Origin of the sequence: Oceanospirillum multiglobuliferum, assembly GCF_900167095.1 — a bacterium.
Classification (GTDB): domain Bacteria; phylum Pseudomonadota; class Gammaproteobacteria; order Pseudomonadales; family Halomonadaceae; genus Oceanospirillum; species Oceanospirillum multiglobuliferum.
In genome coordinates this window covers 1-57,671 of sequence record NZ_FUXG01000004.1, presented here as the reverse complement: position 1 = coordinate 57,671, position 57,671 = coordinate 1, and the positions used below count along the sequence as shown (strand labels likewise).

Below are 57,671 nucleotides of genomic sequence, written 5' to 3'. Positions count from 1 at the left end.
TCACAAGCGCCTGCATACTGTCTAGCCATGCATTTAATTGGACTTGATCTGATACTGAATCGTCAGCAACTGCAATCATCATAGCGCCTGAGGATTCCGGCGTTTGTTGATGCACCTCTTTTGCCCCTTGTTTATCTGGTAACCAGCAGGCCTGATAACGGCGGCTGAACTGGCTTAACCAACTGAAGCTGTCTTTTTGTAGTTCTATTAGGATATTCAGTTGAGGCAAAGTGCGTTCGTTCTCCAGCGCAGCTTGGTGTAACTCATTAATGCTATGCCACTGGCCAGCGGGCATGCGCGCTGCTTCTGCAATTTCATAAAGCAGTGCTTGTAATGCGCCTTGCATTTGAAACACAACCGCTTCGATATGTGCTGTTTTGAAAGCGGGCTGTATCAGTTCATCTTGATCACTCAGTTGGTCAAGATGTTTTAATAAAATACGTGCAGCAAATAGCTTCTGCATCGTGCGTGAAGCAAAAGATGCCATGTTATGCTCTCAAAAGGACAGATATTATATTGAATTTTTAGCCACAGCAGGGCTGAAAACAAAGGCCGGTATAGCCGGCCTTTGTTTTCCTTTGTCCATTTCAGGCATGTCGTAGAAAACCGATGCTTAAAAATGAACTATATATGCTTAATTTATGCATAGTGTAGCGGGTATTTTGAACAAGTGAACTAGCTTTTTGACGTTTTTTTGACGGTTTTCTTCTTCTCGTGGATAACCCACTGATCACCCTCATAAAATGCTTGCCAGCCAGTTGCTTTACCTTCTACTTCAGTCATTAAATACTGCTCTTTATTTTTACGGCTGTAGCGAATAACCGTGGGGTTTCCTTCTGAATCTTGAGTTGGCGCTTTTTCAAAGTAACGATATTTTTCGTCAATCTGCTCAATATGAGGTAGCAACTCCAGAACTAACGGTGGTCTTGTCTCACGATTCTTTGGAAACTGGCTTGCAGCTAGGAATAAACCAGATGCGCCATCGCGTAGCACATAATGATCCTCAACTTTTAAGCACTTTAGTTCAGGCATTGGCACTGCATCCATTTTAGGTGGTGCAGCGTCACCGCTACGTAATAGCTTGCGAGTATTTTTGCAGTCATCGGCGGTGCAGCCAAAATACTTGCCGAAGCGTCCAGTTTTTAACTGCATTTCAGAGCCGCATTTGTCGCACTCTAGTACTGGGCCATCGTAGCCTTTGATCTTGTACTCGCCTTCCTCAATCTCGTAACCATCACAGTCAGGGTTGTTGCCGCAAACATGAAGTTTTCGGTGAGCGTCTATCAGATAGCTATCCATCGCGGTGCCACATTTTTTACAACGATGTTTAGCCCGTAGCGCCTGTGTTTCTGCCTCTTCATCAGCATCTGCACTGATTGCTTCTTCGCCTGAGGTTAAGTTGATCGTGGTTTTGCAGCGCTCTTTAGGTGGCAGCGCATAACCTGAACAGCCTAAAAATACCCCTGTGCTGGCAGTACGAATTTGCATTGGGCGTTGACAAGTTGGGCATGGAATAGAGGTTTCTACGGCTTGATTTGGACGCATCCCCGCATCTTCTGACTCCGCCTGAACCAACTGCGTTTTGAAATCTTTATAGAAATCATTCAGCAGGTTTTTCCAGTCGTTCTTGCCCTCAGCGACATTATCTAAACTCTCTTCCATGCGAGCAGTGAAGCTATAATCCATCAAATCACTGAAGCTTTCTGCCAAACGATCTGTAACGATGTCGCCCATTTTTTCAGCATAAAAACGACGGTTTTCAACGCGAGCATAACCACGATCTTGAATAGTTGAGATAATGGCTGCGTAGGTTGATGGCCGGCCTATACCGCGCTTTTCGAGTTCTTTAACTAAACTGGCTTCAGTAAAACGTGCAACAGGTTTGGTGAAGTGTTGTTTGGGTAACAGCTGCTGCAAGTCCAGAGTATCGCCGACGCTTAAATCCGGTAACGTTTGATCTTCATCTTTCTTGCTGTTTGACGGCATTACACGGGTAAAACCGTCAAATTGCATCACACGGCCACGGGCGCGTAGCTCAAAATCACCCGCACTGACGACAAGAGAGGAACTCATGTACTCTGCTGGCATCATTTGACAGGCTACGAATTGACGCCAAATCAGTTCGTATAAACGCTCTGCATCACGCTCCATTCCGGCTAGGTCAGCGCCTTTTTGTGACACATCCGAGGGGCGTATCGCCTCGTGAGCTTCCTGTGCGCCTTCTTTGCTTGAATAGCTATTGGCGGCTTCAGGAAGGTAGCGAGTGCCAAAGTTCTTTTCGATATAAATTCGGCAGTTCTCAACCGCTTCTTGGCTCAAGTTTGTTGAGTCTGTACGCATGTAGGTGATGTAACCCGCCTCGTACAAACGCTGTGCCAACATCATGGTTTTCTTAACGCTAAAGCCTAAGCGTGTACTTGCAGCCTGTTGCAACGTTGAGGTAATAAACGGGGCTGTTGGCTTAGTAGTCGTAGGCTTATCTTCACGCTTACTGACGGCATAAGTTGCAGCCTGTAACAATGCCAATGCTGCATCCGCTTGGCTTTTATTTATAGGACGAAAGGCTTTGCCTGCTTGCTTGGTTACTTCGCATTGGAAGGCAGGCATTTGGTCACGGGCAAATTCTGCGTGAATGTCCCAAAACTCTTCTGGCACGAAGGCGCGAATCTCACGCTCACGCTCAACAATTAAGCGTACGGCTACAGACTGTACACGCCCTGCGGATAAGCCTCGGGCAACTTTTGACCATAGCAAAGGCGAGACCATATAGCCCACAACACGATCTAAAAAGCGGCGGGCTTGCTGAGCATTAACGCGGCTCATGTCTAGGCGACCAGGCTCTTTAAACGCTTCTTGGATCGCATTCTTGGTGATTTCGTTAAATACTACCCGATGGTAACGGCTGTCATCTCCACCAATTGTTTCCCGCAAGTGCCAAGCAATTGCCTCTCCTTCGCGATCCAAATCGGTTGCGAGATAGATTTCATCAGCATCGGCTGCTAATTTTTGTAATTCTGATACAACTTTTTCTTTGCCGGGTAGAATTTGATAGCTTGCTGTCCAGTCGTTTTCTGGATCAATGCCCATTCGACCAATCAGTTGCTCTTTAGCTTTACGTTTCTTGTGCTCAACCTTTTCATCTGCGCTCATCTTGCGCGTAATGGCTGCAGCTTGTGCTCGTGCTTTAGCGTCAATAGGCTCTTTGTTACCGCCACTTGTAGGTAGGTCGCGGATATGGCCAACACTGGACTTCACAATAAAATTGCTGCCCAGATATTTATTGATGGTTTTAGCCTTGGCTGGAGACTCGACGATGACTAACGATTTTCCCATATAACGTCTCTTTATCTAAGGCTGCCTGTTAACAGTTTGGTCTAAAATGGTCATTGACGCAGGAGTGAAACACAACTTACCTACTCATTGATTTTGGTTGTTCACATGAGTTTTTCACAAGGTGAAAATAAACATGCTGTACTTGAATCTACCGATTGCAGCCGTTTTTCAATTATTTATAGCAAGCTTCTCTTTAATTTATAACGAATGCTTACTTAACAAATCAATTACTCGATAGTCCTTAATGGGCTACCCGTATGCCACGGCAAGTGTATAAACACAAGTAAAACACGGTTTTACTTGTCATATTACCCTATGAAACCCTTACCTAGGCGAAAAAAGGCGTATAACCTACCTTAGCAACTCATAGAGTTCCAGCTTTGATCATAAAAAAATAGCTCTGGTTAGATTTTGCGTACACTTTAAATTGCGCTGTGTTTTAAAAATGCATTGATTTTCCATAGCTTAGCAACCAATCTTAAGTTGTAGTGTCATCATTAGCAGAGAAGGTTAATGAGTTGCACAGGTTTGCCATTGGTACGGAGAATGTCTTATGAAACCAATTCGTGTTGCAATTAATGGCTTTGGCCGCATAGGCCGTAATATTTTACGAGCTTATTTCGAGGGAGGTTATACCGACCGCATCGAAATTGTTGCGATCAATGACCTTGGTGATGCTGCGATTAACGCACATTTATTACAGTACGACTCAGTGCATGGTCGTTTCTCATACACCGTTGAACATGATGAGCGCTCGCTTACTGTAGACCGACATCATATTGAAGTTTTAAGTGAGCGTGATCCAAGCAAGCTACCTTGGCAATCACTTGAAATTGATGTGGTACTAGAATGCACAGGATTATTTACTAAACGTGAAAAAGCAGCAGCTCATATTGTTGCGGGGGCGAAAAAAGTACTCATCTCTGCACCTTCGCCTGATGCGGATGCCACTGTTGTATTTGGTGTTAACGAAGCAGTCTTAAAAGCAGAGCACCAAGTGGTATCAAATGCATCCTGTACCACAAACTGTTTAGCGCCCGTTGTACAAATGCTACATGAGCAGATGGGCGTGGTCAGCGGCATGATGACGACTATTCATGCTTATACCAATGATCAGCATCTTACCGATGTTTATCACACGGATCCATTTCGTGCGCGCTCGGCAACTCAGTCGATGATTCCAACTAAAACAGGAGCTGCTGCTGCCATTGGTCAAGTACTGCCAGAGCTAGAGGGTAGACTTGATGGCTTGGCGGTTCGAGTACCGACTAACAACGTATCGTTGGTCGATTTAAGTGTGATTGTTGAGCGTCCTCAAACGGCTCAGCAGATTAATGATTTTATGCAAAAGGCCTCTCGTGACTCATTGGTCATGATGTACAATGACCTCCCCCTTGTCTCCGTTGATTTTAACCACTGCCCAGCATCATCTGTATTTGATGCAAATCACACCCGCGTGCAGGGTAATCTAATAAAAATAATGGCGTGGTATGACAATGAGTGGGGGTTCTCCAACCGTATGTTGGATACCACAGAAGCGCTTATGCGCGCTGGGCACTAGTATTATTTGCTAGAGCTGGATATTAATTTTTTCCGTTAAGGAACGCTCAAGAATGCGCAGAACCAAAATTGTTGCCACCCTTGGTCCGGCAACCGATGCTCCAGAGATGCTGGAGCAGGTGCTCAAGTATATTGATGTTGTACGCGTTAATTTTTCACACGGTGAGCCAGAAGAACATCAGGCGCGCGTAGAAGCCGTGCGCGCCACTGCTGCTAGAATTGGTCGTTATGTGGCGGTGTTAGGTGATCTGCAAGGGCCTAAAATTCGAGTCGCGCGCTTTGCCAATGGCCCAATCAAGCTGGCTGTAGGTGATCGTTTTACGCTGAATATGACGCTGTCTCGCGATGCAGGTGATCAGCAACAGGTAGGCGTGGATTATCCTCAACTGGCTGACGATGTTGTCGCTGGTGACACTTTGCTACTGGACGATGGTCGCATCCAATTAAAGGTCGACGAGGTGGTTAAGCCAGAGGTGCGCTGTACCGTAACTGTTGGCGGTAAGTTATCTAATAATAAAGGGATTAACAAACAAGGTGGTGGCTTATCAGCAGCGGCTTTGACTGAAAAAGATAAGCGTGATCTACAAACCGCAATCGCGTTGAAAATGGATTATCTGGCGGTTTCGTTTCCTCGTACAGGTGATGATATGCGCGAAGCCCGCGCATTATTAGGCGAAGCTGGCAAAGAGATTGGCCTGATTGCCAAGGTTGAGCGTGCTGAGTCTGTATCTAGCGATGAAATTATGAATGACCTGATCAGCGCCTCTGAAGGTGTCATGGTTGCACGAGGTGATCTAGGCGTTGAAATCGGTGATGCTCAGTTGATTGGCGTGCAAAAGCGATTAATTCAACGTGCGCGTAGCCTGAATAAAGTGGTGATCACTGCAACTCAGATGATGGAGTCGATGATCAGCAGTCCGCTGCCGACACGCGCCGAAGTGTTTGATGTTGCCAATGCCGTTTTAGATGGTACTGATGCAGTAATGCTTTCGGCAGAAACCGCTGTGGGTCAGTTCCCACTGGAAACTGTGCAAGCGATGGATCGGCTCTGCCGAGGCGCGGAACTAGAGCGTGTCTCAACCAAGTCAAACCACCGCATGCATGAAAACTTTGGCCACATCAATGAAGCGGTTGCACTGTCCGCCATGTATGCCGCCAACCATTTAAAAGGCCTAAAAGCCATCGTCTGCATGACGCGCACTGGACTAACCCCGCTGTTAATGTCGCGCATTCGCTCAGGTATTCCTATTTTTGCCTTTACCAGTAACGTGAAGACACAGCACCGCGTTGCACTGTATCGTGGTGTTACCACGATTCCGTTCAACACAGTCAGCACTGACCCAGACGCACTACAGAAAGCCATTGATGAGCTTAAAGTTCGTCAATTAGTCGAGATAGGGGACTCAGTTATTGTAACCCGTGGCGGTCAAGCTGGTACTAACACTATGACGATTGTTCGCATTAGCTAGCGTTTGAATCATAGAGCGCATTACGCTCTAGTGGTCAGCAATAGGTGCTCATTACCAGATTAATGAGCACCTATTTTTTTGCCTGAACAAAAGACAAAGCACTGCTTAACGCTGTATAAGAGTGTTTCAATTTCATTACTGAGCAAAACAAATATTTAGTGTGGAGTACATAGGTTTAACACTAAAAGCCAACAAATTAGGGGTTGATCAATCATTCTCATAAATGTATGGTAATAAAGATACTTTTAACACTAAACATTTTTATGACTTCATTTGAAAAGAAATTCATTTTTAAGCAGCCAACACCAGAAGATGGATTGCTGGTGCAGGATCTTATTCAACAATGCCCTCCCTTAGACCTAAACTCTAGTTACTGCTATATGTTGTGCTGTACCTTATGGGCTAGAACGTCTATTTGCGTTTGGCAAAAAAACGGTGAAAGTTCAAAAGCTCAGCTGGTCGGTTTTATTTCAGCGTTTATTCGTCCAGATCAGGAGCGTTCACTTTTTGTTTGGCAGGTAGCTGTTGCAGAGTCTGCTCGTGGCAACGGCTTAGCGAGGCAAATGCTGAATGCTCTGCTCCAGCGTCCAGCTTGCGCACAGGTTGAAGAAGTGCAAACCACTATATCGCCTGACAATAAAGCCTCTTGGCGCACCTTTAATGCATTGGCAGCACAGCTTGACTGCCCATCGCGCACCGAAAACTTTTTAGATAAAGAGCTGCATTTCAATGGACTACATGAGTCTGAACTACTCTTTATTATAGGTCCATTCTTGAACCCTCCTCCTGCGGCCTGACTCACAATCTCTCAATATCATCTTGATCTATTTAGACTCTTTCTCAATTTCAGCATAACGGATAAATGCCCATGATTTTTAAGCAATACGAATCTGAAGTAAAAAGCTACTCTCGCTCATTTCCTGTCGTGTTTACTCAGGCTAAAGGTGCGCACCTATTTGATGAAAAAGGTCAGCAATATCTTGATTTTCTTGCGGGTGCAGGCTCTCTTAACTATGGGCACAACAACCCCGAGCTAAAAGAAGCGCTTGTAGATTACATTCAAAGCGATGGCATTACGCATGGCCTTGATATGCATACCGAGGCAAAGGCTGCGTTTTTAAGCACTTTTGCAGAATTGATCTTAAAGCCAAGAGGTTTAGATCATGTCGTGCAGTTCACAGGACCTACTGGAGCAAACGCGGTAGAAGCAGCCATGAAGCTGGCGCGTAAAGTGACAGGTCGCCATAATATTGTTTCTTTCACTAATGGCTTTCACGGGGTGACTCTTGGTGCATTAGCCGCAACAGGTAATAGCCATCACCGTGGAGGCGCAGGTCAGGCGTTAAGCGGCGTAACCCGTTTGCCTTACGATGGTTATCTAGGTAAAGACTTTAATACACTTACCTTGTTCAAGAAGATGCTGACAGATAAGTCAAGCGGTCTTGATGCACCTGCGGCTGTAATTGTTGAGATTGTGCAGGGTGAAGGCGGCTTGAATACGGCAACAGGTAAATGGCTGCAAGAGCTGTCATTGCTTTGCAAAGCGCATGGTATCTTGTTTATCGCGGATGATATCCAAGCAGGTTGTGGTCGCACTGGCACATTCTTCAGTTTTGATCCTTTTGAAATTAAACCTGACATTATCACGCTATCAAAATCACTCAGCGGTTTTGGCTTACCTTTTGCCATCACCTTATTTGATCGTAAGTTAGATATTTGGAAGCCCGGTGAACACAATGGTACGTTCCGTGGTAATAATCACGCTTTTATTACGGCAACAAAAGCGCTTAAAACCTACTGGGCTGATGAGAAGTTTTCTAGTCATATTCATGCTCGTAGCGAACAGCTTAAGCATAAGCTAAATAAAATATGTGACCAGCATCCAAAGCTTTTCCGTAAAGGGCGTGGCTTGATGCAGGGTGTATCTTGCCCGAATGGTGACATCGCTGATGCAATTACCTCGCTCTGCTTTGAGAGCAAGCTGATTATTGAAACCAGCGGCCCAGAGGGTGAGGTTGTGAAATGCTTTCCTCCGTTGACAATCACCGAAGAAGAGCTTGATCAAGGTTTGGCGATATTAAATGACGCCTTTAGCGAATATTACGCCAATAATGAGGTCAAGCTAAAAGCTGTTAGCTAAGTTGAAACTTGTTATTTGTGGGGTGCCAAGGATGGTGCATTTAATGTTATTAAACCGAAAGCTAATCATAGAGCCACTCATATATGATCGTTAGACAATTACAAGACTTAGAGCAAACAGAGCGCTGTGTGCGTGCAGATAACTGGCAAAGTGTGCGCATGTTGCTAAAAAATGACAACATGGGTTTTTCATTCCATATCACAACTATTTTTGCGGGTACTGAGACGCCTATACATTACCAAAACCACCTTGAATCAGTGTATTGCATCAGTGGTTTTGGTGAGGTAGAGACTTGTGCGGATGGTAAAGTGTACCCTATCAGCCCCGGTACTATTTATATTTTAGATCAGCACGATAAGCACTTATTACGCGCTCATGATGGGCAAGATATTGTTTTTGCTTGTGTATTTAATCCTCCTTTGAATGGCAAGGAAACCCATGATGAAAATGGTGTTTATCCTTTAGAAGCAGAAGAGGTTGATTAAGCTCGTCTAAGCTTATGAAAAAATACACGCATATTTGATCTCTCCACTACATATTCTGGCTTTCGACACGGCTTTATAGGCTAGCGAGTGCATCGTAAGTCAGATTCTTCGATGAAACAGAATCACAAAGCCGCTATCATTAGCCATTAGTTCTGACATCAGTGGCGCATGCCGCCCTCTATTCAACTTTTATACTGAAATGCCGCCCATGCAATCATACGAAGAAGTGCTTGTTGCTATCCGTCAAATCATCCGCGCAATTGACTTGCACTCCCGTAAGTTAAATAAAAGTACTGGTTTAACCGGGCCTCAGCTTGTTATTTTGCAAGGCTTAGAACAGGGAGGTGAATCCTTCACTATTCGAGAGCTTTCAAGCAAAGTTAACTTAAGCCAAGCCACCGTAACTACCATTCTAGATAGGTTAGAGGTGAAGCAACTCGTTGTGCGTCAGCGTAGTCATGTTGATAAGCGCAAAGTTCATGTTTTATTAACGGATGAAGGTAAGCGCTTACTTTCAGATTCGCCGCAAGCCCTTCAGGATGAGTTTATCACCAAGTATCAAAGCCTAGAGACCTGGGAGCAAAACCTTCTACTGTCATCGGTTCAGCGTTTAGCCCAAATGATGAATGCCGAAAAATTAGATGCTGCACCGTACTTAGAGGTCAGCAGTTTTGTTCCCGATAACAGTAGCGGCTTAGATAAGAACGTTTGATATTCTTGCCTTATTGAAAGATCGTCCTGAATTACAGTTTTTAAGAGTATTAAAACCCATCATGGAACAACTGAACGTACCTCAAGGGCGCTTTTCTCTTGCTCGTTACCCTATCCGAAAGAATGACTTGCTGCGAGCATGGGATGCTGCGGACGAGTACTTGCTGAATCATATTCATGAGCAGCAGCTATGCAAACCAAGTATGAATATACTGATTTTAAATGACAGTTTTGGTGCATTAACAACTGCGCTGGCTGGCTATCAGCCTTGGTCGTTGTCAGATTCGTACTTGGCGCAGGAAGGTGCAAAAGCAAATTTAGAGAGAAACAAAATAGATGCCAAGCCTATCAAGTTGTGCTCAAGTTTAGAGTATCCAACTGAGCAAATGGACTTGGTTGTTATGAAAGTGCCCAAAAGCTTATCAATGCTTGAAGAGCAGCTGCATCGTATTAGGCCGTTGTTAAAATCTGACACCGTTATAATTGCTGCGGCCATGGCAAAGCTGATCCATACCTCAACGTTAAATCACTTTGAGCGTTTAATTGGCGAGACCAAAACCTCTCTTGCTGTGAAAAAAGCTCGTTTGATATTTGCAGCTCCGAACTTAACTCTATCCGTAGGTGAAAATCCTTACCCATTAACACTAGCGCTGGAAAATACAGCCTATCAACTTTGTAATCATGCCAATGTATTTTCTCGTGAGCGCTTAGATATTGGCACACGCTTCTTTTTACAGCACCTGCCTCGCAATAACGCACAACATATTGTTGACCTAGGTTGCGGGAATGGTGTGGTTGGCTTGATTGCAGCAGAGCGTAACCCTGAGGCCTATATCAGTTTTGTTGATGAGTCTTTTATGGCTGTAGACTCGGCAAAAACCAATTTTGAAAAAGCTTTTCCAGAGCGTAGAGCATGTTTTTTGGCAACAGATTGCCTAGCAGGTGTTGAACCTAACAGTGCTGACTTGATACTCAATAACCCGCCGTTTCATCAAAATAATACTGTGGGCGACTTTATTGCTCAGCAAATGTTTAGAGAAGCTAAAAATGTGCTCAAAACAGGGGGAGAGCTTTGGGTAATTGGCAACAGACATTTGGGCTATCACGTCAGCTTGAGAAAGCTGCTAGGTAATTGTGAAATGGTGGCCAGTAATCAGAAGTTTGTAATCCTCAGATCAATTAAATATTAGCAATGTCACAAAACTGTTATTGCAGTGCAAAATAACGGGGCGTATAGTCCCGATTGTCCAATATCCACGCACAGGATGCAGCTATGTCGCTCTCACAGTTTGAAGTTTTGCAAAAGTGGGATAATAACGATCTTCTAGACGGCGTACGTTTACTTTTAACCGTTACAGAAGTGATCAGTTTAACGGAGCTGTTTCAGCTCACTAAGCTGGCAGAAATCTATCGGAAGCAATATCCTTTGTTTAGTTAAGTAGATAATAGCGCCTAATTGTGGGCGCTATTATTTATCCTTTGCGCTATATCTTCTTTACGTGCCTGCAATAGCCGCTTTACAGCCTGCCAGCATTTCACTAGAGTTCCCGCTCTGCGTTTTTTGCCCTTCAGTTTTTCTGTTTAATCATTATTGAGAGTAGTTGCCCAATGGCCATAAGCCAGCATGATGTCATTATTATTGGAGCCGGAGCCGCCGGTTTAATGTGCGCGATTAGCGCAGGTAAGCGCGGCCGTAACGTGCTGGTGCTTGATCATAGCCGAAAAGCGGGTAATAAGATCATGGTGTCGGGTGGTGGGCGCTGCAACTTTACTAACTACTATGTTGAGCCAAATCGCTATATTTCACAGAATCCACACTTTTGTAAGTCTGCTCTAAGCCGCTATACCCAATGGGACTTTATCGCCATGGTCGATAAACACGGCTTACCTTATAGCGAAAAAGAAGAGGGGCAGCTGTTTTCTGATCAGAAAGCAAAAGCAATCTTAGATATGATGCTGCAAGAGGTTAGCGAGGTTAAGGCGCAGATTCAGCTTGAGACTGTGGTCGAAAAAATCCGACAGTTAGACTTATCTGAAGCGCCTAACCGCTTTCAGCTCATCACCAGCAAAGGCGCTTATCAGTGTGAGTCTTTGGTTATTGCCACAGGTGGCTTATCTATGCCAACAATGGGGGCTAGCGGTTTTGGCTACCAAGTAGCAGAGCAGTTTGGTTTGAACCTATTGCCACGCACTCCTGCGCTAGTGCCTTTTACATTGCAGCCAGATGAGAAAGCATTCACTGAACCATTGTCAGGGCTGAGCACTCCCGCTCGCTTGAGTTGTAATGGTGTAAGCTTCTTGGGTGGCTTGCTGTTTACCCATAGAGGCTTAAGTGGCCCTGCCGTATTGCAAGTATCGTCTTACTGGACAGCTGGCGACCAACTGGAAATAAATCTGATACCAGAGTTAGATCTTGAAGAACATTTGAAATCACTACGTCACAGTAAGCCGAAAACAGAGCTGCGAACGGTTATAAATGAGTATTTACCAAGCAGACTGGCAAAAGCGATACTGGAACAATGGTTAAAACAGCCCGTATTAGAAGCAGGTGAGAAAGGTATTAGTGTGGGTGATTTAAGTAATGCTCAAATCAACAATATCGCTAATAGAATACAACGCTGGATACCTAATCTAAATGGTACAGAAGGTTATCGTACTGCAGAAGTTACCTTGGGCGGCGTCGACACAAATGAACTTTCCTCCAAAACCATGGAAGCCAAGAAAGTACCCAATCTTCACTTTATCGGTGAAGTGGTGGATGTATCAGGCCACTTAGGTGGCTTTAACTTCCAATGGGCCTGGGCCAGCGGCTGGGTTGCGGGGGAGGTAGTTTAATTTTTTGCAAAAATACCAAATGCTACAACCCAAGCGGCAGTATGCGTAGCATCCTGATTAGACGGGTGCTATCATACTGCGTCTTTTTTAACCTGTATTTTCTAATCAAATTATTTTGACCCATCGTAGGGGTCAAAATTCAATGGTATAGGACGGTATCATGCCTGTTATAACTCTGCCTGATGGCAGTCAAAGATCATTCAATCATGCGGTAACTGTTTACGATGTTGCCGCGGATATAGGCGCGGGTTTAGCTAAAGCAGCGCTTGCTGGAAAGGTTGATGGTGAGCTTGTTGATGTTTCTCATTTAATTGAAGCAGATACAAACTTAGCTATTGTGACAACACGTGATGCAGAGGGTCTTGAGGTTATTCGCCACTCTAGCGCTCACTTGATGGCAATGGCTGTACAAGAGTTGTTTCCTACGGCTCAGGTCACCATCGGCCCTGTGATTGAAAATGGCTTTTATTATGACTTCGCTTATGAGCGTCCGTTTACACCTGAAGATTTAGAGTTGATCGAAGCTCGCATGAAAGATCTTGCCAAAAAAGATCTTAAAGTAGAGCGCTCAATCTTATCTCGAGAGGAAGCTATTGCGCTATTTGAAGCCAAAGGTGAGCGCTACAAGGTTGAAATCATTCAGGATATTCCAGGCGATCAACCGCTTTCATTCTATAAGCAAGGCGACTTTATAGATCTTTGTCGCGGTCCTCACGTGCCGTCAACAGGGCATATTAAAGCCGTTAAATTGATGAAGGTTGCAGGTGCGTATTGGCGCGGTGATTCGAAAAATGAAATGCTTCAGCGTATTTATGGTACGGCTTGGACGGATAAAAAAGATCTTAAAGAGTATCTGCACCGCCTAGAAGAAGCTGAAAAACGTGATCACCGTAAGCTAGGCAAGCAGCTGAATCTGTTTCATATGCAGGAAGAGGCACCAGGCATGGTGTTCTGGCATCCTGAAGGCTGGTCTTTGTATCAAACAATTGAAACTTACATGCGTAAGCGTTTGGATCAGCACGATTACAAAGAGATTAAAACACCTCAAGTCGTTGAAAGAACGCTTTGGGAGAAATCAGGGCACTGGGATAAATTCCATGATCAGATGTTTACAACCCATTCTGAGCATCGTGATTACGCTGTAAAACCAATGAACTGCCCTTGCCATATTCAAGTGTTTAATCAAGGCTTGAAGTCTTACCGTGACCTGCCTTTGCGTTTAGCGGAGTTTGGCTCTTGTCACCGTAATGAGTTCTCGGGCTCTTTGCATGGCTTGATGCGCGTGCGCGGCTTTACTCAAGATGACGCTCATATTTTCTGTACTGAAGAGCAGATTCAAAATGAAGTATCGAGCTTCATTGACTTCTTGCATCAGGTTTATACTGATTTTGGTTTCACAGAGATTGAGTACAAACTGTCTACTCGCCCAGAGCAGCGTGTAGGATCTGATGAAGTTTGGGATAAATCTGAAAAAGCATTAGCTGACGCGCTTGACGCTAAAAACCTGAAATGGGAAATGCTACCAGGTGAAGGTGCATTTTATGGCCCTAAAATTGAATTCTCTTTAAGGGATTGTTTGGGTCGCGTGTGGCAGTGTGGTACTATACAGGTCGATTTTTCAATGCCGGGTCGTCTTGGCGCTGAGTATGTTGATCATGCTGGCGAGCGTAAGACACCTGTCATGTTACACCGAGCTATTTTAGGTTCGTTTGAACGTTTTATCGGTATCTTGATTGAGCACTATGCTGGTGCGTTGCCCGCTTGGTTGGCGCCAAAACAGCTGGTGATTATGAATATCACCGATAAACAGGCAGATTATTGTCGAGAAATTGAAAAAAGCTTACGAAATGCGGACTTCCGTGCGTCTTCGGACTTGAGAAACGAGAAGATCGGATTTAAAATCCGTGAGCACACGATTCATAAGGTTCCTTATCTAGCCGTTATTGGCGATAAGGAAGTAGAGTCTGGAACCGTTGCAGTGCGTACCCGTACAGGTGAAGACCTGGGTAGCATGAGTATCGAGCAGGTCATTGAGCTGCTAAGTTCTGGCCGCTAAGATTGCAGTTATTGGAGATTTAGCTATTAAGCGGAATAACCCAAGAGGACGCAATGTAGACGTTGCTCCGATTAATGAGAACATTCGTGCTAAGGAAGTGCGGTTAATTGGTGCTGATGGCGAGCAAATAGGTGTTGTATCTATTACTCAAGCATTAGCTGCCGCACAAGAAGCAGGCTTAGATCTGGTTCAAATTTCAAAAGCTGATCCTATTGTCTGTAAAGTTATGGACTATGGTAAGTATCAGTATGAGCTGAAGAAGCAAAAAGCAGCTCAGAAAAAGAACCAGATTCAAGTGAAAGTCAAGGAAGTCAAGTTCCGTCCGGGTACGGAAGATGGGGATTATCAGGTAAAACTGCGCAACCTGATACGTTTCCTAGAAGAGGGTGACAAAGCCAAAATCACACTACGTTTCCGTGGTCGTGAAATGGCACACCAAGAGCTAGGTATGAAATTGATGAATCGCATCGAGGCAGACCTAGGTGAGCTTGTAGTGGTTGAGAGCCGTCCAAGGCTTGAAGGCCGCCAAATGGTTATGGTGTTGTCACCGAAGAAGAAAAAGTGACTCTGAATCTTCAGCGTTAAACCATCTGTATTATTAAATGCAGGTGGTTTGTTGTTGTATTCAGTTTTTAATAATTTGAATGCGGAGTATTTTTAAAAATGCCTAAAATCAAATCGCACAGCGGCGCTAAAAAGCGTTTTCGCAAAACTGCTAACGGAATCAAGCATAAGCAATCATTCCGTAGCCACATTCTGACCAAAAAAACGACCAAGCGTAAGCGTCAACTTCGCCCAATGAAGCAGCTGTGTGCTTCAGACATGGTGTTAGTACAACGCATGCTGCCTAATCTGTAATTTTTTTGAATTCTAACGTCAGGAGTGAGTAATGGCTCGCGTAAAACGTGGTGTAGTGGCGCGTCGTCGTCATAAGAAAGTTCTTAAGCAAGCTAAAGGTTACTACGGTGCTCGTAGCCGTGTATTCCGTGTAGCTAAACAAGCCGTTATCAAAGCGGGTCAGTACGCGTATCGCGACCGCCGTCAGCGTAAACGTCAATTCCGCGCTCTGTGGATTGCACGTATCAACGCTGCAGCTCGCATCAACGGTATGTCTTACAGCCGTTTCATCGCTGGCTTGAAAAAAGCAAGCATTGAAATCGACCGTAAAGTACTGGCTGATTTAGCGGTATACGAAAAAACAGTTTTTGCTGCCATCGTTGAAAAAGCGAAAGCAGCGCTAGCTTAAGATCGTGCCTTGTTAATATTCAAGGTCATGATGACAAGTGCATAATGCATTAGTCTTAAATAGGGGAAGGCGCTGAGCCTTCCCCTATTTTTATTTGGAGCCACTGACGATGGAAAACCTTGCTACATTAGTTGAGCAAGCGCGTGCGGCAATTGCAGCAGCAGCTGATGCTCAGGCCTTGGATTTGATAAGAGTTCAATATCTGGGGAAAAAAGGTGAAGTAACACAGCTTCTAAAAGGGTTAGGTAAGCTATCACCAGAAGAACGCCCGAAAGCGGGTGATGAAATTAACAAAGCCAAAGATACTTTACTGGATGAGTTAACAGCTCGTAAAACCAATTTAGATCAGGCACAGTTGGCAGCAAAGCTGGCAGCTGAGAAAATTGATGTTACCTTACCGGGACGTGGACAGTCTATTGGCGGTCTTCACCCTGTGACTAAAACCATTCAACGTATTGAAGATTTTTTTGCGTCTATCGGTTTTAGTGTTGCAGAAGGGCCAGAAATTGAAGATGACTATCACAATTTCGAAGCGCTGAATATTCCTTCGCACCACCCTGCTCGTGCGATGCATGACACCTTCTACTTCAATGCTAACACTGTACTGCGTACACACACCTCCCCAGTACAAGTGCGCACGATGGAATCACAGCAACCGCCTATTCGTATTGTATGCCCAGGTCGTGTATATCGTTGTGACTCTGACCAGACTCACTCGCCAATGTTTCATCAGGTTGAAGGCTTGTTAGTCGATAAAAATATCAGCTTCGCTGATTTGAAAGGTATTTTAGAGCAGTTCCTAAAAGCCTTTTTTGAAGATGACGTGCGTGTACGTTTCCGCCCCTCTTATTTCCCATTTACAGAGCCTTCTATTGAAGTTGACATCGATCGCGGAGATGGCAAATGGTTAGAAGTACTAGGTTGTGGCATGGTGCACCCAAAAGTATTTGAAGCTTCAGGTATTGACCCTGAAGAGTACACCGGCTTTGCCTTTGGTATGGGTGTAGAGCGTTTGGCGATGCTACGTTATGGCGTGAATGACCTGCGCTTGTTCTTTGATAATGACTTGCGTTTTTTAGATCAGTTACGCTAGTCAATATGTTTTGCCAAGCAGGCAACTCGACCCATAGTGCAAAATTCAGGAATCTAAGATGAAATTCAGCGAACAGTGGCTGCGTGAGTGGGTGAATCCATCTATCACGACAGAGCAGTTAGAGAGCCTGCTTTCTCTTGCAGGTTTAGAAGTAGATGGTATCGAAAAAGCAGCGGGAGAGTTTACCGGTGTAATAGTGGGTGAAATTGTTAATGCAGAACCACACCCTAACGCCGATAAGTTGCAGGTCTGTACAGTAAATAATGGTATAGAGCTCACACAAGTTGTGTGTGGCGCAAGCAATGCTCGTGCTGGCTTGAAGACTGCTTTTGCCCAAGTCGGTGCGGTACTGCCGGGCGATTTTAAGATTAAGAAAGCTAAGCTACGTCAAGTCGAATCATTTGGCATGCTATGCGCTGAGGATGAGCTTGGCATTTCAGACGATCATGGCGGTATTATGGAGCTGCCTGCAGACGCGCCAGTGGGTGCTGATTTGCGTGAATATCTCAACCTGAATGACGCTATCATTGAAGTTGACCTGACACCAAATCGTAGTGACTGCTTAAGTGTTGCAGGCCTTGCGCGCGAAGTTGGTGTGTTGACCCAGACACCTGTTGTCGAAAAAGAAGTTGCAGCAGCACCTATTACAAGCGATCTAACCTTTGCCGTAAGCTTGCAAAACCCTGATGCATGTCCACGTTATTTAGGTCGTGTTATTTCAGGCGTAAATACTCAAGCGAAGACTCCTTTATGGATGGTTGAGCGCTTACGTCGTAGTGGCGTACGCGCCATCGACCCAATTGTTGACGTCACTAACTATGTGCTGATGGAATTGGGTCAGCCAATGCATGCTTTTGACTTGGCAAAGCTATCTGGTGGTATTCAGGTGCGTCTTGCAACTCAGGATGAAAGCCTACAATTGTTAGATGGCTCTGAAGTTAAGCTAAACGCCGATACACTCGTAATTGCTGATCAAGAAAAAGCGTTAGCAATGGCGGGCATCATGGGTGGTGAGCAGTCAAAAGTGAGTGACTCAACACAAGATATCTTCCTTGAGTGTGCTTACTTTGATCCAATTTCAATTGCAGGTCGCGCCCGCTCTTATGGTTTGCATACAGACTCATCGCATCGCTATGAACGCGGTGTTGACTTTAACCTACAAGCCAAAGCGATGGAGTACGCAACCAATCTTTTGCTAGAGATTGTAGGCGGTCAAGCAGGCCCTGTCGTTGAAGCGGTCGAGGCTTCAGCTCTGCCAGTACGTAACGATGTGATCTTACGTCCTGAGCGTTTAAATCAAATGCTTGCTATGGAAATGCCTGCGGATAAAGTTGAAGATATTTTAACGCGCTTAGGTTTGCAATTGAGCATTGAAGCGAATGGTGCTTGGCGTGCCAAAGTACCAAGCTATCGTTTTGATATCAGCATTGAACCCGACTTGATTGAAGAAGTGGCTCGCGTTTACGGCTACGATAATCTACCCGTTAAAAGTCCTACCATGGCGTTGGGTATCGAAGCTAAACCAGAGGCAATTAAGCCTGTACGTTTGGTGCGTCAGTCATTGATTTCAAGAGGCTACCAAGAAGCGATTACTTTTAGCTTTATTGAGCCAAATCTATCTGCGCTATTTGACCCAGAGAACACACCTGTTGCGTTGGCAAATCCGATCTCTGCTGAGCTATCTGTCATGCGTACGACATTGCTGGCAGGTTTGGCCAAAACTGTGCAATACAACCAGAACCGTCAGCAAAGTCGAGTACGCTTATTTGAAGTTGGGCAATGTTTTATCCAACAAAATGATGAGATCGCGCAAGACCCAATGCTGGCTGTTATTGCAACGGGTAGCCGTCAGCCTGAAGGTTGGACAGGTAAAACAGAGTCTATAGACTTTTTTGACCTAAAGGGTGATTTAGAAGCATTGTTAGATGATGCTGGTATTCTAAATGACTGCCAATTTGAGCCAGCAGAGCACAGCGCTTTGCACCCTGGGCAAACTGCAAAAATTGTACGTGCAGGTGAAACTGTAGGTTACATTGGCGCCTTACACCCTCAGGTACAGAAAGAGTTGAGCTTAAAGGGCAGCGTATTTGCTTTTGAAATCAAACTGTCTGCGGTTCAGGCTGGTAAAGTGGCTCATTTCCAACAGCTTTCAAAATATCCTGAAGTACGCCGTGACCTTGCCTTTATCGTTGATGAGTCAACCCCTGTCGCTCATATGATGGCTGCAGCAAAAGACTGTGCAGGTGAATGGCTACAAGAGTTGCGCTTATTTGATGTTTATCAAGGCAAAGGCGTTGAAGAACAAAGAAAAAGTGTTGCTTTGGGCTTGACGTGGCAGCATGCTTCGCGCACTCTAAATGATGAGGAAATCAACAGCCTTGTTGATCAGATTGTTTGCACGCTTCAGGATAGATTTGGAGCAAGCCTGAGGAGCTGATAGAGATGACTGCGTTAACTAAAGCTGAAATGGCAGAAAAGCTATATGTAGAATTGGGTCTTAGCAAACGCGAAGCCAAGGATATGGTAGAGCTTTTCTTTGAAGAAATTCGCGAATGCTTGAAAGATAATGAGCAAGTTAAATTGTCAGGCTTTGGCAACTTTGATTTGCGTGATAAGCGTCAGCGGCCCGGTCGAAACCCCAAAACTGGAGAAGAAATTCCTATTTCTGCCCGTAGAGTGGTGACATTCCGTCCAGGTCAAAAACTTAAATCGCGAGTAGAAACCTTTGAAGAGGTGGAGTTTCAGCGCCGATAAACTTCGGTTAATTGGTTAATGCAGCCGTTAATCTCTTTTGGATCTAGCTAACTTGTTGATAATGCTAAAGTATCGCTATCAATAAGGGGTTGCGAAGAAAATATACGAGGTTATAATAATCGTATATCGGGATGTAGCGCAGCTTGGTAGCGCACTACAATGGGGTTGTAGGGGTCGCTGGTTCGAATCCAGTCATCCCGACCAAAAAATACCAAAGAAAACAGCACCTTAGACAAGGTGCTGTTTTTTTTGCCTTGCCGTTTCAAATATTTTTCAAAAATAATGTGGTTTAGTGGTGCTGAGTGCGGTCAATATTTGAGGTTTGGGCAGTAACCCATCGCTGCTCATGACCTGACAAATAATGATCTGTCATCTCTTGGTCAGCATCTCCCATCAAGGCTTGAACGGCTTGCTTACTTGCACTGCTTTTTTCTATCAAGTGTGCCCCCAACGCTCTGATAGCCTGATTGCGCTTTTACGGTATGTTTTCTTTCTGACCACGAATAGAACGTCGTCTTTAATCTGATCATAGTGCATAGAGACTATCTCTTTGCGATCTTGGCAGGTTAGCAATGCGAGATCCATAGCGATTTGGAACCACTCATTGGCCTTGCTATGGTGAGGCGCAACTTAAGCATTTATATCATGGCGGTATAATATGTTAATTTTTCAGATATAAATGAATGGGTAGCCGAATTTTTGCAGGTGTAATACAGGCAATAGTGCGGAATTCCCTTGTCATATGGGCTTGATCACTGAATCCGAATTGTTGGGCAGTGTCCGCCAGACTCACATTTTTGTGCAGTCGTAAAAAACTGATTGTTTTTTTAATTCTCAAAATTCTTTGATAATGCTTTGGAGCCATCCCAAGCCAGAGTTTAAAAAGGCGCTCGATTTGTCTCTGGCTCAGCTCAATGCTTTCACTTAGTTGGCCAATGGCCCCATCTTTTTTGATACATTCTAGCGCTTTTTCAAGAGGGTTTGGAATCGCATTTGTAAGATCCAAGTTTGTTTCTGCCCATAGATACAGAGCTTCAATCTGTCTATCGCTGTCTTTGAGTTCAGAATAAATCTGGTAGAGGTTATACCGTTTATCTTGTTCTGGTAATAATAACGTTGGCTTGTCGTAATGATGCCCTAAAACACCATAACCAATTGCAGGATGGAAGCGAATGCCCGCGAGTTTCGTGCCAGAAAACAGAATAATGTTCTCCGCCTTCTTCTTTACTGGGAGCATGATTACACCTTTCGGTAGAGTTTCACTACCAATCATTACGTCACCAGCAAAATTAAAAATAATGCCGCTGCCTGCATCGGAATACAGTGGCTTCACTATCGAATTTGATTGAGACACAGATGCAGACCATATTCCCTGAATAAGCGCAGACAGCTGTCCAGACGGCTGAGACAGCTGAAAATCTAACACTGTTTTAACTGATTTATGTCGGTCTATAACTTCCTACCTCAGGCTTAAATGTTTTAGCAATCCGGTTCCAGCTGTTGATGGCATTAATCGCAATGGTCAAGTCCACTACGGCTTTTTCACCTAATGTCTCTACCACTTTCTGATAGCTATGATCATCCACTGCTTTACCAGAGGTCAATTGCTCAGCCCAATCCAGTGCCGCAATCTCTGCCCCTGAGTAAAAAGGCATGTCACGCCACGCACTTAAGCCAATAATACGTTCTTGATTCTCACCCTGACTCAGCGCATCTTTGCTATGCATATCGATACAAAAGGCACACTGATTGATTTGTGACACTCTCAGTTTAACCAACTCCCAGATAGAGACTGTCAATGTTTCTGAAACGCAAAATTGCTCTCGCAAATAGCTTTCCTGGCTCATCAGAATTTGCATTGCTTTGGATGCTAGTTCGAAGTAGTTTGCACGTAAAGTCATATCTTATCTCCTTAGAATTGTCAGAGCTAAGATAACTTATGGCTTAAAACAGGTATTGAATATTTTCGACACGCACCATGTTTAAACTTTTATCTAGTTAGGATGACCAATGAGGTTATAGATTTGTTTGCCGTACTTGGTGCTGCATGTAATCAGTGTAACTGGGTGGCCATCTGTCAGTGATACTCTAATAAAGTTCTTTTCTGATGCGCTAGTAACAACCTCAACAATCCCATTCCCCTTACGCCATGTTAAGATAAGCAACTTTTCCGCGATCAACCCATTAAGGCAAGCTATGAGTCTTTTTTCTTCCATTAAGTCGCTGTTCTCTGGCGAGCGTTCCACCGATAAAGCCCCTGAGTCGCTGCCGTCTGAAGCCTACAACGGCTACACCATTACGCCAGCGCCTGTTCGTGAGGAGTTGGGCTTTCGGGTCAACGGTTTGATTACTAAAGGCGAGTTAAGCCATCAGTTTATTCGGGCAGATATATTACCCACTGCGGAGGAGTGCGCTAAAGAGGTGGTACGTAAGGCAAAGCAGATGATTGATCAACAGGGCGATAAGATTTTTTAGTCTTTGCCCTGCTGTGTTACTGCGGTATTTTTCTAATCAGTCCGCTACGAAGTGTTTGCCCAGTAGGGCGTAGTAGAAGTTGCTGTCGTTTAATACCCCCACAAACTGTTCGTTTTCAACCAACAACACGGGTAGGCGGCTGCTGTAGCGTAGGTTGATGGCGTCACGCATGTTGATGTCGGGGCTGGCGATGGCGAAGGTGCCACGGGTGGCGTCACCCTCTTGCCAAGTTTGGGTGTTCAATGGGGTATCGCCTTTGCCTGCTTGTACAATTCTGCCCTGCGCCAGTTGCACCCAATACTGGTGGTTTTGGTCGATGATGATGCGCTCACCCTCTTGTTTGAGCTGGTCTTTTTGGCTCATTAGGGTTCGGCCACCCAGTACATTCAGCGGGTTGGTGTGGGCGACAAAGTCTTCCACGTAGGCGGTTTCAGGGTTCAGTACAATCTGTTCGGGTTCGCCATGTTGTATGATTTTGGCCGATTCCATAATGGCGATATGGCTACCAATTTTTAGGGCTTCGTCTAGGTCATGGCTGACAAATACGATAGTTTTTTTCAGGTTACGCTGTAGCTCTAGCAGTTCATCTTGTAGTTGTGCGCGAATCAGAGGGTCTAGGGCGGAGAAGGGTTCGTCCATCAGCAAGATATCCGAGTCCATCGCAAAGGCTCGCGCCAAACCTACGCGCTGCTGCATCCCCCCTGAAAGCTCATGGGGTAGGGCGTTGGCCCATTCGCTTAGGCCGACCATTTCTAGTTTCTCAAGAGCGCTGTTGTGGCGCTCTTTTTTGTCGATGCCTTTCATCTCTAAACCAAAGGCGACGTTTTCTAATACAGTCAGCCAAGGCATCAAGGCAAATTTCTGAAACACCATTGAGATTCGATTAGTACGCAGGTGACGCAGGGTGTTTTCGTCACAATTGGCAAGGTCGATCGTCTCATTACCATCTTTCACTTCTAACTTGCCACGGCTGATGCTGTTTAGGCCATTAATCGCCCGTAGCAGGCTGGATTTACCAGAACCTGACAGCCCCATTAATACACAGATCTCGCCCTCTTGAACGCGAATATTGGCGTTTTGCACCCCAACAACAGCACCTGTTTGTTCGATAATTTCTTGGCGTGATAAGCCTTGATCTAACAACGCCAAGGCTTGTGTTTGCTGCTGCGGATCACCAAACACCACATCTAGGTTTTCAATATTGATGACATTCATAAGATTAAGCCTTTGATTCGGGTTGTTTGCAGAGACGGTCTAGCATGATGGCCACCAATACAATGGCCAGACCCGCTTCAAAACCTTGTGCGATGTTAACGGTGTTCAACGCCCGCACCACTGGTTTACCTAAACCATCGGCCCCTACTAGGGCAGAGATTACCACCATCGACAGCGATAACATGATGCATTGGGTGACACCCGCCATAATGTTGGGCATGGCGGCAGGCAGTTCGACTTTAAACAGTAACTTAGCGCGAGTGGCACCAAAGGCTTTACCGGCCTCGATCAGCTCTTGCGGCACGCTACCAATCCCCAAGGCGGTAAGACGAATGGGCGCTGCAATGGCAAAGATAATGGTGGAGATCAGCCCCGGTACGACGCCCAAACCGAATAAAATCAGGGTGGGAATCAGATATACAAAGGTGGGGATGGTTTGCATCAAGTCTAAGACTGGACGCAGGGCGGTATTAAATTTGGGGTAATGCGCGGCCATTATGCCAATCGGAATACCAAATAACACACACAAGAAGGTGGCCGTTAGCACCAGCACTAGGGTTTCAATCATCTCAACCCAGTAGCCTAGGTTGATGATGAGCAATAATGAAAACACCACAAAGGCCACTAAGCCAAGTGAGCGGTGCAACCACCACGCAAAGCCCGCGACTAAGGCAGTGAAGAGTAATGCAGGAATGAATAGAATGAGGTCTGTGGCACCTAAGATCAGCCACTCTAAGGAAAACGCAATGGCATCAAAGAAACCTGACGCATTGCCGATCAGCCAATCGACAAAAGCTTCTACCCACTGCCCTAACGGGACTTTTTGATCGGTTAACCAGTTCATAATAGCTTTCTCAATGACGATTATCGGCGGAAGAACCGCTAAAAAAACACTTAAAATCAAAGGGCAGGCAAGGGCTTTACCCTGCCTGCAAAGCCAAACACTTTGTTTAACTTAAGGTTATTTTTCTCAGAGGATGTCGATGATAGGGTTAGAGCTTAAGATGCTGCTTCACCGCAGGCAGTGCGGGTTTGCCATCAATAGTGGTAACACCCTCTAACCAGCGATTCAGCACCTCGGGGTTATTCTGCAACCATGTCATTGCGGCTTTTTGTGGTTTTTGGCCTTCATCTAGAATGGCCGCCATCACTTGGTTTTCCATCTCAAGAGAGAACTGTAAATTGGTCAGCAGTTTGCCCATATTCGGGCACTCGGTTGTGTAGTTTTTACGGGTGTTGGTGTAAATAGTTGCGCCACCATAGTTGGGGCCAAACCAATCATCACCGCCATCTAGATAGGCGATCTCAAAGTTGCTGTTCATCGGGTGTGGTTCCCAGCCTAAAAACAGCACCCATTTGTTACGACGCTCCGCACGTTTGACCTCAGACAACATACCTGCTTCAGAAGACTCCACCAGTTTAAAGCCTTTTAGGTTAAAGGCGTTTTTGTCGATCATCTCTTGAATCAGGCGGTTACCATCATTACCCGGTTCGATACCGTAAATACGCTTGTTGAACTTGCGGCTGAACTTTTCAATATCAGCAAAGCTACGCACACCTGCATCATAGGCAGCCTTGTTCACCGCTAAGGTGTATTTAGCGCCCTCTAGGTTGGCACGTACAGTTTCAACGCGGCCCTCTTCACGGTATTTGGCGATGTCGCCTTCCATTGTGGGCATCCAGTTACCCAGAAAGAGATCTAAATCGCCAGAGGCCAAAGAGGCGTAAGTCACGGGTACAGACAACAGTTGTGTTTTAGGTTGGTAGCCCAAACCTTTGACAATTTCAGAGGTGATGGCGGTAGTGGCAGTAATATCCGTCCAACCAACATCGGCAAAGCGCACGGTTTCGCAGCTTGCCGCTTGAGCAGCACTGGTCGCCAATAGGGTTAAGCCAAGAGTGGCAAGGGTGGTACGAGCGAACTTTTTGGGTGTAAAAGACATACAGATTAACCTTTCAATTGCGTGATTAAAGACTTCTGTATTTCCAAGGCAAACCGGCCAGATGATATTTTCACCGCTGGGCTGGCTTGGAAATGCTGAAATCGTGCGTTTTCATTTAGCCTGTAGAACAGCGGCGTTTAACGCTGCTGTTCTGCGTAGTGGGGATGAAGCCAAACCGCAACCTTGGCTTTAGGCAAAGGCTTGTTGCCCAAAATCAGATCTGCGGCTTTTTCAGCGACCATAATGGTGGGTGCATTTAAGTTGCCATTGGTGATGATGGGGAAAATAGAGGCGTCCACCACTCGCAGCCCATCAACACCTCGCACTTGGCATTGTTCATCCAACACCGCCATTGGGTCAGTATCAGCGCCCATTTTGCAGCTACAAGAGGGGTGGTAAGCGCTCTCGACGTTATCGCGCACCCAAGTATCAATTTCGGCATCAGTGCTGACCGATAGCCCCGGCTGAATCTCATCTCCACGGTATGACTCAAGAGGTGCTTGCTGCAAAATTTCGCGGGTTAGCCGAATGCAAGCGCGCCAGTCCTCAACATCTTGCGGGTGGCTTAGGTAGTTAAACTGAATTTTAGGCGGCTGTTTGGGGTCGGCACTGGTGATCCAGATACGGCCACGGCTGGCGGGTTTATTTGGGCCAACATGCACCTGAAAGCCATGTCCTTTAAACGCAGCTTTGCCGTCGTAACGCATGGCGGCAGGTAAAAAGTGGTATTGAATATCCGGCCACTTCACTCCTGCTTTTGAGCGAATAAAAGCACAAGACTCAAAGTGGTTGGTTGCCCCCAATCCATTTTTGAAAAACAGCCACTGTGCACCTATCAAGCCCATACTGACGAAGTTCAGCTTGCTGTTCAGCGAGATCGGCTGCTTGCACTGGTATTGAAAATACACCTCAAGGTGATCTTGTAGGTTTTCGCCCACCCCTGCTAAATCGTGCAATACTGGCACGCCCGCTTGTTCCAACACCGCTTTAGGGCCAATACCTGAGAGTTGTAATAGATGGGGAGAGCCAATAGCCCCCGCGCAAGAGATCACCTCTCGATAGGCGCTGACTTGCTGAACTTGCCCATTTTTTTCAAACTCAACCCCTGTGGCTTTTAGGCCTTCAGCGCTGGCTTCGAGCTGGATTTTGCGCGTCAGTACGCCTGTTAGCACTGTTAAGTTCGAGCGTTTCATCGCACGGCGCAGGTAAGCGTTAGAGGTTGAACTACGCACACCGTTTCTAACGGTCATGTGCATAGCACCAAAGCCTTCTTGCTGGTAGCCGTTGTAATCCTCGGTAGCGGGATAACCTGCGGCAACCCCACTGTCGATAAAGGCTTGATAGAGCGGGTTGAGGCTCATGTTGTTGCCATTACAAGTGCCAACAGGGCCATTGCCACCTCGGTATTGATTTGCGCCACCAATCCAAGTTTCTGCTTTTTTGAAGTACGGCAGGCAGCTTTGATAATCCCAACCTGTTGCACCCTGCTCAACCCATTGATCAAAATCACAAGCATGGCCGCGCACATACACCATGCCATTAATAGAGGAGGAGCCGCCTAAGGTTTTGCCCCTAGGCGTGTGTAACGATCTGCCGTTGATACCCGCTTCTGGTTCGGTGTGAAACTGCCAGCACAAACGCTCGGTGTTCATCGGGTACGACAGTGCGGTGGGCATCTGTACAAAAATACTTTGATCACTACCACCGCGCTCAAGTAATAACACGTTGAACTCGCCACAGGCCGTCAGCCGATCCGCTAAAACGCAACCTGCTGAACCTGCACCAATGATGATGTAGTCGTATTCTTGATTCATAATTTATTGCTAACCGCTCGATAAAAGTAAAACCTGAAAAAACCGATCAAACCGTTTAATTCAGTAAGGCCGTTCAAGGTCTGACAGCGCCACCATGACGCTTTTCAATTGCGTGTACTGTTTGAGGGTTTCAATACCGTTTTCACGACCTAAACCTGAGGCTTTATAGCCTCCCACGGGCATTTCTGCTGGCGATGCCCCCCAAGTGTTGATCCAGCAAATGCCCGCCTGTAGCTGGTGAATCACCCGATGAGCACGGCTGATCTCCTTAGTGAATACCCCTGCCGCTAGGCCGAAGCGCGTGTCATTGGCGCGTTTGATCACCTCTTGCTCATCGGTAAATTTCAAAACCGACATCACAGGGCCAAAGATCTCTTCACGTACATTCGGCATCTGATCATGGCAGTCGGCAAATACGGTCGGCTGCACAAAAGCCCCTTTGTCTAAACCATTAGTGAGTACACGCTCACCCCCACAGACTAGGCGTGCGCCCGCTTGTTTGGCCTGCTCGATAAAAGAAAGCACTTTTTGCAGATGCGCCTCAGAGATCAGTGCGCCCACCTGTGTGTCTGGCTGAGTGGGGTCGCCCACAATCATCTGCTCGGTGCGGGTTTTCAGTTCGGCAAGAAAAGCGTCATAAATGTCGCTATGCACAAACACTCGAGTGCCGTTAGTGCACACTTCGCCCTGGGTGTAGAAGTTCGCCAACATGGCCGCAGACACCGCCTGCTCAATGGGCGTATCGGGGAAGATAATAAGAGGTGATTTACCGCCTAACTCCATTGTGACGGACTTTAAGGTCGAGGCCGCATCCGCCATCACCGTTTTGCCTGTGCCGCACTCACCCGTGAAAGAGACTTTGGCAATTTCAGGATGCGCGGTAAGCATTTGACCGACGCGGTAATCCCCTTGCACCACATTGAATACGCCATCGGGCACACCCGCTTCGGTATAAATTTCAGCCAGCTTCAAAACTGACAACGGGGTTTCTTCAGAGGGTTTAAAAATCATCGCATTGCCTGCGGCTAAAGCAGGGGCTGATTTCCAGCACGCAATTTGAATTGGATAGTTCCACGCGCCAATGCCCGCACAGATGCCCAGTGGCTCACGTCGTGTATAGAAGAAACTGTCTTGGCTGAGGTCTTGATAGTCACCCTGAATTTTATCGGCAAGGCCTGCGTAGTACTCAATGACATCTGCGCCCGTGACAATATCAACCGCAACCGCCTCTTGATAGGGTTTGCCCGTGTCCTGCACCTCTAACATCGCCAATTCATCATTACGCTCGCGTAATAACGCCACCGCTTTGTGCAAAATGCGCGCGCGTTCAATGGCAGGTAGTGCAGCCCATTGGGCTTGTCCGATTTTGGCAGAGTCTACCGCCTGTGCCATTGCGGTTTGATCGGCCTGCGCGACGGTTGCCAATACAGCTCCCGTAGCAGGGTTAAGCGTGGTAAATGTTTCTTCAGCAGGCGCAGTGTAATAAGCGCCATTAATATAATGTTGAACAACTGACATAAATGAAAACCTGAATCTTGAAAAATAGCGCTCAACAATGGGCGCAACAGTGGAGCATGAGGTTTTTGCTTATAGGTCTTGCGGCCAATACTGGCTAGGAATACGTTGACGTAGGTAATCCAGAATCAAAGCCTGTGCCAGTGCTTGATCAATACCATGAGGTGAGAGCGCCCCGCGTAGCCAAATACCATCAATCAAGGCCGCCACCCCTTGCGCTACAAAGACCGCCTCGTCATGGGGCATTACCTGTTTTAGCTCATAACGTAGATAAGACAGCAGGCGTTTTTCATTCACACGCTGTAAACGATGCAACTGAGGTTTGTGCATCGCATACGACCAAAATGTCAGCCATGTTTTCACCACTTTGCTGTCTAATTGTTTAGGATCAAAATTACCATCCACCACAGCAACAATACGTTTTACAACAGAGCTTCGGTCAGTTTCCGCCAGCCTTGATTGAATAGCCTTAGCTAAGTCTTGCAAAACTGAGCGCATGGTCGCTTCTAACAAGCCATCTTTTCCGCCAAAGTAGTGATTAATAATGGCTGGAGAAACCCCCGCATAAGCCCCAATCATCGCCACACTGGCTTTGTGCAAGCCCACGTCATTGATCGCCTTCATTGTGGCGTCAATCAATTGTGGCTTTCTAATTTCCGGCATTCCAACTTTAGGCATTCGGTCGCACTCAATTTTTTCTTAAATGAATGTTTAATTAAAAATGACAGAAAAAAGCACCAATGGCAAGGTAAAAATATTTAGCTCACTAATGATTATTGTCGTAATATTTTTTCACCCATCCCTTATACCCCAGTACCTTCCAGTGTTTTTTTATTAATTTAAGGCCATAGCCGCACAGGCGGCACTGTTGTTTTTAATTGGGTTGTCGCATAATCGAGGGCTGTTTTTTTCTTGCAAACCACGGAGTTGCAAATGCACCACCCAGTTCCCGTTATTGCTACATTAGATGCTATTCTTCCCGACGAACCTTTGCTGATGATGGGTGCTGGCCCGGTGCCTATTCCTGCAAAAGTTGCCGCCGCCAACGGCATTGTGATCAACCACCTTGGCGACACCATGGCACGCGTGATTGAGCAGATGAAGATGATGGCGCGCTATGTGTTTCAAACTGAATCACAACATATCCTAGGGGTCGCGGGGCCAGGCTCTGCTGCGATGGAAATGGCGGCAGCCAACTTAGTTATTCCGGGCAGCAAAGTGCTGTGCGTGTGCAATGGCTTTTTCAGCTCACGCTTGGCAGAAATGTCTGAGCGCCTAGGCGCTGAAGTGGTGCGTATTAACATACCTTGTGGTCAAGCGGCTAATGCTGACGAGGTAATCACGGCCATTCGAGAGCACCGCCCACAGGTGTTGACCATTGTGCAGGGGGAAACTTCGAATACCGTCTACAACGGCTGCCTACCCGAGATCTGCCGAGTGGCTCATGAGCTGGAGTGTTTAGTGGTGGTCGATGCAGTGTGTACACTCAGCACCATGCCACTGAACATGGACGACTGGGGCGTTGATGCGGTGATCACTGGCGGGCAGAAAGGGTTAAGCTCGATTCCGGGTGTATCTCTGGTGGCTTTCTCTGAGCTGGCTTGGGATTTAATCTCCAGCCGTCAAGATATACTGCGCCACTGGTGTTTAGACGCGAAGCTGGCAGATCAGTTCTGGTACAAAAAGTCGTATCATTATACCGCGCCAGTATCTGGCATTCTGGCTCTACATGAAGCCTTGCATCTGGTCTGCAAGGAGACTTTACCTCGCCGCTTTGATCGCCACCTAAAATGCTCCTTGGCACTACAGGCGGGCATTGAAGGCTTAGGTTTGGAGCTGTATGTGGATCAGCCATCACGCCTGAACTCTGTAGTCGGAATCAAACTACCCGAGGGTCTAAATCAGAAAGAGCTGCTACGTTTTATCTCCAGTGAATACGGTGTTGAAATCGCTGGATCTTTCGGCTTAGACATTGTGCGTATTGGTCAGATGGGTGAGCAGTGCCGCACCCACAACATCTTCCGCACAATTCACGCGCTAGGCTCTAGCTTGAAAGGTTTGGGTCAGCAGGTGGACATCCCTGCCGGTGTTGCCGCATTAGAGCGCTCAATTGAGATGTATCAACCGCGCTATTCTGCACAAACCGAGTAAACTTGATCAAAATAAAAAAGGCTGCATGAAAGCAGCCTTTTGTTCTCTAGCTAGTAAGCCATTTCGCGACTAGAGCTACATATACCAATTGGTTTCAAGCTGATCCGCCATATAACCCATAATCAACTCCATACGCTGATTAGCCTCTGCAAATAGCTCTAGGTCAACCAACATTGCCTCTGCGGGCTGAGTATGAGGGCCATCATCAATTTCATGAGCGCAGGCATCAACCAGTTCTTTGGCGGCACTTGGCGTGGTTTCTAAGTGAAACTGTAGACCAATCACTCGATCTTGATAAATAAAGCCTTGATTGGCACAACCTTCACTTTTACCAATAGCAATAGCGCCATCAGGCAGATCATAAGTATCGCCATGCCAGTGAAACGCCTGAAACTGCTGTGGCAATCCCAACACCATCGCATTCGGTGTCGTTGTAATCGGAAACCAGCCTATTTCACGGTGTGTATTACGGTAAACTCTAGCCCCTAGTACGCGAGCGATCAGTTGCGCACCTAGACAGATGCCCATGACCATCTTGCCCTGCTCAATCGCTTCACTGATAAAGCTTTTTTCAGTCTGCAACCAACTGACGTTGTAATCGTCGTTGGCGCTCATTGGGCCGCCTAAAATCAGCAGTAAGTCATAACTCTCGTGATCTGGCAATCCGTCGTCTTCAAAGAAGCGGGTGTAAGACAACGGATAACCCTTTTTTTCTGCCCAACGGGCGATACTGCCTAGACCTTCATAAGCAACATGTTGAAGAACATGTATTCGCATTAATGCTGCCTCATCTGTTTAGCGTTCTGAGCTTGCTTAAGTTGTTGTTTACAGTCAAATTTGTATAAAAAATTACTGCTATTAGACAAGCGCTAAGGATGTAAAAGAGCATAACATGAAATTTTTTTGATGCAATAAGCCTAGCTTTTAAGCGCTTATTAGAGCCCAGTATTCAGCTTTACTGCCATTGATAAGCTGCCATTGAGAGAAAGCCATACTCAATACTGTCATGCAGTACATATCCTTTAGGATCATGAGCAGCACCCGCAGAAACCAAAAGTGGCACATAATGCTCAGGGCTTGGGTGATTCTCTCTACCGAAAGGGGCTTGTAAATATTGTTCCAACCCTTCTCTATTACCCTCTGTTACCGTTTGGTTAAGCCAGCGGATAAACTGCTCAGCCATTGGCATAATCGGTTGATCAATGCCCATACGAGGATTGAAGTAGCTCAGGTTATGGGTTGCCGCTCCACTGCCCATAATCAAAATATTTTGCGCCCTCAAGGGCCTCAATGCTTGCCCTAACTGCCAATAGAAACTTATGGGTACATTTCTTGGAATCGAGACTTGCAATACAGGTATATCAGCTTCTGGATAGATCAGCTTAAGCGGTGACCAAGCACCATGATCTAAACCTCGACTGGGGTGTAAACGAACATCAAAAGACTTCCCACTGAGCAAACTCTGGATCTGCTCGGCTAAGGCTGGCGCACCGCTGGCAGGGTAATCCATGTCATAGAGGGCTTGAGGGAAACCATAAAAATCATAAATAGTTTCAGGCTGTGCGCTATGGGTAATACCGACAATGGGCGCAGGGGTTTCCCAGTGTGCCGAGACCACAACAATGGCATCAGGACGCGTCAGTTGCTGTCCTAACTCAGATAAGAAGGTTTTTGCGGGCGTATCCTGTAAAATCAGGGCAGGAGAGCCATGAGAAATAAATAAACTGGGTTGCATAGCGGATCTCCAAATTGATATCCACATAATTAATATTGGTTTCGCCCAGTATATAAGCTATCTCTATTGCTAAAAACAGAGGTTATCTTAAATCAATGTTAACTTTAGGTTATCAATTAGGCTGTAGCCTAGTCGTGACTATTTCCATTTCCATCTGTTTTTATTTAGGAGCCTATTTAGTATGTCAGCAAACAGCACCGCTCTTTATTTTACGGTTCAAGGTGAAGGTAAACCGCTCATTATAATTCATGGTCTATTTGGTTCAGCGGATAACTGGCGCACTTTGGCTAAAAAGTTTGCCGAGAATTATCAAGTGTTTTGTATTGATTTACGAAACCATGGTCGCTCACCTCATGTCGACGGCATGAGTTATAACGAAATGGCGGCTGACTTACTCAGTTTTATGGATCAACAGGCGATCAGCAAAGCCCACATTATTGGCCACTCAATGGGGGGCAAAGTAGCGATGCAGTTCGCATTAAATCATGCTGAACGGGTAGAACACTTGGTTGTTGCGGACATAGCACCTGTCGCTTATCAACACGGCCACACCGATGTATTGGCTGCTTTTGATGCGGTACAAGCACTGGGTGGCGTCGCTTCTCGCAAAGAAGCAGATGAAGTGATGAGTGCTCACGTTGACAGCTTGGGCATACGTCAGTTTTTAATGACCAATTTAGAGAAGAAAGTCGACGGCAAACTAGGCTGGCGCGTTGGTTTAGCTCAAATCAAACAGGGATATGCTGATGTGATTAAAGCCCCTGAGGGCGAGGTATTCACAGGCGACACCTTGTTTATTCGCGGCGAACTCTCTGAGTATGTGCTTGATGAGTATCAAGAGGTCATGCTAAAGCTATTTCCAGCCAGTACGCTTGCAACCCTATCTGGCACAGGCCATTGGCTACATGCAGAAAAGCCACTGGAGTTTCTGCAACAGGTTAGCGAATTTTTAAGCGCATAAGGACTATTCAAGGTGTTGATAGAGCAACTGAAAGCCCAGCAAGTTTTGCCTGTTTTGGTGATAGAAACAATTGAGCAGGCTGCACCTTTAGCCGAGCTGTTACTGAAATATCAATTAAACTGTATCGAAATCACCTTACGCACGCGCAGTGCATTACAGGTATTAAACTACTTAGCACGACAATATCCTGAACTGATTATTGGTGCTGGCACAGTATTAAACGTAGAGCAGTTCGATCAGGTTCAGCAGGCGGGAGCCAGTTTTGCAATCTCTCCGGGCGCAACTGAACCATTATTAGCCAAAGCAGCCCGTTCAGAAATGACATTTATTCCAGGGGTGATGACCGCATCTGAAACGATGCAGGCTCAAGGTTATGGCTTTAAGTTACAAAAGCTATTTCCAGCACAAGTTGCAGGAGGCGTTGAGTTGTTAAAAGCTTTTTCGGGACCATTCTCCGAGTTGCTTTTTTGCCCAACAGGTGGTGTTAACCCTAACAATATGGCCGATTATTTGGCTTTAAATAACGTAGCGGTTGTTGGCGGAACATGGCTTGCGCCGTTGGCGCAAATTCAAGCTGGGAACTGGCAGCAAATCGAAAGTAACTTTGCATCCCTGCAAGGACAGCTGACAGTCTCAGTCTGAAGAGACAATTAGGGGTAAGTAGTTTTCCGGCGGCAGCGGTGTACCACGGTCACGAAACTGAAAATGTAGAGCTGTATCATTAACCAGAGAGTTGAAACCAACTGTGGCTATAGGCTGCCCTGTTTTGACTTGATCACCTTCATTGATAATAAGATCAGCACAACTGGCATATACTGTTTGCTGATCACCTTCATGCTGAATAATGATCACTTTTCCCAAACTACGCATTTCACCAGCAAAGCTAACCAGTCCTGCTTTAGCGGCAAACACCGTTTGGCCTTGGCTTGCAGATAAATTCACCCCTTTTTGCAAACCCCAGTCCGCCTCCCCAAAACCACTGATCAAATTAGGCTGTGTAATAGGCCAAATGTAACCTGTCGCACCTCGGTTACGAATTGGAATAATGATTTGCTGGCCCGGTAGAATACGATCATGATCAATGGTTGGATTGCTTTGCTTCAGCTGTGCCAATGACACTGCAAAGTGATCAGACAATTTACTTAGCGTATCACCAGTTTGCACGGTATAACGTGCAATACCTTCTCGCTTAAAATCATCTGTTAGCGGGATGCGTAACTCTGTGCCGGCTCTTAAACGGTGTGGCACAACCTTTGGATTATAAAGCGCAAGTGTTTGCGTACTGACACCATAGCGCCGAGCAATACTATAAAAGGTTTCTCCCGGTTGAACCTGATGTAAATCACTAACTGAAGGAGTTGATGAGACACTACTACAGGCTGCAAGAAAGATGGCCGCCATAATCAAAAACAGCTGCGTAGTTTTTTTGAACATGATGATCTCGAAACATATACGAAATAAGGCTTAATAAGTAGGCAGAATAGATAAATCTGATTACAAATTCAAAGTAATCTTTGGCGATAAAGCTCCTTTCAAGCTTAATGAACTATAAATCAAAAAAAAACGCCAGCCTATGATTAGGCCAGCGCTTTAGTCTTATCGACTGAGGTTAATTACCTTTAGGTATATAACCGACACGGAAGCCACCCCAATGACGCCCATTCACGATAACAGGCACTGATAAGTCATGTAGTATCTCTCCGGTATCTCGCTTGTAAGTTTGCAGCAATAACTTCTCTTTATTCTGACCACCTCGGATACCCGTTGGATCATTAAAAATTCGCTTACTGCGGCTTTTCACCAGATCCACTTCCGGATCTCCCGTTTCTTTGTGGGAGTATTGATTGTTGTGGGTTGGCACATAACCATGATCATCAATCATGATGGCATAACCAAAGCCATTTGTTTTCAACACATCTTCTTGTATAGGGGGTAAAACACGATCTGTAAATTGATCAAAGCGTGTTGAATATTTTTGAGGGCTAGTACCAGCAATAGGCTTATAGTCACGATCAAATAGATCGTCCATGCTTAGCGTGTTAGAGCTTACGGCTTGTTCAAAGGCTTCCTGTATACGCTTAGCACCCTCTCGGCAAGCTTGGTAAGCGTCTCGATGTTGACCGTCTACCGCTTGACGTGCAAGTTCAGCGGTAATTTTCTCAGCGCCACCCATTAATTTTGCAGCTTGAGATGAAAGATTGTGCATTTGAGCGTTACTAGAAATCACTTCGTCTTTAAGTGATTGGATAGAAGCTGAAATATCTTCAACATGCTCATGGCTTGAAATAACAGCTTCCGCAATTCCGCTGATTTGTTGTTCTACTTCGTCAAACTGGTTAGCCATTTCGCCTAAGCGATTGCCTACAGTGCCAACTTTCTCAGAACCAAAGTTAATGCGTGAGACCAAATCCTCAATGGTAGACACTACCTCATGAGTACTAGATTGGATCTCTTGTACAATCACTGCAACCTGTTGTGTTGAGTCTGAAGTACGACTGGCTAAACCACGCACTTCATCTGCTACAACGGCAAAGCCTCGGCCATGCTCACCTGCACGAGCAGCTTCAATCGCAGCATTGAGCGCCAATAAATTGGTTTGCTCTGCGATCCCTTCAATCACTTTGGTCACATCTTGAATGCGCGCTGACTTTTCATTCAACTGATTAATCAGGCTTAAGGTATGATCTGTGCGCGCACTGATGTCTTGCATTTGCATTATCGCTTCTTGTAACTCATCTCGACCAGCAAAGCTTTGCTGTTTAGCTTGTGTCGCTAACTCAGTTACGCTACCTGCGTTAACAGATACCTGATGCATCATCACCGTAATAGATTCAACACGAGTCGCTACCTTTTCAACTTCAACTTGTTGACGGTCAATGCGCTTATTCATTTGATCTGCGAGATGTGAAACCTCGGCTGTAGAGATTGCGGTACTGCTGGCAATTCCACCCAAAGATTTTGCCATCTGTTGTAACTTAGCAAAGTTACCCACAAAGCGCGCTAAAGGGCTAGCCTCTGCACCATTGCGCTGCAAGCGTTCTCTAAATTGTTTTAGGTCTTCAGCACTCAAGTCTTCATTGCTCAATAGCTGCTGTAATGAGGACATACCAGAGCCACTTGATTTAACTAACAGCGGTAATAGTACTGCAAGCAATGCCGTTACCAGTAAAATTACACCTAAAGAGATAGATAGTTCACCTGCCGTTATGCCATAAACAATGGCTCCCACCAATGGTACGCCTGCAATCAGCGCAACCACTTTTGCATTAGCCGTTTGACTCATACCCTTTCTGCTCCGACCTGCCTGTATAGAATGATTATTTTTTGTTTTTATATAGGGGGATAGCTCATCCATGATACGGGCAGAATCTATCCCCATATCCTCTACTTTAGTCCAAAAAAAGGCAGAAAATCGGGGTTAAAAGTGGTGTTTTTCAAGAAAAGCGCTGGCTTTTTACGCGATGTTACACTTCGCGATTGCAGCATTTCAACTAGCAACGAACTTTAATGCTAAGCCATTATTACACCAACGCTGACCAGTGGGTTTTGGACCATCATTAAAAACATGGCCCTGATGCCCGCCACAACGCGCACAGTGATACTCTGTTCTAGGATAAATCAGCTTGAAGTCTAACTGCGTTTCGATATGTCCTTCGATAACAGTGAAAAAGCTAGGCCAGCCTGTACCACTGTCATATTTCATCTCTGAGCTGAAAAGCTCTAGCCCACAGCCTGCACAATGAAAGATACCTTTACGCTTTTCATCATTAAGCGCACTAGAAAAAGCACGCTCAGTACCCTCCTCTCTTAAAATGTAAAACTGTTCTGGGGTTAAACGCTGACGCCACTCCTGCTCAGTTAAGACAAATGGCTCAATATTAACGCTTGCAGATTGTGCGCTAGCTTGACGCTGTACTGTTAGTGCAATAGGCAAGCAGATAAGACTTTGTAGAAAGGTACGTCGTTTCATGTTGCGCTCCAAAGATTCTGGATTAATGACCTATTGATCAATACGCAACAGAATCATTTTTAGATGTTAAAAACCTTGGCTGCCACTGGCCTGCTCAGGTTTAAACCAATTTAGCTTATCGTGCAGCCCGACCACTTCTCCTACAATAATCAGCGTAGGAGGTTCTATTCGCATCTCTTTTATATGAGCGGCCATTGTGCCCAACGTTGCGATTATATTGCGCTGATTACGGGTAGTACCTTGCTGGATCAGCGCCATAGGTGTAGACGCTGACAAGCCATGAGCAACTAACTGAGCACAAATTTCAGGTAAACCAACAAGCCCCATGTAAAACACTAGAGTTTGAGCTGGGGAGGCAAGCTCTGCCCATGGCAAGTTGGTCGAGCCATCTTTTAAATGCCCCGTGATAAAACGCACTGATTGAGCATAGTCACGATGGGTTAATGGGATACCTGCATAAGCAGCGCAACCAGAAGCCGCCGTAATACCGGGCACCACTTGGAAGGGGATTTGGTACTGGCTCAGTGTCTCTATTTCTTCACCACCACGACCAAAAATAAAAGGATCACCGCCTTTTAAACGTAAAACACGTTTACCTTGTAGCGCAAGGTCTGCCAGCAATTGGTTAATCTCTCCTTGAGGTACTGCATGATCGGCACGAGCTTTACCGACATAAATGCGTTCTGCATCAGGGCGGCAAAGGTCAACAATTTCCGCTGCAACTAAACGATCATAGAGGACAACATCAGCCTGTTGAATTAGGCGAACCGCCCGTAGAGTCAGTAGCTCTGGGTCACCAGGGCCTGCACCAACCAAATAGACCTCTCCTTGAGTTTCACTGAGATTGGCAGTATTGATATCTGAACTGATTGCGACTGTTAAAGGGTGCTGATGAATTAAATACGGCAATTCAATATTGGACAGTTCCGAATGACTGACCACATTGACCAAACGCCCTTGCTGCCTTAGAAGTGCAGACTGCGCTTGCAGCCAGTCCAAATCATCTTCAGCCAAGATTACCAGAGGGAAACGGGCGTTATTGGTGAAGGCCTCTTCTAGACTCACCTCTGTAATATCATACCGAAGCATCAGCGTACTAAGCTCATCACAGAAAGGGTGGCGCGCTGCTACCGCTAATTGAGTGTCCGCTTTTAATAAAGCCTGTACTTTACTCACTGCAATTTGGCTATGCCCTATGACCACAGCCCCAAATTCAGGCGAATTTGCCATCAAAGGTAGCATTTTCATAAAAAAGAAGTCCTATTGGGTGATCCGCATACACAGGGCAGCCCTATCACGCTTGTTTCTAATGAATAAAAAAGCGACCAATAGGCCGCTTTTTTCTCTCGATACGGGCTCCCTAGACTAAGCATAGTCTTTGGGTCACCTCATCAAGAAATTATCCAATCACCGTAACACCGCCCATATAAGGCTGTAGCACTTTAGGCACGTGAATGCGCCCCTCTGCATCCTGATAATTCTCCATAACCGCCACTAAAGTACGACCTACGGCTAAACCTGAGCCATTCAGTGTATGCAGTAGCTCTGGCTTCTGAGTTTCAGGATTACGATAGCGAGCTTGCAGACGACGCGCCTGAAAATCTTCAAAGTTAGAACATGAAGAGATCTCACGGTATTTTTGTTGACCTGGCAACCAAACTTCAATGTCGTAGGTTTTAGCTGCTGAGAAGCCAATATCACCACCACAAAGATTAACCACACGGTAAGGCAACTCTAGCAGCTGAAGAATACGCTCGGCATGACCCAGCAACTCCTCTAAAGCCTCATATGACTTCTCCGGCGCAACCAATTGTACCATTTCGACTTTTTCGAATTGGTGCTGACGAATCATACCGCGAGTATCTCGACCATAAGAGCCCGCTTCGCTACGGAAACAAGGCGTGTGAGCTGTAAGTTTCATCGGCAGCTGAGACGCTGCTAAAATCTGATCACGCACCATGTTGGTAACAGGTACTTCAGCGGTTGGAATCAGATAGTACTCACTTTCACCCTGTAGTTTAAACAGGTCTTCTTCAAATTTTGGCAGCTGACCTGTACCACGCAGTGAGTCACGATTTACCATATAAGGTACGTAAACTTCGGTGTAACCATGCTCATCTGTATGAGTATTCAGCATAAACTGTGTCAGTGCACGATGCATACGCGCCAATGGGCCACGCATAGTTGCAAAACGCGAACCGGTAATTTTTACTGCGGTTTCAAAATCAAGCAAGTCATCTGTTGCACCCAGATCAACATGATCTTTTGGCTCAAATGCCATCTCTTTTGGTGTACCCCAACGGCGTACTTCAATGTTGTCATCTTCACTCTTACCAAGCGGTACTGAAGCATGTGGCAGGTTAGGGATGTGTAGCAGTGCGTTATTCAGCTCTTCTTGCAGTGTGTTTAATAACTGCTTGGCTGTTTCCAAACGATCGCCCAGATCGCTTACCTCAGCCAACAAGGGCTGAATATCAGCACCGGATGCTTTTGCTTGGCCAATAGCTTTTGATCGGGTATTACGCTCGTTTTGCAGCTGCTCAGTTTCGGTTTGCAGCGCTTTACGACGGCGTTCCAGCTCTTGCAGCTGTGCTACATCCAGCTCATAACCACGAATTTTTAATTTTTCCGCAACCGCATCCAGCTCTGTACGGATCAGCTTTGAATCAAGCATTAAAAGTTACCCATTAGTTAACAGTTATATTCTTTAAATAAGCGGTGAGTTAGGCGAACTGCTTACCTACTGCCATACCAACCGCCACCGCAGCCAAACAACACAAAACACTTAAACCAATATAGAGTAGTGCAGCTGTTGGTCGTCCACTTTGGAAAAGATTGAGCGATTCCAGTGCAAAGGTCGAAAATGTAGTGAATGCACCTGTAAAACCCGCCATCAAAATAGCTTGCCAGTGCGGCTCTAATTTTAAGTTCTGAATTAACAGGGTATATAAAAAGCCAATCAGAACTGAGCCTATGATATTCACCGCCAGAGTGCCGTAAGGAAAACCTCGGCCAAACCACTGTGTGACCATACCTACAACCCAGTAACGCCCCATTGCGCCAAATGCGCCACCAATGGCAACGGCAAGCATTGATCCCATGAGGCCTCCCTTAAAACGGATATTTCGATATGCATCTGAAATTCAAGCGGATATTGTAGAGAAAACTCTGTGGCAACCAAAGCCCTAGACTCTAATTTTCACTGAAAATAACGTTTTATAGCGCGCTTAAGCCTGTTCAAATAGAACACAAAAGGAAAAAGCCCACTGTAGAAGTGGGCAAAGCAGGAGATATTGAAGTTTTACCCTACGAAACAACCTAGCTCTTGCATTCCGGTTACTTCGCTCATCAGCCAGAAAATAGGGCATTTATTTGTGGCTAGTCATTTGATGGCTTAATAATAGCGGTAAGGTCAAATAATCTCGCTTTCTGATATAAGCTCTCGGTAAAGCCGCTTGTATTCATCGGCAACATTTTCACCAAAAAGCGGGTCTTCTCGACTTTGTAAACGTTGTTCTATTTCTTGCCACTGAGCGGTGCTAATCGTGCGCTCTAGCAATGGGAACACACGGCCTTCTTCACGATTTAAGTGCGCATATTGTTGGTTCACAAACTGCTCTAGACGCTCAATAAATTGAGCCATTGGCACTATAGCATCCAACAAGATATTTTGTACTAGCTCCTGAAATGCACGAGTATCTTGAGCAATTTTCTGGTGCTCTTGTTCAACCTCATTAAATATTTCTTGATACTCTGGGTAATGTTCTGCTGAATACTGATAGATCACATCTTCAAGAGGATGGTGGTAGGTATCGGCATAATCCACTATATATGCCACTACATCTTGCACTAACAAATAGTTAGGACGCTCGCCCCCTTTAAGCAGAGCCAGCTTATGCTTCAATACACCAAGTAGACGACTCAAGTTAAGATGATCTTGATGTAGCTGTGCCATGATTGTCGCCATGCGCACCTCCAGAGAGTTAAGATGAAAGTAGTCGATCAAGCTAACTGCGCTGATGAACCTATAAAAAGTCTATGTCTTTGAATATAGTCAGAGCTTATCAGCGGCTGCATGATGTAAATCAACTTCTTGTAACTTTCACGAACTTGTTTACACAAAGACTTAACTCTGTTGATCTATATCGTATCTTTTGGAGGGGCTATTACGGTCTTGTTCAGCTAACCAGTTCAGCTTCTGCGCTATTTTTTGTTCTAGCCCTCTTGGTACAGGTTGATAATAAGTCGTATCGGCAAGAGCCTCTGGAAAGTAACACTCTCCCGCCGCATAGGCATCTGGCTCGTCGTGGGCATAGCGATAAGCCTGACCAAATCCCATCTCACGCATCAATGCGGTAGGCGCATTGCGTAAATGCTCTGGCACATCATAATGACTTGTGGCTTGCACATGGGCGCGAGCCTGCTTATATGCGGTATAAACCGCATTACTTTTCGGCGCACAAGCGATATAAACAATAGCCTGAGCAATGGCTAACTCTCCCTCAGGGCTCCCTAATCGTTCCTGTACATCCCATGCATTTAGACTGAGCTGCAAAGCTCTAGGATCAGCATTGCCAATCTCTTCACTTGCCATTCGCACCACTCGACGAGCAATGTAAAGCGGATCACATCCACCATCTAGCATCCGACAAAACCAATACAGCGCAGCATCAGGCGATGAGCCTCGAACAGACTTGTGTAAAGCTGATATCTGCTCATAAAACAGATCGCCACCTTTATCCATTCTGCGGGTACTTTCACTTAATACCTCTTGCAAACTAGCAAGGGTAATCATTCGACCTTGAGCGGTATCTACAGCCAAGTCTGCTGCAATTTCTAAAAGATTTAATGCTCGGCGAGCATCCCCATCAGCTGCTTGTGCTAATAGTTGCAAGCTATTGCCTTCAACGTGGAGCGCCTGCTCACCTAAGCCTCGCTCAACATCTTGTAGTGCATGTTTTAAAACAGTCACTAAGACCTCTGTAGACAAAGGTTTAAGCAGATAAACTCTTGCGCGAGACAACAAGGCATTATTGAGCTCAAAAGAGGGGTTTTCGGTGGTCGCACCGATAAAAACAAAAGTGCCATCTTCAACGTAGGGTAAAAAGGCATCTTGTTGCGACTTATTAAAACGGTGGACTTCATCTACAAATAGCAGAGTACGCTGCCCTTGTACTCGACTTTGCTGGGCACGCTCAACAGCGGCTCTGATCTCTTTCACACCTGCTAAAACTGCTGAAATCACCTCAAAGCGGGCTTGTGTTAGCTCAGCAATTAATTTGGCTAAAGAGGTTTTACCTACGCCAGGCGGCCCCCAAAGAATCATAGAGTGCAGCTGATCTCTCTCAATCGCTTTACGCAAAGAGCCATCTTTGGACAATAGATGCTGCTGACCACAATACTCATCTAATGTCTTGGGACGCATTCTTGCCGCTAAGGGTTGATGACTCGTTTCAAGCGTTTGCGAAAAAAGATCCATTCACGTCCTTCATAAAATAGCTTCAATATAACGAATAGCCTGTTGCTTATTGCAGCACAACATCTACGTCATCTGGTACTTTAAAGTTGAAAAGGGTTTCATCGGTTTGAGTATTAAACCGAGCATCAAATAGCTCTATGGAGGTACGTTGACCCAAGCTGTCAACCAAGAGTAAAGCCGCTAACTTGTGGTCGTAAAAGCTAAGTTGCAGCTCTTCAAATAGTGAATCTTGCTCTTTCGGCTTGAGAACAAACTCTTGTATTGCTGCGATACCTTTCGCGGCTGTAGTTGAGCGAACCAGAGCAACCTGAAAACGCTGATCTAAAGAGTCAATGTCACCACTCAATAACATCGCAGGGGTTCTAGACAGGTTGTCGTCAAGGGTTTGTACGGTGACTTGCTCTAAGTCTGGGTCGTATAGCCATAACGTCTCACCATCTGAAACGATAGTTTGAGAGTAAGGCGCTTTCGTTTGCCAATAAAATCGTCCTGGCCGTTTTAGTGTTAAATGCCCTGAGACTTCCTGTAATCTGCTGCCTCGTGCATCTAAAATACGTTGCTGAAAGTCAGCGTCTAGCGAGTTCATCTCAGTTAACAGTTGGTTCAGTTGAGCGCTGGCATTCACCTCTGCAACTGCCGGAGATTGCAGTAAAAAAAGGCCAATAAATAATACCGCTAACTTGCTATACAGAGTGCTAATCACAAAAAATCCTATATTCAGCTTTTTACTTTGAATGTTTATTTCTATCTTCAGCTTCAGACCGTGGTGCTTGTTGTTGAATCAGTTGTGTGAGTGCTTGCTGCAAGCTGTCTTCAGCTTGCTTTGTACTTTGCGTAGGGTCAGGCATTTCTATTGTTTCTGCACCGTTAGAAGATGGCCTATCATCATTATTTTCTTCGAGTATTACGCTTGATAATGGTTCTGCTTTTGGCGTTATTTCAGACAGTTTAGGCTCTGCAAAAGTGGAGGCATCAAAGGTGAGGCTCTCATCTAAGCTAAAATCCGGTTCCACACGCTCAAAACGAGTATTTCTATCAGAGGACGAAGTGCCTTTAAACAGAGGAGATAACTGTTGCCAGAAACCTTGCGTAGGGCTGCTTGATCGCTCTGATTCAGAAGCCTCTGCCCCGAAATATTCATCTGCACTGATACTTTCCGACTCTTTGGCCGACAGATTCTCAGATGAAGGTGAAGACTTTTTCTGTTTGGAATATGGACGGCGACGGTTATCAGCGTCCTCATCCTCCTCAACTTTGAAGTGAGAAAAGGGTGAAAGTTGATCATCTACAGCATAGTTTTCTGGCAATCCTGCTCTAGACTCTCGCGATTCAGTTTGCCCCCACCTAAAAAGATGAAGCACACTTTTTTCCGCATAAAAACCTATTTCATCCATCAACCTTAACCAAGGTATGCCAATACTGAAGGTTAAACCCGTAAGCCAAAGTGCAAGTACAAACAATGTAGCAACAACAGCACCGACAGAATGCAATAACAATACAGTAAGACTTTCCCCCACAATGCCACCCACAGCATGAGGGAGGCCATGGTTAGGATGATAGAAATGTAGCCCTGCCAATGAAGCGGTTGCGACCAAAAGTAAGATAAAAGCAAATGAAGCGATAGCTTGATGAGGTGGTTTTAAGCAATCATTCAAGCAATGTGCAAAGTTTGGTGCAAAATTATAATGTTGCATTAAGTAGCGTAGCACCTTGTAATATAAGGCAATAGGCAACCAGTAAGCAGCATATCCCATGATGCTTAACAGTAGATCGGAAAGATACACACCTATACTACCCAGCCAGTTCTGAGGAGTAGCATTTTCTGCGGTTATAGACCAGCCGCCATCTTGTAAGTCGTGACTGAGCAGTGCCAGCATCACAGCAGATGCCAGTAGAAATGACAAAACTTGCTGGCTGTCTTGTAGTATTTTTGACAGCATCTGAGCCTGCGCCAACTCTTGAGGCTCTGGTGACAATTTTGGGTTTGTAGCCATGATATCGATACCCTTGTCTATTAAGACTCTATAATACCTGAGCAAACCGCTAAGCAAAACGCAGTTTAATAAATGAAGGACAATAAATATCCATGATTACACTGCCCTGGTTAGACCCAGACCTTCCGCCAGAGTTTCCACCCACTGCTCATGCGTTAAAAGACCCCTCGGGCTTACTGGCTTTTGGCGGAAAACTTAATGCTCATTGGTTACAGGTGGCTTATCGTTCAGGTATTTTCCCGTGGTTCAACCCTGATGAGCCGATCTTATGGTGGTCGCCAGACCCTCGCATGGTAGTAAAGCCTGAAGCGGTCAAAGTGCATCGCAGTTTGAAAAAAACATTACGTAAGCAACACTTTAGCTTTACCGTTGACCAAGCGTTTGAACAGGTGATGCACCAATGTGCAGGGGCTAGAAACTATACCCATCTCACTTGGATTACCGATGACATCAAAGCGGCCTATATCGAGTTGCATCAAAAAGGCTATGCGCACTCAATTGAGACCTGGTGCGACGGCAAATTAGTAGGAGGGCTCTATGGCGTATCTGTTGGCAAAATATTCTGTGGCGAGTCGATGTTCAGCCATGTCTCAGATGCGTCTAAAGCAGCCTTCGTGTATTTGGCTACCCATTTAAAACGCTGGGATTACCAGTTGATCGACTGCCAAGTGTATACCGATCACCTTGCCAGCTTAGGTGCCGCAGAGATAGGTAGAACGGAGTTTATGGACTATCTTAAACTATATGGCGCAGCAGTTTTACCGCTGGATGCTTGGCAGGGCGAGCTATGTGCAACCAGTGAAGCGGTGTTAGAACGATTGGACTCACACCAATAGACAGTTGTCTTAGCGCTTTAAAACGCTCTATCTTAGGCATCTAAAACAGAGAGATGCTTGATCGCAACCCCTAGCCATTAGGTCTGAATAGGATCCAATACATTGAGCAGTGATACCCAATTTAGGTCAGAACCACAGTTACGCTTTTATATGACCGTACCACACCCTTGTAGCTATTTGGCGGATAAAGAAGCCTCAACCCTGTTCTTAGACCCTGAACACCCATTAAATCAATCTGTGTACGATCTACTCAGCCTTGTCGGTTTTCGGCGCAGCGGCAGCCATCTTTACCGCCCTAACTGTAAAGGCTGTAACGCTTGCATCTCCGTGCGCATTCCGGTGAATGATTTTATCTTCAAAAGAAAATATCGAAAAATCGCTCACCGAAACTCTGATTTAAGCTGGCGTATTGTACCCGCTCAGTTTAGCGCTGAACATTATGCGCTCTACGAGCGTTATATCAATGAACGTCACGCCGATGGTGATATGTATCCGCCGTCAGAGGATCAATTCCGTTCGTTCTTAAATATTGATTGTGAATTTACCCATTTGGTTGAGTTTAGAGAACCCTCTGGGCAATTAGTTGCAGTATCAGCCATGGACGAGTTGAGCCATGGGCTATCCGCCATCTACACTTTCTACGACCCTAATCTTTCCCGTCGTTCCCTAGGCGTATATGTCGTACTATGGCTACTGGTTTACTGTCGATCTATAGATTCTCCTTATCTGTATTTGGGCTATTGGGTCGAGTCTTGTAAAAAAATGAGCTACAAAACACAATATCAACCCCTTGAACAGCTTCAGGATAACCACTGGCAGCCGCTAATAATCACTGAAAATGAATAAATTACCGCTATTTTTTGAATTGGAACCATTTTTTTGTCTAACTGTTTTGATTAGAGCATCAAAATAAGGCAAAATACGTCCGCTTATTTTTTGTGTATGGCTTCATCAAAATTTGCAGCTAAAACGAAGCCTCAGGCAACTTTTAGCAAACAACTGGTTATTATAACCCGCGATAAGACAGCAGAAGCACCCGAGGTAATTCCTGCATGGCAAAAGAAGACTCTATCGAGATGGAAGGCACCGTGGTCGACACGTTGCCAAATACAATGTTCCGCGTAGAACTTGAAAACGGACACATTGTAACCGCACACATCTCCGGAAAAATGCGTAAGAACTATATCCGCATTCTAACGGGCGATAAGGTGAAAGTTGAACTGACACCTTATGACCTGACCAAAGGCCGAATCGTATACCGCGCACGTTAATCGTGGTATCGGTCTGACCGACACAAAAAAGCCCAGCGAACTGGGCTTGGAACGATTTCAAGAGGCAGCTTAGGCTGCCTCTGTTCTTTCTGCGACTAAGATCAACTCGCCTTCGTCATCAACAGTGATGTCAACTTCACCACCACCCTCTGCAAGCTCACCAAATAAAATGATTTCTGCGAGAGGCTTTTTGATTTTCTCTTGGATTAGACGTGCCATTGGCCGTGCACCCATCTCTGGGTCATAACCGTTGGTTGCCAACCAAGTTTTAGCAGCATCATCAACCACCAGCTGAACTTTTTTGTCATCCAACTGCGCTTGCAGTTCAGTAAGGAATTTATCCACCACGCTTTTAATCATCTCAAAGCTAAGCGCACCAAACTGAATAATGCCATCCAAGCGGTTACGGAACTCAGGTGAGAAGGTTTTACGAATTACCTCCATACCATCAGTACTATGATCTTGATGTGAGAAGCCTATAGAGCGCCGACTAATCGCCTCCGCCCCTGCGTTAGTAGTCATGATGATCACAACATTACGAAAATCTGCTTTGCGACCATTGTTGTCTGTCAAAGTACCATGATCCATCACTTGCAAAAGTAAGTTGAAAACCTCTGGATGTGCTTTTTCGATCTCATCAAGTAGTAGTACACAATGAGGATTTTTCGTAACGGCTTCAGTTAACAAACCACCTTGGTCATAACCCACATAACCCGGAGGCGCACCGATTAAACGTGATACAGTGTGACGCTCCATATACTCCGACATATCAAACCGAATCAGCTCGATCCCCATAATATTCGCAAGCTGTTTACTGACCTCGGTCTTACCGACCCCAGTAGGGCCTGCAAACAGGAATGAGCCTATTGGTTTTTCAGGCGCTTTTAAGCCTGCACGTGATAGCTTGATCGCATTTGAAAGCGAGGTAATGGCATCATCTTGACCAAACACCAGCATCTGTAAGTTTTTCTCCAGATCACGCAATACTTTCTTATCAGAGGTATTAACGCTTTTTGCTGGAATTCGGGCTATTTTGGCAACAATAGCTTCAACTTGTTCTACGCCTATCACTTCAACCCGTTTTTCGATAGGTAATAAGCGCTGGTAAGCCCCTGCCTCATCGATAACATCAATGGCTTTATCAGGCATATGGCGATCATTAATATAGCGATCAGCCAGTTTAGCGGCAGCCTCAAGAGCTTCGTTGCTATAGCTTAGGTTGTGGTGCTTCTCAAAACGACTGCGTAAGCCCTTTAGAATTTCAATGGTATCTTGTACCGATGGCTCCATGACATCGACTTTTTGGAAGCGGCGCGCCAATGCACGGTCTTTTTCAAAAATGCCACGGAACTCTTGAAAGGTAGTCGAGCCAATACAACGCATCTCACCGGAGCTTAATAGCGGCTTCAGCAGATTAGAAGCGTCCATCACTCCACCTGAAGCAGCACCCGCCCCAATAATGGTGTGAATTTCATCAATAAACAGAATTGCATTAGGCTGTTTTTTAAGCTCACCAAGCAATGCTTTTAGACGTTTTTCAAAATCACCGCGATACTTAGTGCCGGCAAGTAATGCTCCCATATCTAAAGAGTATACAATGCTATTTTCGATCACATCAGGCACTTCACCATCAATAATGCGCTTAGCTAAGCCCTCTGCAATTGCCGTTTTACCCACTCCCGCCTCACCAACTAATAGTGGGTTATTTTTACGGCGACGTGCCAAAATTTGGATGACACGCTCAACTTCATGCTCACGCCCCACCAAAGGATCAATACGCCCTAAGCGTGCTTGTTCATTCAGGTTAGTGGCATAACCTGTTAGAGGGTGATTCCCCCCGCTATCTGCTGCAGTCTCATCAATATCGTCAGACTGTTGGTCGGAGTGACCAATACCAGGCGCATCATGGCCTGACACTTTAGAAATACCATGGGAAAGATAGTTTACTGCATCCACTCGGGCAACATTCTGTTGACGTAGGAAATAGACCGCTTGGCTTTCCTGTTCACTAAAAATAGCGACCAAAACATTGGCGCCCGTAACTTCATTTTTACCTGAAGACTGCACATGAAATACGGCACGCTGTAAGACTCGTTGAAAACCTAAAGTAGGCTGGGTTTCACGATCAAGCTGATCATCAGGGATCAACGGCGTTGTACTGTTAATGAAATCTTGCAGGTCGACTCTTAGCTTATTTAAATCGGCACCACAGGCATTTAAAACACGAGCTGCAGAATCGTTGTCTAGCAGCGCCAGCAGAAGATGTTCAACCGTCATAAACTCATGGCGGCGGCTTCTCGCTACCGTAAAGGCAGCATTTAGTGTTGTTTCGAGGTCTTTGCTTAACATGGGACTACCCTCACTTGCCGCTCTAATAACTATGCAAACAATCAACTTGTTAAATCAGTCAACCTGATCAATTTCACACAGCAGCGGATGCTGACACTCTCTTGAATACTGATTGACTTGGACACATTTTGTTTCTGCTACATCTTTTGTAAATACTCCGCAGACTCCACGCCCTTGAGTATGTACTGCAAGCATCACTTGCGTTGCTTTTTCTTCATCCATGTTAAAAAACATGGTCAGCACCTCTATCACAAACTCCATGGGGGTATAGTCATCATTCAACATAATAACTTTGTACATTGATGGTCGTTTAAGTTCAGGTTTTGCTGGCGCTACAGCAAGCCCTCCTTCCTCGTCCCCATGTTCCTGATAATCCGCCTGATTAACGATGTTTAGATAAGGGTCAGCCATAGCGTACCGTTAATCCTCTATTTTTAAGTTTAGTTTAAGATGCGCTTAATCTAAAAAATAAGCACAGATTCGAGTAAACACAAGGAATCAAACGCAATCTATTAAAATATATAGCAAAATTCTCATCTCTTGTGCCATTTAGCACTAAATCAGTTACGCCTCACAAACTACAAGGCACAACCCATACACGCTATATGGGGTTAAAAGCCTACTTCTAAAGTAAGAATAATCAAAAAAAGCAGAAACACAATCAACACTCAGCAATCCTTAGCTATCAAAATGAGTTGCTCAGGGTATAGATTCGTGTTGTTCCATCTAATCCTGTAGAATTTAACGCCTTAAAACCACTCCGCGTTTATTGAATAGATGCGATCGATACAGATGCCTTTTGACCATGAGCCGACTCTTTCTGTTCAACAAACCTTATCAGGTGCTTTCTCAATTTACTGATCAGGATGGCCGTCAAACTTTGGCCAGCTTTATTACAGAGCCAAATATTTATCCCGCTGGTCGACTTGATTACGATTCCGAGGGGCTGTTACTGCTCACTGATGATGGCCAGCTACAGCACAGAATAGCATCCCCTGAAATGAAGTTACCTAAAACCTATGTCATTCAGGTTGAAGGTGATGTCACAGAAGATGCACTAAAACAGTTACGCAACGGTGTGATACTGAAAGATGGTCCAACCAAGCCTGCAAAAGCACGCAAAATTGCCGACCCAGGTTTTGCCGAGCGCATACCGCCAGTGCGTAAACGTGACAGTATTCCAACAAGTTGGGTTGAGCTAACGATTACAGAGGGGCGTAATCGCCAAGTCAGGCGCATGAGCGCGGCTGTCGGTTTTCCGACATTACGCCTCGTGCGCATCAAGATAGGCCCTTGGTCTTTAGAGGGAATAAACGAAGGGCAATATCAAAGCATACAAGTAAACTTGCCAGTACCCCCTAGAAAAAATGTACAACGCCCCAACAATAAGGCTAGCAATAACAGTACAACAACCACTAAACGACATGCGCCCAATCAGAAGCGCCACTCACCCAAAAGGACCAGCCGATGACTGTACGCTCAGATGTTTGGAAGCCAAACAGCACTGTCGCAACGATTGTTGTAAAAGAGGACCGCTATCTTTTAGTAGAGGAATGGAGTCAAGGGCAGTTGGTTTATAACCAGCCCGCTGGGCACTTAGAAAAAGATGAGAGCCTCATTGAAGCCGCGATTAGAGAAACACGTGAAGAAACCGGATGGACGGTTCGTATTACTGCGCTGCTAGGTTTGTATATCAATAAAGCCTCAGAAGAGGTGACTTATCATAGACACGCATTTATCGCAGAGCCTTTAAGCTACGACCCATTCCAACCATTGGACGAAGGGATAGAACAAGCGGTATGGCTAACATGGGAAGAGATTCAGGCTCAGCCCGAAAGAATGCGAAGTGAGGCGGTACTACTCTGTATAGAAGACTATCGAGCAGGTCGATCCTTCCCGTTAGAGTTTATCACTGACCTCAGTCATCCAGAGACTCGTCGCTAAAGTTTATCGACCAGATCAGTTATACTGCCAAGCAAGGCGTGAGCCTCATTTTTCCATTTTGCTTTTTAGAGCCATAAATACAGCAGAACACCATGTCTAGTACTCATACTGATTCTCATCACAATACAAAAGTTATCGTTGGCATGTCCGGCGGTGTAGATTCATCCGTGTCAGCCGTATTGCTAAAAGAGCAGGGCTATCAGGTTGAAGGCCTGTTCATGAAAAACTGGGATGAAGATGACGGCACGGAGTATTGCACCGCTAAAGAAGATCTTGCTGATGCTCAGGCCGTCTGTGATCGTATTGGCATCAAACTGCATACCGCTAACTTTGCAGCGGAGTATTGGGATAATGTATTTGAGCACTTCCTTGCCGAGTACAAAGCGGGACGCACACCTAATCCTGACATTCTGTGTAATAAAGAGATTAAATTTAAAGCTTTCTTAGAGTACGCAGAGATGCTAGGAGCTGATTTAATCGCCACAGGTCATTACGTACGCAAAGGCAAAACAGACGGTAAAGCAACGCTACTAAAAGGCTTGGACAGTAACAAAGACCAAAGCTATTTCTTACATGCCGTTGGCCATAAAGAGATCGGTAAAACCCTGTTCCCTATCGGTGAAATAGAAAAACCAGAAGTACGCCGTATTGCAGAAAAGCATGACCTAATTACTGCTCGTAAAAAGGACAGTACAGGTATCTGTTTTATTGGCGAACGCCGTTTTCGTGATTTTCTTCAACAATATTTGCCTGCCCAACCCGGTAAAATTTGTACGCCAGAGGGCGATGTCATTGGCCAGCACCAAGGTTTAATGTACTACACCATAGGCCAGAGACAAGGCTTGGGTATTGGCGGTTTAAAAGACTATTCTGAAGATCCTTGGTTTGTAGCTGAAAAAGATCTTGAAAACAATATTCTCGTAGCAGTGCAAGGCACTGATCACGACCTTTTATTCAGCCGAGGACTCACAACAGAGTCTGTTGACTGGGTTGCGGGCGAGCCACCAGTAGCAACAGAGTTCCGCTGCCGTGCCAAAACACGTTATCGTCAAGATGACCAAGCCTGTTTAGTCAGACCACTGGGAAATAATCGTTTTGAGGTGATTTTTGATGAGCCTCAGCGTGCGGTAACACCGGGACAATCAGCAGTATTTTATCTTGATGACCTTTGCTTAGGTGGTGCAGTAATTGAGCGCACTTGGCACGACTGAGAAAGATAGATTGCTGTTTCAGCTCAATAGGCCAGCTACTCAGCTGGCCTACTTACTTTCAGAATGACTTATATCAAAACCCATCTTAGCTGTATTAAGGTCTGACTTTACTCTTCTAGGGTGATTTTTAAGCCAGTCAAAAATTGCGTGTACAAATAGCGCTACAGATGGGCTTTGCAAGGCACCCTCTCTCTGCACCAACCAATAGCCCGGCATTAATGCTGGGTTTAGCTCACTTATAGGCCTATCACCTAAAGGCGCAACTAAACGCCCATCCGCAATAGCCTGACGCGCATCAGCCACAGAAATTAGCGCCACACCTAAACCTTTAACTGCGGCCTCAAGCAAGCCAGCATGACTGTCTAAAGGTAAAGTTTGCTTCTCTATTAAAGCATCAACCCCCATCGTATTGAGCAATTTACGCCACAACTCAACTGAAAGCGCTGTGCAAAGCAGTCGATGCTGGACTAAATCCTCTTTTACTAATAGAGGTTTATGTCGCAATAAACTTGGCGCACATACTAACAATTTGTCATCTGTTAATAACAACTGCTTATGGCTAAAAGGCCACTGACCAAAGCCCCATTGCACAGCTAGATCTAAGTGTTGAGCAGTAAAATCTGGGAACGGCACAGAGGTCGTGACTCTGACATCAAAATTAGGGTACTGAGATTCAAATTCGGGAAGTCGAGGCAGTAAGCAGTGAACTGCAAACCAAGGCGATGCGCTCACACGCAGCTGTATTTTCTGCTGCTGCTTTTTTACTTCTTTTACGCCCTGCTCTATCAGAGCGACACCACGCTGCACGTAACCCAACAACTGCTCTCCAGCAAGGCTCAATTCAATACCAGAGGGGTGACGTATGAACAAGGCCAGATTAAGTTGTTCTTCGAGTGAGCGTATCTGCAAGCTAACTGCTTGCGGTGTTACACATAAATGCTCAGCAGCTTGCTTGAAGCTACCAAGTTCAGCAGCCACTGCAAAAATGTGTAAACTTTTAAGAGAGGGAGTACGCTCACTCATTATTTAGCTCAAAATAAGCTTGAACAACCATATCAGTAATGCAAAAGAGACTCTAACAGAGACTCTCCATTTTCGTGCTCGTCAGGGTGACGCTCCCTAATCTCTTCAATCTGATCCACAATGGTTAAAAATACTTTTGTTAACTCTGGATCAAAGTGTTGCCCTGCTTCTTTTTGTATCAAGCTACAAGTATCTTCTTTACTCCAAGGCTGTTTATAGGGCCGTTCAGAGCGCAAAGCATCATATACATCACAGAGCGCAACGATACGACTTTCTAATGGAATATCTTTTCCTTTCAAGCCGTTAGGATAGCCTTTTCCATCCCAACGCTCGTGGTGAGTCAAAGCGATTTGGGCGGCCATCTGCAATAAAGGCGTGTCAGTCTCGCTTAAAATTTCATAACCAATACGAGAATGGGAGCGCATAATATCCCACTCTCTTTCATTTAGCTTACCTTGCTTTAATAACACGCCATCTGGTATGCCAATTTTACCAACATCATGCATCTGTGATGCGCGCTTTACTTTCTCCGAGAACACCTCATCCTCAGTCGCATAAAGCGCCAAAATACCGCAGCTCTCACTCATACGTAATACATGAGCACCCGTTTCATTATCACGATACTCAGCAGCTCGCCCTAAACGATGCAGGATTTCATTTTGGGTAATTTCAAGCTGCTGTGTTTGCTGTTTTACCTCTAGGTCTAAATTATCACGTTCTTTTTTTAGCGCCTGTGTTAGTACCACTAACCGCAAGCTATTACGTACACGCAACAACAGCTCATTGATATCAAAGGGTTTTGTTAAATAGTCAACCGCACCTAAAGACAGTGCATCTAATTTGTCATCAGAGGATGTCATGGCCGTCAACACCACTATTTGAGGTGAGGGTGTCAACTCTTCTTGCAAAAGCGCCATTAAATCTAAACCATGAAGATGTGGCATATTCAGATCAAGTAGGATCAAATCAACAGAATTGTTTTGGCACCAACCCAATACCTCCCGTGGATCAGTTAGAGAGGCTACTTGTCGACAGCCTGCTTTCTTCAATGCTGCTTTAACAATATTGACATTGACCTGCTCATCATCAACCACGAGCAATTGAGCATCAAGCAAAGATTCATCAAAGAACATCGTCCCCCCCTTATCCAAACTCTAATAAAAACCGCTGCTGCTAAACAAGCACCAGCGGTTGAAATGCCATACTGCAAGTGTACAACGACTAGAAGCGACACACACCGTTAAACTTACTTACGTAATATTGGTTTTAGCTCAATTGCATAAATAACCGCCTCTATACGACGATTTATCTTATCAGCTTCCGGTGTATTGGCAGGATCAAGCAAGCGCGACTCACCATAACCCACATAAAACACCCGGTTTGAAGCGATACCAAACTTTTGCACCAATACATCCGCTACCGACTTGGCTCTTCGCTCTGAAAGCTTCTGATTGTAACTTGCTGAAGCTGGCGCTGAAGTATGTCCACCTATTTCAACTAGAGTATCGGGATGTAAGCGCATCAAATCAGCAACTTTACCTATCTCTGGGTAATACAGTTCATTAAGCACAGCAGAATCATTAGGGAATTGAATAAATAAGTCCAAAGCCGTCATCTGCTGCTCTGCAATAGTGCAACCCTGAGAGTTAACCGCATATTTCTGAGGAGTATCAGGGCACTGGTCTAAGCGGTCGATAACACCATCCTGATCTAAATCCGTCTCCGGCTTGTGCAACAGCTCTGTACGCACGGGTACATGAGGGTTAATAAAAGAGATCTCACTCTCAAAAAACTGATAACGTAAGCCAAGCTTAATACTGAAATCAGTAAATCGGCTGCCTGTACCTAAATAAGCCGCACCCTCTGAGAATACCGCCCAATGATTGTTTATAGGTAAGCTGCCACCTAGGCCTAAATCAAAAGCGGTATGACTTACGCCTGGGCTAAGCCCTTTAATTCCAGCTAAAGCATAAAAATTTGAAGTATCAGTCAGGCGATATAGCACATCAGCACCAAAACGAAACTCATCAACAGAACCTAAACCGCCAGAGCGATCAAACTCCAAACCTGACCACTCCAAACGCGCCCCCCAGTTCGGGCTGAAAAAATAACCTAACTCAAGACCCAAACCACTACCGCCATCGATAAAATCATAAGCTGAATCTGTACTTTTCTTATCATCTGTGAAGTTTTTTTCTAAAAAACCACTCACAAAATAGCCTTCTGAACCAGCCAAAACAGGGGTTGAGAGAAAAGCTGTCAAACAAGATGCTATAGCAATTTTTTTCATTAAATAACCTTGACCTTAAGACATTACAATTTTTTTAGCATTGTACTCGGTGCATTAAAACTGCTCCAATGCGATGATCATTTAAATTTAACATCATGACCAGAAAGAAAAAACATATACCAAAAATTAATGACTCACCTTTAGTGGTTATGATGATACTCCGGTAGACTGGGGTTTACCGAAGGAGAGAAGGAAGAGTAGGGGCGCCCGCCTATTCTTATGTTTATAGCCTACTTTTTGAGTGTTATTTTTTGAATTATGAACAGATACATTTTTGAGAAAAAAATAGCCACCGGTGCAGGCACTGAGCTAAATTTATGCAGCATTAACCACAAGACTGGCGTCTATGTTGTTGTAAAACAATTAATTGACAAAAACGACATTGATAATATAGAAACTGAATTAGAAGCTCTTACATCAATATCAAGCCACCCTAATATTATTAAGTTAATAGATGGATTTATATTTAAGGATAATGGTTTTTTAGTATACGAATATTATCCCCTAGGAGATCTATTTCATTATATTAAAAAAAATGGCCCTTTTACCGAAAGTCAGGCCGTATCTTTATTAGCTCAAATTACAAATGCTCTTCAGCATGCAAGAAATCATGGGTTTTTCCACTGCGATTTAAAGCCTGAAAACATACTTATCAAGACTCCGAAGGATTTTATACTTGCTGACTGGGACTTAGCTCGACATTCTCATCAGTTGAAGATCAGTATGCATTATGGCTCAAGCCTAGCTATGGCACCTGAGGTTATACTTGGGCAGTTACATGAAAACTCTGATATTTATAGTTTAGGTTGTTTAATGCACTACTGCCTTTTCGGCAAGAGGGCTTATGGTCTTACTAGTACAAGCTTTCCTCATGAAAATATTTTTGCACACCTTGAAAAAAACTATGAGATACCATCAGGAAAATGCGGTGTAAATTTGAGTACACTCATTAGAAGTATGATGGTTAAAAACCCGAACCACAGAGCAACGCTCGCTGATGTAATGAGCTACCTGTCCGGAAGAGTTGAGCCTGAACCTTTGACTCTCTGCGACATTTATGAATCTGTACCTGAAATGATTGAGCCAGCATACGCTCAAGCATGCAGAGAAAAATCTTTGAGCAGGATACAAAAGTATCAGAAGAACTCTGATAACCGTAGCCAAAGTTTAATTTTGGCTCACGAGCTGATTTTATCTTACCTCGGCGATAAAGAGAGTCAGCATATCTTGGCAAGTAAATACGTAACTCATCCACTATTACAAGGGGCTTCAGACCGAAGTTCCATTTGGTATTCAAGGGCAAGTCAGCCCTAACCAAATCTTCAAAATTATAAGGCTCTAGCACTCTCGTGCTAAAGCCTTATACAGATTTATTTTACCAATCTACAGTGTCATTTGACGCATCAAATAAATCCTCCTCTCCGCCGCCAAAGTCTGAACTAGAGTCACTAAAGAAGTCTGACTCACTACCACTTGAATCATCAGCATTCTCGGTTTGATCAACCCAGCTATCAGAATCAGTAGCATCACTAACGCCATTTTCAACTTGATCGGTCCAGCCTGAATCAGCACCATCTGATACTCCACTAAATGTGAAGTCATCATTTACCGCATCATCAGTATCGTCGGCATCTCCGCCCCAATCATCAGAGCTACCACTGTTGCCCTGACCCGAGTTATCGCTATTCTCTGCATTGTTGTTATCAGCAGAGTTGCCCGGAGCATCTTGGTCACCGTTACCGTGACCATTATTGCCTTGTGGACCTTTATCAGTGTCGCCCTTATCTGACTTATCGCCTTTATCAGACTTATC

At 45.3% G+C, this 57,671-nt stretch carries 56 protein-coding genes and 1 tRNA gene (1 of these 57 running past the window's edge); 28 read left to right on the top strand and 29 right to left on the bottom strand.

From position 1 onward, the window contains the following. Window positions 1-487, bottom strand: partial view of a DUF6586 family protein gene (locus tag B5D26_RS04080; protein WP_078744421.1) — the 5' portion only. The gene continues 32 nt to the left of window position 1, outside the view; only the first 487 of its 519 coding nucleotides appear in the window; its start codon is at window positions 485-487; its stop codon lies beyond the left edge, outside the window. A 188-nt stretch (window positions 488-675) separates the two neighbouring features. Then, window positions 676-3,333, bottom strand: a complete 2,658-nt coding sequence (gene topA / locus B5D26_RS04075; RefSeq protein WP_078744420.1) for a type I DNA topoisomerase — start codon at window positions 3,331-3,333, stop codon at window positions 676-678. Window positions 3,334-3,886: 553 nt separating this feature from the next. Between topA and gap the strand changes: the two genes are divergently transcribed. The 17 genes from gap to B5D26_RS03995 all read left to right on the top strand — a co-directional run bounded on the left by gap (window position 3,887) and on the right by B5D26_RS03995 (window position 19,886). Next, on the top strand, window positions 3,887-4,894 hold the full coding sequence (gene gap / locus B5D26_RS04070; RefSeq protein WP_078744419.1) for a type I glyceraldehyde-3-phosphate dehydrogenase: 1,008 nt from the start codon (window positions 3,887-3,889) through the stop codon (window positions 4,892-4,894). Between the two features lie 52 nt (window positions 4,895-4,946). After that, entirely contained in the window at window positions 4,947-6,362 is a 1,416-nt protein-coding gene (pyk, locus tag B5D26_RS04065) for a pyruvate kinase (protein WP_078744418.1), read from the top strand. A 263-nt stretch (window positions 6,363-6,625) separates the two neighbouring features. Further along, window positions 6,626-7,159, top strand: coding sequence for a diaminobutyrate acetyltransferase (gene ectA / locus B5D26_RS04060; RefSeq protein ID WP_078744417.1), 534 nt, complete (start codon window positions 6,626-6,628; stop codon window positions 7,157-7,159). Between the two features lie 71 nt (window positions 7,160-7,230). Then, window positions 7,231-8,502, top strand: a complete 1,272-nt coding sequence (gene ectB, locus B5D26_RS04055) for a diaminobutyrate--2-oxoglutarate transaminase (protein ID WP_078744416.1) — start codon at window positions 7,231-7,233, stop codon at window positions 8,500-8,502. An 83-nt stretch (window positions 8,503-8,585) separates the two neighbouring features. After that, window positions 8,586-8,987 carry an ectoine synthase gene (locus B5D26_RS04050; protein WP_078744415.1) on the top strand — a complete coding sequence of 134 codons (402 nt, stop codon included), beginning with the start codon at window positions 8,586-8,588 and terminating at the stop codon, window positions 8,985-8,987. A gap of 208 nt (window positions 8,988-9,195) precedes the next feature. Continuing rightward, window positions 9,196-9,699: a MarR family winged helix-turn-helix transcriptional regulator gene (locus tag B5D26_RS04045; RefSeq protein ID WP_078744567.1), complete on the top strand. Its 504-nt coding sequence runs from the start codon at window positions 9,196-9,198 to the stop codon at window positions 9,697-9,699. Window positions 9,700-9,760: 61 nt separating this feature from the next. Beyond that, window positions 9,761-10,888 (top strand): methyltransferase, encoded by a 1,128-nt coding sequence (locus B5D26_RS04040; RefSeq protein WP_078744414.1) that lies wholly within the window; start codon window positions 9,761-9,763, stop codon window positions 10,886-10,888. 83 nt (window positions 10,889-10,971) lie between these two features. Beyond that, window positions 10,972-11,136: a hypothetical protein gene (locus tag B5D26_RS16150; protein WP_159445586.1), complete on the top strand. Its 165-nt coding sequence runs from the start codon at window positions 10,972-10,974 to the stop codon at window positions 11,134-11,136. 170 nt (window positions 11,137-11,306) lie between these two features. After that, window positions 11,307-12,533, top strand: a complete 1,227-nt coding sequence (locus B5D26_RS04035) for a BaiN/RdsA family NAD(P)/FAD-dependent oxidoreductase (protein WP_200810614.1) — start codon at window positions 11,307-11,309, stop codon at window positions 12,531-12,533. A gap of 160 nt (window positions 12,534-12,693) precedes the next feature. Beyond that, window positions 12,694-14,589: a threonine--tRNA ligase gene (gene thrS, locus B5D26_RS04030; RefSeq protein ID WP_078744413.1), complete on the top strand. Its 1,896-nt coding sequence runs from the start codon at window positions 12,694-12,696 to the stop codon at window positions 14,587-14,589. Next, window positions 14,579-15,154 carry a translation initiation factor IF-3 gene (infC, locus tag B5D26_RS04025; protein WP_456152367.1) on the top strand — a complete coding sequence of 192 codons (576 nt, stop codon included), beginning with the start codon at window positions 14,579-14,581 and terminating at the stop codon, window positions 15,152-15,154. The genes thrS and infC overlap by 11 nt, the downstream gene beginning before the upstream one ends. Window positions 15,155-15,252: 98 nt before the next feature. Continuing rightward, window positions 15,253-15,447, top strand: a complete 195-nt coding sequence (rpmI, locus tag B5D26_RS04020) for a 50S ribosomal protein L35 (RefSeq protein WP_078744411.1) — start codon at window positions 15,253-15,255, stop codon at window positions 15,445-15,447. A gap of 31 nt (window positions 15,448-15,478) precedes the next feature. Next, the gene (gene rplT, locus B5D26_RS04015) at window positions 15,479-15,835 is read left to right on the top strand and encodes a 50S ribosomal protein L20 (RefSeq protein WP_078744410.1); all 357 of its coding nucleotides are present in this window, start codon (window positions 15,479-15,481) and stop codon (window positions 15,833-15,835) included. A 109-nt stretch (window positions 15,836-15,944) separates the two neighbouring features. Beyond that, window positions 15,945-16,928, top strand: a complete 984-nt coding sequence (pheS, locus tag B5D26_RS04010) for a phenylalanine--tRNA ligase subunit alpha (RefSeq protein WP_078744409.1) — start codon at window positions 15,945-15,947, stop codon at window positions 16,926-16,928. A 58-nt stretch (window positions 16,929-16,986) separates the two neighbouring features. After that, window positions 16,987-19,365, top strand: a complete 2,379-nt coding sequence (pheT, locus tag B5D26_RS04005) for a phenylalanine--tRNA ligase subunit beta (RefSeq protein ID WP_078744408.1) — start codon at window positions 16,987-16,989, stop codon at window positions 19,363-19,365. Window positions 19,366-19,370: 5 nt separating this feature from the next. Then, complete coding sequence (ihfA, locus tag B5D26_RS04000) at window positions 19,371-19,682, top strand: integration host factor subunit alpha (protein ID WP_078744407.1); 312 nt, start codon at window positions 19,371-19,373, stop codon at window positions 19,680-19,682. A 127-nt stretch (window positions 19,683-19,809) separates the two neighbouring features. Beyond that, window positions 19,810-19,886: transfer RNA gene (locus B5D26_RS03995), tRNA-Pro, on the top strand. 85 nt (window positions 19,887-19,971) lie between these two features. On the opposite strand, the gene B5D26_RS16145 is transcribed toward B5D26_RS03995, so the two are convergent. The 3 genes from B5D26_RS16145 to B5D26_RS03985 all read right to left on the bottom strand — a co-directional run bounded on the left by B5D26_RS16145 (window position 19,972) and on the right by B5D26_RS03985 (window position 21,583). Continuing rightward, a complete protein-coding gene (locus B5D26_RS16145) occupies window positions 19,972-20,121 on the bottom strand; it encodes a hypothetical protein (RefSeq protein ID WP_159445585.1) in 150 nt (49 codons plus the stop codon). 222 nt (window positions 20,122-20,343) lie between these two features. Next, the gene (locus B5D26_RS03990; RefSeq protein ID WP_234985181.1) at window positions 20,344-21,036 is read right to left on the bottom strand and encodes an AraC family transcriptional regulator; all 693 of its coding nucleotides are present in this window, start codon (window positions 21,034-21,036) and stop codon (window positions 20,344-20,346) included. An 85-nt stretch (window positions 21,037-21,121) separates the two neighbouring features. Beyond that, window positions 21,122-21,583 carry a carboxymuconolactone decarboxylase family protein gene (locus B5D26_RS03985; protein WP_078744406.1) on the bottom strand — a complete coding sequence of 154 codons (462 nt, stop codon included), beginning with the start codon at window positions 21,581-21,583 and terminating at the stop codon, window positions 21,122-21,124. A 295-nt stretch (window positions 21,584-21,878) separates the two neighbouring features. Between B5D26_RS03985 and B5D26_RS03975 the strand changes: the two genes are divergently transcribed. Further along, window positions 21,879-22,157, top strand: coding sequence for an HlyU family transcriptional regulator (locus B5D26_RS03975; protein WP_078744404.1), 279 nt, complete (start codon window positions 21,879-21,881; stop codon window positions 22,155-22,157). 36 nt (window positions 22,158-22,193) lie between these two features. On the opposite strand, the gene choV is transcribed toward B5D26_RS03975, so the two are convergent. From choV to betI, 6 genes are all read right to left on the bottom strand, one after another. After that, window positions 22,194-23,372, bottom strand: a complete 1,179-nt coding sequence (gene choV, locus B5D26_RS03970) for a choline ABC transporter ATP-binding protein (protein ID WP_078744403.1) — start codon at window positions 23,370-23,372, stop codon at window positions 22,194-22,196. Window positions 23,373-23,376: 4 nt separating this feature from the next. Continuing rightward, window positions 23,377-24,216, bottom strand: a complete 840-nt coding sequence (choW, locus tag B5D26_RS03965) for a choline ABC transporter permease subunit (protein WP_078744402.1) — start codon at window positions 24,214-24,216, stop codon at window positions 23,377-23,379. Window positions 24,217-24,364: 148 nt separating this feature from the next. Then, the gene (locus B5D26_RS03960; RefSeq protein ID WP_078744401.1) at window positions 24,365-25,315 is read right to left on the bottom strand and encodes a choline ABC transporter substrate-binding protein; all 951 of its coding nucleotides are present in this window, start codon (window positions 25,313-25,315) and stop codon (window positions 24,365-24,367) included. Between the two features lie 137 nt (window positions 25,316-25,452). Further along, complete coding sequence (betA, locus tag B5D26_RS03955) at window positions 25,453-27,129, bottom strand: choline dehydrogenase (RefSeq protein WP_078744400.1); 1,677 nt, start codon at window positions 27,127-27,129, stop codon at window positions 25,453-25,455. 60 nt (window positions 27,130-27,189) lie between these two features. Further along, the gene (gene betB, locus B5D26_RS03950) at window positions 27,190-28,647 is read right to left on the bottom strand and encodes a betaine-aldehyde dehydrogenase (protein ID WP_078744399.1); all 1,458 of its coding nucleotides are present in this window, start codon (window positions 28,645-28,647) and stop codon (window positions 27,190-27,192) included. A gap of 69 nt (window positions 28,648-28,716) precedes the next feature. Beyond that, complete coding sequence (gene betI / locus B5D26_RS03945) at window positions 28,717-29,322, bottom strand: transcriptional regulator BetI (protein ID WP_078744398.1); 606 nt, start codon at window positions 29,320-29,322, stop codon at window positions 28,717-28,719. Window positions 29,323-29,577: 255 nt separating this feature from the next. Between betI and B5D26_RS03940 the strand changes: the two genes are divergently transcribed. Further along, on the top strand, window positions 29,578-30,795 hold the full coding sequence (locus tag B5D26_RS03940) for a pyridoxal-phosphate-dependent aminotransferase family protein (protein WP_078744397.1): 1,218 nt from the start codon (window positions 29,578-29,580) through the stop codon (window positions 30,793-30,795). A gap of 75 nt (window positions 30,796-30,870) precedes the next feature. On the opposite strand, the gene B5D26_RS03935 is transcribed toward B5D26_RS03940, so the two are convergent. Both B5D26_RS03935 and B5D26_RS03930 read right to left on the bottom strand, forming a co-directional pair. Continuing rightward, window positions 30,871-31,572 carry a type 1 glutamine amidotransferase gene (locus B5D26_RS03935; RefSeq protein WP_078744396.1) on the bottom strand — a complete coding sequence of 234 codons (702 nt, stop codon included), beginning with the start codon at window positions 31,570-31,572 and terminating at the stop codon, window positions 30,871-30,873. A 178-nt stretch (window positions 31,573-31,750) separates the two neighbouring features. Next, the gene (locus B5D26_RS03930) at window positions 31,751-32,530 is read right to left on the bottom strand and encodes a dioxygenase family protein (protein WP_078744395.1); all 780 of its coding nucleotides are present in this window, start codon (window positions 32,528-32,530) and stop codon (window positions 31,751-31,753) included. A 181-nt stretch (window positions 32,531-32,711) separates the two neighbouring features. Between B5D26_RS03930 and B5D26_RS03925 the strand changes: the two genes are divergently transcribed. Then, on the top strand, window positions 32,712-33,491 hold the full coding sequence (locus tag B5D26_RS03925) for an alpha/beta fold hydrolase (protein ID WP_078744394.1): 780 nt from the start codon (window positions 32,712-32,714) through the stop codon (window positions 33,489-33,491). Between the two features lie 12 nt (window positions 33,492-33,503). Beyond that, on the top strand, window positions 33,504-34,133 hold the full coding sequence (eda, locus tag B5D26_RS03920; RefSeq protein WP_078744393.1) for a bifunctional 4-hydroxy-2-oxoglutarate aldolase/2-dehydro-3-deoxy-phosphogluconate aldolase: 630 nt from the start codon (window positions 33,504-33,506) through the stop codon (window positions 34,131-34,133). Here the strand turns inward: eda and B5D26_RS03915 are convergent. From B5D26_RS03915 to B5D26_RS03870, 10 genes are all read right to left on the bottom strand, one after another. Beyond that, a complete protein-coding gene (locus B5D26_RS03915; protein ID WP_078744392.1) occupies window positions 34,125-34,925 on the bottom strand; it encodes a M23 family metallopeptidase in 801 nt (266 codons plus the stop codon). The genes eda and B5D26_RS03915 overlap by 9 nt on opposite strands. A gap of 175 nt (window positions 34,926-35,100) precedes the next feature. After that, complete coding sequence (locus tag B5D26_RS03910) at window positions 35,101-36,774, bottom strand: methyl-accepting chemotaxis protein (protein ID WP_159445584.1); 1,674 nt, start codon at window positions 36,772-36,774, stop codon at window positions 35,101-35,103. A gap of 204 nt (window positions 36,775-36,978) precedes the next feature. After that, the gene (gene msrB, locus B5D26_RS03905; protein WP_078744390.1) at window positions 36,979-37,461 is read right to left on the bottom strand and encodes a peptide-methionine (R)-S-oxide reductase MsrB; all 483 of its coding nucleotides are present in this window, start codon (window positions 37,459-37,461) and stop codon (window positions 36,979-36,981) included. Window positions 37,462-37,527: 66 nt separating this feature from the next. After that, window positions 37,528-38,709, bottom strand: coding sequence for a uroporphyrinogen-III C-methyltransferase (gene cobA / locus B5D26_RS03900; RefSeq protein ID WP_078744389.1), 1,182 nt, complete (start codon window positions 38,707-38,709; stop codon window positions 37,528-37,530). Between the two features lie 151 nt (window positions 38,710-38,860). Next, window positions 38,861-40,135, bottom strand: coding sequence for a serine--tRNA ligase (gene serS, locus B5D26_RS03895; RefSeq protein ID WP_078744388.1), 1,275 nt, complete (start codon window positions 40,133-40,135; stop codon window positions 38,861-38,863). A gap of 49 nt (window positions 40,136-40,184) precedes the next feature. Further along, window positions 40,185-40,562: a fluoride efflux transporter CrcB gene (gene crcB / locus B5D26_RS03890; RefSeq protein ID WP_078744387.1), complete on the bottom strand. Its 378-nt coding sequence runs from the start codon at window positions 40,560-40,562 to the stop codon at window positions 40,185-40,187. A 311-nt stretch (window positions 40,563-40,873) separates the two neighbouring features. After that, window positions 40,874-41,428 carry a hemerythrin domain-containing protein gene (locus B5D26_RS03885; RefSeq protein WP_078744386.1) on the bottom strand — a complete coding sequence of 185 codons (555 nt, stop codon included), beginning with the start codon at window positions 41,426-41,428 and terminating at the stop codon, window positions 40,874-40,876. 159 nt (window positions 41,429-41,587) lie between these two features. After that, the gene (locus tag B5D26_RS03880) at window positions 41,588-42,940 is read right to left on the bottom strand and encodes a replication-associated recombination protein A (RefSeq protein ID WP_078744385.1); all 1,353 of its coding nucleotides are present in this window, start codon (window positions 42,938-42,940) and stop codon (window positions 41,588-41,590) included. A gap of 46 nt (window positions 42,941-42,986) precedes the next feature. Continuing rightward, window positions 42,987-43,643 carry an outer membrane lipoprotein periplasmic chaperone LolA gene (lolA, locus tag B5D26_RS03875; protein ID WP_159445583.1) on the bottom strand — a complete coding sequence of 219 codons (657 nt, stop codon included), beginning with the start codon at window positions 43,641-43,643 and terminating at the stop codon, window positions 42,987-42,989. A gap of 22 nt (window positions 43,644-43,665) precedes the next feature. Next, window positions 43,666-44,934 carry a DNA translocase FtsK 4TM domain-containing protein gene (locus B5D26_RS03870; protein ID WP_078744383.1) on the bottom strand — a complete coding sequence of 423 codons (1,269 nt, stop codon included), beginning with the start codon at window positions 44,932-44,934 and terminating at the stop codon, window positions 43,666-43,668. Between the two features lie 92 nt (window positions 44,935-45,026). On the opposite strand from B5D26_RS03870, the gene aat reads away from it, so the two are divergent. The 3 genes from aat to infA all read left to right on the top strand — a co-directional run bounded on the left by aat (window position 45,027) and on the right by infA (window position 47,041). Next, window positions 45,027-45,770, top strand: a complete 744-nt coding sequence (gene aat / locus B5D26_RS03865; RefSeq protein WP_200810612.1) for a leucyl/phenylalanyl-tRNA--protein transferase — start codon at window positions 45,027-45,029, stop codon at window positions 45,768-45,770. Window positions 45,771-45,872: 102 nt separating this feature from the next. Then, window positions 45,873-46,616: an arginyltransferase gene (locus B5D26_RS03860; protein WP_078744382.1), complete on the top strand. Its 744-nt coding sequence runs from the start codon at window positions 45,873-45,875 to the stop codon at window positions 46,614-46,616. Window positions 46,617-46,822: 206 nt separating this feature from the next. Next, entirely contained in the window at window positions 46,823-47,041 is a 219-nt protein-coding gene (gene infA / locus B5D26_RS03855; RefSeq protein ID WP_078744381.1) for a translation initiation factor IF-1, read from the top strand. A gap of 69 nt (window positions 47,042-47,110) precedes the next feature. Here the strand turns inward: infA and clpA are convergent, their stop codons facing one another. Both clpA and clpS read right to left on the bottom strand, forming a co-directional pair. Beyond that, on the bottom strand, window positions 47,111-49,390 hold the full coding sequence (gene clpA, locus B5D26_RS03850; protein WP_078744380.1) for an ATP-dependent Clp protease ATP-binding subunit ClpA: 2,280 nt from the start codon (window positions 49,388-49,390) through the stop codon (window positions 47,111-47,113). Between the two features lie 54 nt (window positions 49,391-49,444). Beyond that, window positions 49,445-49,801: an ATP-dependent Clp protease adapter ClpS gene (gene clpS / locus B5D26_RS03845; protein ID WP_078744379.1), complete on the bottom strand. Its 357-nt coding sequence runs from the start codon at window positions 49,799-49,801 to the stop codon at window positions 49,445-49,447. Between the two features lie 394 nt (window positions 49,802-50,195). Here clpS and B5D26_RS03840 point away from each other — a divergent pair, with 394 nt between their 5' ends. The 3 genes from B5D26_RS03840 (at window position 50,196) to mnmA (ending at window position 52,545) form a co-directional block, all read left to right on the top strand. Beyond that, window positions 50,196-50,861, top strand: a complete 666-nt coding sequence (locus tag B5D26_RS03840; protein WP_078744378.1) for a pseudouridine synthase — start codon at window positions 50,196-50,198, stop codon at window positions 50,859-50,861. After that, a complete protein-coding gene (locus B5D26_RS03835) occupies window positions 50,858-51,334 on the top strand; it encodes an NUDIX hydrolase (protein WP_078744377.1) in 477 nt (158 codons plus the stop codon). Before B5D26_RS03840 ends, B5D26_RS03835 begins: the two co-directional genes overlap by 4 nt. A 92-nt stretch (window positions 51,335-51,426) precedes the next feature. After that, the gene (gene mnmA, locus B5D26_RS03830) at window positions 51,427-52,545 is read left to right on the top strand and encodes a tRNA 2-thiouridine(34) synthase MnmA (protein WP_078744376.1); all 1,119 of its coding nucleotides are present in this window, start codon (window positions 51,427-51,429) and stop codon (window positions 52,543-52,545) included. A 48-nt stretch (window positions 52,546-52,593) separates the two neighbouring features. Here mnmA and B5D26_RS03825 read toward each other — a convergent pair whose 3' ends face one another. The 3 genes from B5D26_RS03825 to B5D26_RS03815 all read right to left on the bottom strand — a co-directional run bounded on the left by B5D26_RS03825 (window position 52,594) and on the right by B5D26_RS03815 (window position 55,858). Then, window positions 52,594-53,568, bottom strand: a complete 975-nt coding sequence (locus tag B5D26_RS03825) for a LysR substrate-binding domain-containing protein (protein WP_078744375.1) — start codon at window positions 53,566-53,568, stop codon at window positions 52,594-52,596. A 32-nt stretch (window positions 53,569-53,600) separates the two neighbouring features. Then, on the bottom strand, window positions 53,601-54,701 hold the full coding sequence (locus B5D26_RS03820; RefSeq protein WP_078744374.1) for an HD domain-containing phosphohydrolase: 1,101 nt from the start codon (window positions 54,699-54,701) through the stop codon (window positions 53,601-53,603). Window positions 54,702-54,814: 113 nt separating this feature from the next. After that, window positions 54,815-55,858, bottom strand: a complete 1,044-nt coding sequence (locus B5D26_RS03815) for an OmpA family protein (RefSeq protein WP_078744373.1) — start codon at window positions 55,856-55,858, stop codon at window positions 54,815-54,817. Window positions 55,859-56,116: 258 nt separating this feature from the next. On the opposite strand from B5D26_RS03815, the gene B5D26_RS03810 reads away from it, so the two are divergent. Beyond that, window positions 56,117-57,172 carry a serine/threonine-protein kinase gene (locus B5D26_RS03810; RefSeq protein WP_078744372.1) on the top strand — a complete coding sequence of 352 codons (1,056 nt, stop codon included), beginning with the start codon at window positions 56,117-56,119 and terminating at the stop codon, window positions 57,170-57,172. A gap of 61 nt (window positions 57,173-57,233) precedes the next feature. Here B5D26_RS03810 and B5D26_RS16140 read toward each other — a convergent pair. Further along, window positions 57,234-57,671, bottom strand: a 438-nt coding sequence (locus tag B5D26_RS16140) for a hypothetical protein (RefSeq protein ID WP_200810611.1), incomplete at its 5' end; no start/stop codon positions are given.

Coding starts and splice junctions, on each gene's coding strand:
- topA (WP_078744420.1), bottom strand. CDS start 3,333: ATGGGAAAATCGTTAGTCATCGTCGAGTCTCCAGCCAAGGCTAAAACC.
- gap (WP_078744419.1), top strand. CDS start 3,887: ATGAAACCAATTCGTGTTGCAATTAATGGCTTTGGCCGCATAGGCCGT.
- pyk (WP_078744418.1), top strand. CDS start 4,947: ATGCGCAGAACCAAAATTGTTGCCACCCTTGGTCCGGCAACCGATGCT.
- ectA (WP_078744417.1), top strand. CDS start 6,626: ATGACTTCATTTGAAAAGAAATTCATTTTTAAGCAGCCAACACCAGAA.
- ectB (WP_078744416.1), top strand. CDS start 7,231: ATGATTTTTAAGCAATACGAATCTGAAGTAAAAAGCTACTCTCGCTCA.
- B5D26_RS04050 (WP_078744415.1), top strand. CDS start 8,586: ATGATCGTTAGACAATTACAAGACTTAGAGCAAACAGAGCGCTGTGTG.
- B5D26_RS04045 (WP_078744567.1), top strand. CDS start 9,196: ATGCAATCATACGAAGAAGTGCTTGTTGCTATCCGTCAAATCATCCGC.
- B5D26_RS04040 (WP_078744414.1), top strand. CDS start 9,761: ATGGAACAACTGAACGTACCTCAAGGGCGCTTTTCTCTTGCTCGTTAC.
- B5D26_RS16150 (WP_159445586.1), top strand. CDS start 10,972: ATGTCGCTCTCACAGTTTGAAGTTTTGCAAAAGTGGGATAATAACGAT.
- B5D26_RS04035 (WP_200810614.1), top strand. CDS start 11,307: ATGGCCATAAGCCAGCATGATGTCATTATTATTGGAGCCGGAGCCGCC.
- thrS (WP_078744413.1), top strand. CDS start 12,694: ATGCCTGTTATAACTCTGCCTGATGGCAGTCAAAGATCATTCAATCAT.
- rpmI (WP_078744411.1), top strand. CDS start 15,253: ATGCCTAAAATCAAATCGCACAGCGGCGCTAAAAAGCGTTTTCGCAAA.
- rplT (WP_078744410.1), top strand. CDS start 15,479: ATGGCTCGCGTAAAACGTGGTGTAGTGGCGCGTCGTCGTCATAAGAAA.
- pheS (WP_078744409.1), top strand. CDS start 15,945: ATGGAAAACCTTGCTACATTAGTTGAGCAAGCGCGTGCGGCAATTGCA.
- pheT (WP_078744408.1), top strand. CDS start 16,987: ATGAAATTCAGCGAACAGTGGCTGCGTGAGTGGGTGAATCCATCTATC.
- ihfA (WP_078744407.1), top strand. CDS start 19,371: ATGACTGCGTTAACTAAAGCTGAAATGGCAGAAAAGCTATATGTAGAA.
- B5D26_RS03985 (WP_078744406.1), bottom strand. CDS start 21,583: ATGACTTTACGTGCAAACTACTTCGAACTAGCATCCAAAGCAATGCAA.
- B5D26_RS03975 (WP_078744404.1), top strand. CDS start 21,879: ATGAGTCTTTTTTCTTCCATTAAGTCGCTGTTCTCTGGCGAGCGTTCC.
- choV (WP_078744403.1), bottom strand. CDS start 23,372: ATGAATGTCATCAATATTGAAAACCTAGATGTGGTGTTTGGTGATCCG.
- choW (WP_078744402.1), bottom strand. CDS start 24,216: ATGAACTGGTTAACCGATCAAAAAGTCCCGTTAGGGCAGTGGGTAGAA.
- B5D26_RS03960 (WP_078744401.1), bottom strand. CDS start 25,315: ATGTCTTTTACACCCAAAAAGTTCGCTCGTACCACCCTTGCCACTCTT.
- betA (WP_078744400.1), bottom strand. CDS start 27,129: ATGAATCAAGAATACGACTACATCATCATTGGTGCAGGTTCAGCAGGT.
- betB (WP_078744399.1), bottom strand. CDS start 28,647: ATGTCAGTTGTTCAACATTATATTAATGGCGCTTATTACACTGCGCCT.
- betI (WP_078744398.1), bottom strand. CDS start 29,322: ATGCCTAAAGTTGGAATGCCGGAAATTAGAAAGCCACAATTGATTGAC.
- B5D26_RS03940 (WP_078744397.1), top strand. CDS start 29,578: ATGCACCACCCAGTTCCCGTTATTGCTACATTAGATGCTATTCTTCCC.
- B5D26_RS03935 (WP_078744396.1), bottom strand. CDS start 31,572: ATGCGAATACATGTTCTTCAACATGTTGCTTATGAAGGTCTAGGCAGT.
- B5D26_RS03930 (WP_078744395.1), bottom strand. CDS start 32,530: ATGCAACCCAGTTTATTTATTTCTCATGGCTCTCCTGCCCTGATTTTA.
- B5D26_RS03925 (WP_078744394.1), top strand. CDS start 32,712: ATGTCAGCAAACAGCACCGCTCTTTATTTTACGGTTCAAGGTGAAGGT.
- B5D26_RS03915 (WP_078744392.1), bottom strand. CDS start 34,925: ATGTTCAAAAAAACTACGCAGCTGTTTTTGATTATGGCGGCCATCTTT.
- B5D26_RS03910 (WP_159445584.1), bottom strand. CDS start 36,774: ATGAGTCAAACGGCTAATGCAAAAGTGGTTGCGCTGATTGCAGGCGTA.
- msrB (WP_078744390.1), bottom strand. CDS start 37,461: ATGAAACGACGTACCTTTCTACAAAGTCTTATCTGCTTGCCTATTGCA.
- cobA (WP_078744389.1), bottom strand. CDS start 38,709: ATGAAAATGCTACCTTTGATGGCAAATTCGCCTGAATTTGGGGCTGTG.
- serS (WP_078744388.1), bottom strand. CDS start 40,135: ATGCTTGATTCAAAGCTGATCCGTACAGAGCTGGATGCGGTTGCGGAA.
- crcB (WP_078744387.1), bottom strand. CDS start 40,562: ATGGGATCAATGCTTGCCGTTGCCATTGGTGGCGCATTTGGCGCAATG.
- B5D26_RS03885 (WP_078744386.1), bottom strand. CDS start 41,428: ATGGCGACAATCATGGCACAGCTACATCAAGATCATCTTAACTTGAGT.
- B5D26_RS03880 (WP_078744385.1), bottom strand. CDS start 42,940: ATGGATCTTTTTTCGCAAACGCTTGAAACGAGTCATCAACCCTTAGCG.
- B5D26_RS03870 (WP_078744383.1), bottom strand. CDS start 44,934: ATGGCTACAAACCCAAAATTGTCACCAGAGCCTCAAGAGTTGGCGCAG.
- aat (WP_200810612.1), top strand. CDS start 45,027: ATGATTACACTGCCCTGGTTAGACCCAGACCTTCCGCCAGAGTTTCCA.
- infA (WP_078744381.1), top strand. CDS start 46,823: ATGGCAAAAGAAGACTCTATCGAGATGGAAGGCACCGTGGTCGACACG.
- clpA (WP_078744380.1), bottom strand. CDS start 49,390: ATGTTAAGCAAAGACCTCGAAACAACACTAAATGCTGCCTTTACGGTA.
- clpS (WP_078744379.1), bottom strand. CDS start 49,801: ATGGCTGACCCTTATCTAAACATCGTTAATCAGGCGGATTATCAGGAA.
- B5D26_RS03840 (WP_078744378.1), top strand. CDS start 50,196: ATGAGCCGACTCTTTCTGTTCAACAAACCTTATCAGGTGCTTTCTCAA.
- B5D26_RS03835 (WP_078744377.1), top strand. CDS start 50,858: ATGACTGTACGCTCAGATGTTTGGAAGCCAAACAGCACTGTCGCAACG.
- mnmA (WP_078744376.1), top strand. CDS start 51,427: ATGTCTAGTACTCATACTGATTCTCATCACAATACAAAAGTTATCGTT.
- B5D26_RS03825 (WP_078744375.1), bottom strand. CDS start 53,568: ATGAGTGAGCGTACTCCCTCTCTTAAAAGTTTACACATTTTTGCAGTG.
- B5D26_RS03820 (WP_078744374.1), bottom strand. CDS start 54,701: ATGTTCTTTGATGAATCTTTGCTTGATGCTCAATTGCTCGTGGTTGAT.
- B5D26_RS03815 (WP_078744373.1), bottom strand. CDS start 55,858: ATGAAAAAAATTGCTATAGCATCTTGTTTGACAGCTTTTCTCTCAACC.
- B5D26_RS03810 (WP_078744372.1), top strand. CDS start 56,117: ATGAACAGATACATTTTTGAGAAAAAAATAGCCACCGGTGCAGGCACT.